Raw genomic sequence first — 43,276 nt, forward strand, 5'->3', positions numbered from 1 at the left:
TTATCAGTTAGCGCGGAAAACCTCGTACTTTTAGTGCGAGGATGGATAGCGCGGCGTCCGCCAGGACGCCTTGTGTTTTGCATCCTTACAATATTTCGTCTAAAGTGTAAAGAATGAAAGCCGAACGCGCCTACCAATACCGCTTCTATCCCACGCCTGAGCAAGCAGCCTTGCTGGCGCGGACGTTTGGGTGCGTGCGGTTTGTCTGGAACGCGGTGCTGCGCTATCGCACCGACGCGTTTTATCAGCGTCAGGAAAAGATCGGCTATAACGATGCCAGCGCGTTCCTAACACAGTTAAAGAAGCAGCCGGACACCGCCTTTCTAGCCGAGGTTAGTTCGGTGCCACTGCAACAATGCTTGCGCCATCAACAAAGTGCGTTCAAGCATTTCTTTGCCAAGCGGGCGCGGTACCCCAGCTTTAAATCGAAGAAGCACCGGCAGTCAGCTACCTTTACCAGTTCGGCATTTTCGTACCGTGACGGGCAGATCACGCTCGCCAAGTGCCGTGAACCGCTAAACATCCGCTGGAGCCGCGACCTGCCTGCGGCACCGAGCACAGTGACGGTATCCAAGGATGCAGCAGGCCGTTACTTCATTAGCTGTTTGTGCAAGGTAGACACTGAGGCGCTGCCAATTACGTTCAAGATGGTCGGTATCGACCTGGGGATTAAAGACCTGTTCGTGACCAGTGACGGCCATCGGGTGAATAATCCCCGCCACACTGCCCGCTATGCCCGAAAGCTAGCGAAGGCGCAGCGGCGCCTCAGCCGTAAGCAAAAAGGCTCGAACAACCGAGCCAAGGCACGGTTAAAGGTCGCTCGCTGTCACGCCAAGATCGCTGACACGCGCCGTGACCACCTGCATAAACTCACCCGCCAGATCGTTAACGAGAACCAAGTGATTGCAGCGGAGAGTTTGCAGGTGAAGAATATGGTCAAAAACCGCCATCTCTCTAACGCCATCAGTGATGTTGGCTGGGGGGAGTTGGTCCGCCAGCTTGACTACAAGGCGGCCTGGGCGGGAAGGCAGTTTGTCCAGATTGATCGCTGGTACCCAAGCTCAAAACGCTGCCATAGCTGCGGCTTTGTGCTGGAATCACTACCGCTGAATGTTCGCACCTGGGACTGCCCAGATTGCGGTACTCAGGGCATCGACCGCGACGTGAATGCGGCCCGCAACATTCTGCAAGCAGGCACCGCGCTATTAGCCGGTGCAGATGGTTGAAAGATCATACCGAGGGGCACTCGGGAATGTACGCCTGTGGAGTTTGTGTAAGACCAGCAGTGCCAAGGCATTGAAGGCAACGAACATCGAAGCAGGAACCAGGAAGGTAACGACCTGGGAATCCCCTTCCTTTCCGCCGCAAGGCGGCAGCGCAAGCTGAGGGAGGGGAGGATGTCAAATCGAGCGTTTGCAGCGCCACGGTATCGAAGTAGTGGTGCCTACCGAACCACAGCGCGAGCGCGTGCACACGTGATCTACCAGGAGCTGTGCCTGGGCGTGGTGAAAGCAGAGGCCAAAGCCGACTACCTGGCGATCATCGAGGCGCTTGCCGAGCGCGGCGCGCAGGCGCGGCGCGCAGGGAGTGATTCTAGGCTGCACCGAAATTGGCCTGCTGGTTCAACAGGCCAACACTCCCATGCCGCTCTTCGATACGACCGAGATTCATGCTGAGCAGGCGGTGCAGTGGGCGCTGGGGCATGGTTTTGTATAAAGCCTGCTGCAGTAACGGCATTGCTTTCGGCTTTAGAATCTTGTTGAGTGAGTAAAAAAGGAATAATTTATACTCATGAACGAGTTCGAGTTTGACGTCAACAAAAGTCAGGCCAACCTGACAAAGCACGGTATTGATTTTGAAGCGGCACAAGCGCTGTGGAAGGATCCATATCTGCTAGAAATTCGCGCAAAATCCGAGGGCGAACCAAGGTTTTTACTAATCGGTATGATCAGTGAAAAACATTGGTCGGCAGTCGTCACCTACCGAGAAGAGCGTATTCGGCTGATTTCTGTTAGACGCTCCCGCAAGAAGGAGGTAGACATCTATGAAAGCTAAAGATTTCGATAAAAAATTCGATGAAAATCAAGATGATGTTCTCGATGATCTAGACTTTTCCACTGCTCGACGGGTGAATCAGGAGCAAAAGCGGATTAACGTAGATTTTCCTGCATGGGTAGTGGAGTCACTAGACCGTGAGGCTGCGAGAATGGGTGTTACCCGTCAGTCGATTATCAAGGTTTGGTTAGTGGAGCGTCTGCAAGCTGAAGCGGCTCATAAACCTCATGGCCATAACTCAGTAGGGGGACCTCACTAGCGCTGGCCTCTTGGAGGCCAGCGCTCCACCGCTTACTCCAAAAACGCCCGCAGCGTATCGCTGGCTTGCTCGATGGCCACCACGCCATCCAGGTGGCCTCGGTTGCCTTCCAGCGTTTCTAGCGTCACCTCAGTGCCGTCGGCTTCGATCAGCTCGGCGGTGCGGCGTACGCCCTCGGGGGCGAAGACCAAGTCGTTCTCGCTATACAGCATCAATGTGGGGGCTTCGATGGCGGCCAGCCCCGCTTCCAGCGAGTCGCCGTAGCCAGCCATGAAGGTCTGGTTGGCGCGCACCAGGTAGAGCAGGTGGTTGGCATCGGAAAGCGCTGCACGGGCGGCGGCGATGTCATCCAGGGTTTGTTCGATGGCATAGCGGGCGGTGATGTCCTGGGAAGGGTCGCGCGCGTCGTCGGCCCAGTCGCGGTTGAACGCTTCGTTGGCCCACTGCCAGTGGTTGGCATTGAGCGTCACCAGCTTCAGCGCCTCTTTGAGCCCGTCGGTGGGCGGTTCGCCATCAGCCCCATAGCGGCCTGCCGCATGGCTAGTGCCGGAGAAAAAGTGGGTAATCAGAATCGCGTTGTCGCGGGCTTCGTTAAGCTCGCCGTAGGCTTCCCAGCCTACCGTCACGTTGGGAATTGTCTAGCCGCCCTGAGTGGTAAAGCTCTCGTCTGCTTCTCGACCACGCCATCCCAGGCCCATAGAGGCGTGGCCAACAGCAGGCCAAGGCTGGTGAACGAGGCGACCGTCACTAGCGCGAATGGTTGCTTGCGTCGCATACGCTTTCCTTTTTTGAGGGGTTATTGTGATTGTTTTTAGGGCTGCTTATCGCAGCCACTCCCTCAGCATAGATAGCGTTAGAGGATTTTGAACGGATTGAGCCCATTGGCCTGCTGCATTAGTAGGAAGCAACGGTTAGTATTTCAATTCTTAAGAAGAACTAGGGGTTAATAATGCTTACCGCCGGAGACACTGTCATATGCAGCTTTGCGCCGCCCTAATGAAGCAGCTATTTGCTCGAGCCAAGCGTCAAAACAAGAGTGCTTCCCTAAACACTAAACACGGCGGTGAGCGTTCTGGCTGGTGGTCATTAGATCTTTCTGGGCAACTTGGGTATCCGCTAACGCTTGAGATTCAAGGCTGGTATGGCAGCCAGCCCTTTTCTTGGAAAAGCGTTAGCGACGGCGCTGTTGTTGCGGAAAGCCGCTTTCTCCAGTCGCCTGGTCTTCCTTTGGATATTTTATGCACTCAGAATAATACCCTTGAGCAGGGGATCCCTTCCGAGCTTGTAGCGTTGGGCGATCACGCCCCTTTTATGCGTTATGCTGTCTATCAAGCCTGTGCTTGCTTACCTCCTGCCAAACAATTAGCCGAAGACTCCCCGTTGCTGCTGGTTCTCACGCTTGATTGGGCACAGAGGTTAAATATTGAACAAGCTGAATTGGCAGTTTGGCTGTCCGACAAGCGTGCTAGGCTGTTGAAAATAATTGGCTTACCGGGTTCTGCTTCTCTTGCTAGGCTGTTACGCCGTATTCCATTAACGCCAATCGCAAGCTGGCAGTTGGACGCTTTGCGGAAATGCTTGCAACAACCTGACGCCCTGGGGCTATTGCGGCATCTCACCCATCCTAACCTTAACCATGTGTGGTTCCTGAACCGTTTCCCCGCTTCTTGGCCAAAGCTGCTGGAGATGATTGAGCAGAATGCATCGTTGCATACAATCGTCTGGCTACAGCGCATGGTGGAAGACATCCAGCGCCTCGCGCCTAACGGCACCCAGCTCTACCGTGTAAGCGATACCCAGGCGTTGCAGCAACTGCATGATGCTTTAGTGGAGCGTTTTAATGCCTTAAGCCGAGAGAAGCGTGCTGCTGCGCTGACTCTGAAGTATGGGGATTACCCTGAAGCGCCCATACCCAGCCATACCGATATCGTTGCGCTGGAGAGTTGGGATGCCCTGCTGGCTGAAGGCACCCAAATGCATCACTGTATAGGCAGTTATGCGGCACAAATCGCTGCCCGCCAAGTATTCGTTTACCACATGCAAGCGCCCGAGGTACTAACCGTTGCGCTTACCCCACAAGGCGGTAAATGGGGGCTGCAAGAAGCACGCGGTTATTGCAATGCGTTGCCTGGTGAAGCGGCATTAGCGGCAATACAGCGATGGTTATCGGTTGCCTATTAGGCTTGCTCTGTGGGAAGCATTGCTGCCTGAAAGGCGTGCTCATCCACCCATGCCGCCAAATCACCCAGCGCCTTCATGGCACCTGCCTTGGTGTATTCAGCGGGCCAGGCACTTAACGCTAACCAGCGGCCCCTATTTTCATACCAAGTATCGTTGTCACTGCCATCCCTGTACCACGTGCTGTCCGGCTGTTTGGAGGTAGGTACTGCCTTTAAAAATGCTCGTTCGAGATCTTTCAGACACGGGTCATGATTCTCCTGGCTCTCCACGTATGCGCGGAGCTCGAAACCGATGCTTTCATTACCTTCTGATTCCGATGAAGGGTAAAAAATCAGACATACTTGGGTGGCTCCACCATGTTGTTCGCTCCACGAGCGGGGGAAGAAGCGCCATACCCTTGTTTGGTGCCAGTTCTCCGGCTTTTTATTGGTGCTAATATTGCCGATATCTATCTGTAACGCAGCGGCAATATGGCTTTTCCCTTCCGCCCTCAGTTCCTGTTCGAACTGTTCCAGACGCGCCGATGCTTCGTATAAGTCATGAAAATGCTTTAACGAAAACTCTAGTTCCTCTTTCGTCATGATCTTCTCTTCCGTGGGGTGGGCGATAGAGGCGAGGTGCTGCAGCAACTCCTGATAAAAGACTTGCCATTTCGTCTGCTCAGCGGGCGCTACATCTTGCCCATACAGCGCATAAGCCGAGACTAATAGTTCCGAGTAGGATAGCGTCGGCCAGCCTGCCTTTTTAGCGGGAGCCCAAACGCTTTCTTTAGTGTCATCCGGGCATAAAACGCATCGATAAGCTTTAACCGCATAGCTGTTCAGCAAGCTGTCGTAGGCATCAAACGGATTATGCTCCGCCGAAGCCCATACTTTATGCTCGATACCCACGACGAAGTCGTTTCCCGACACCACTAAATCTAAACGCTTCGTCGATGCGCTTTCGGCGCTCCAACTCCCTGCTTCTCGTTCGGTGGTAACGGCTTCCCAGTCGACTTGCTGTAGATGTTCACCATCGAAGTGGCCTTTACGCACGAGTGCATGCAGCAGCGCTTTGGCTAACCAGCGGGGCGCACCGGGGTAGCCGCCCATGAAGAAGGCCATTAAGTCCGATAAGCGGTTTTCATGCTGGCCAGGGCCTGCAACGGAGAACAAGTTGGGGGTAGGGGGCTCCGGCTTGGGCAGGAGTGCCAACTTCTCGAAAAACCGTTCTAACGCTGCCAAATTAGCTGATTCTGAAGACATCAAGTACCCCTAAAACATTCTGAACGGATTCAACCCATTGGCCTGCTGCATCATCATGCGTTTGGCAAACGGCACTCGCTCGGCGAGGTGCAGGCTGAGATCACCCAGTTGGCGGAGCGGCTTGGCCCCGGTGAAGAGGTGGTGGAAGCTGTCGGTGGCGGCAATCATCGCTTGGTTGGCGAGGCGGCGCTGGCACTCGAAGCGGTGCAGGCTGATGTGGTCGCCGGGGTCGCGGCCTTTGATGATCAGCTCGGCCAGGGTGTCGGCGTCGTGCAGGCCGATGTTCAACCCTTGCCCGGCCAGCGGGTGCACCACGTGGGCGGCGTCGCCGATCAGCGCGAGGCGTTTGCCGATGTAGCGCTTGGCGTGCTGGCGCTTGATGGGGAAGCTGGCCCGCGCCACAATACGGGTGAGCTTGCCCAGGCGTTGGGGGAAGGTGGTTTCAATGGCGTGCTGGAGCGCGTTGTCGGAGAGCTGTTCGCGGGCTTTGGTGGCTTCGTTGCTGTCGTACCACACCAGCGAGGCGCGCTGGCCGGGCAGCGGCAGCATGGCAATCGGCCCTTTGGGGGTAAAACACTGCCAGCTAACATCCTGCTGGGGCAGCTCGGTCTCGACGTTAATGATCATCGCCCGCTGGTGGTAGTCGTGGCTGGTCACGCCAATGCCCGCTAGCTCGCGTAGCGTAGAGCGCGCGCCGTCGGCCCCCACAATCAGCCGGGCACTTAGGGTTTTGCCGTTATCCAGCTCTAGCATGCGGGCGGTGGTGGCTGCCATGGTGCTGAGCGGGGCGCACTGGGTATAGCAGGTCACGCTGGGCAGTTCTTCCAAGCGTTGCCACAGGGCGTACTGCAAAGCGCGGTTTTCGATAAAAATACCGAAGTCGTTCATGCCGCTCTCTTCGGCGGAGAACACGGAGTGGCCGGTGCCATCCTGATTCGCCACGTCGATATGCCGGAACGGGCAGCAGCGCTCGCCGGGCAGTATCGCGCCGCTGGCTTTCACAAACGCCAGCGACCGGGCGTTGAGCGATGAAATACGCAGGTCGTAGTCGCCGCTGGCGGGTTTGGGGGCGCTGCCGCGCTCGACGAGCCCCACGGAAATGCCCGCTTGGCCGAGCCTTGCCGCCAGGGCCGCGCCCACCATGCCGCCACCGACAATAATAATCTCGTGATCCCACTGCATGAGAGGCTCCTTACTCCGCTATCGAGGGCACATTGCATGTGCTTATATTGTCATACAGTATCGTTGACTTGTCGCAGTATTGCCTAGGGTGATCCATTGACGCAGGCCGTGGAAAGTACAGAAAAACGCGAGAGCAGCCAGGTGGCCGGGGAAGCGCTGGCCGCGTTCATCAAACGCCACCCCAAACTCTGGGTGATTACCGGGGCGGGGGTGAGTACCGACAGCGGGATTCCCGATTACCGCGATGCCGATGGCCAGTGGAAGCGCCCGCCGCCGGTGCAGCATGGTGATTTTATGAGCTCCTTCGCCGTACGCCAGCGCTACTGGGCGCGAGCGCTGGTGGGCTTCAAAGCCATGCGCGAAGCCCAGGTGAGCGGGGCGCATCGGGCGTTGGCGAAGCTCGAGGCCATGGGCCATGTGGAGCTTCTCGTCACGCAAAACGTTGACCGTTTGCACCAGCGGGCAGGCTCAAAAAAGGTGATTGATCTGCACGGCAGGGCCGATGTGGTGGCCTGTATGGCCTGTGGCTATCAAATGATGCGCCACGCCATGCACAGTGAAATGGCGCGTATGAACCCAGCCTTTGCCGCGCTGGATGCCCGCCACGCGCCGGATGGCGATGCGGATCTGGAAACCGACTTTTCCACCTTTAACGTATTGGATTGCCCGCGCTGCAAGGGCATTCTCAAACCGCAGGTGGTCTATTACGGCGATGTGGTGCCCCCTGCGCGGCGGTTGGCGGCCCAGGCGGCGCTGCAGCAAGCCGACGCGGTGCTGGCAGTGGGCACGTCGTTGATGGTCTATTCCGGCTACCGCTTCTGCCGGGATGCCCACGCCATGGGCCTGCCCGTGGCATCGCTCTCGCTGGGCGTGACCCGTGCCGATGGGTTCTTGACCCACCAGTGGCGCGCGCCGCTAACGCCGGTGCTGGAATATGCGGTTGGGCGTCTGAAAAAGGGCTAACGTGTTTTGGATACCGGCGGGTTACTATCGAAGCGAGCAATTTCATATTGGTTAAGAGGCTCTCTGCGACAGGCTATCGCCAATTACTTGAGTAAACTGCTAGGGTATTCCTAGACGATAAACTGAAAAACGGAGTTGCCCGTGCTGACCTTTGAACACCAGTTTGCCACGCTGCCAGAGCCTTTATGGGTGGCTTGCCAGCCTACGCCCGTGGCGCAGCCCAGCCTGATCGCGTTTAACGATGACCTGGCCGCGCAGCTAGGCATGCAAACCCGGCCCGACGACGCCACGCTGGCCCAATGGTTCAGCGGTAACCGGCTACCGCCAGGGGCCGAGCCTAGAGCGCTGGGCTATGCCGGGCATCAGTTCGGTAATTTCGTGCCTCAGTTGGGCGATGGCCGAGCGCTGCTGCTGGGGGAGGTGGTGGATCAGCAGGGCCAGCGGCAGGACGTGCAGCTCAAGGGCAGTGGCCGCACGCCGTTTTCACGGGGCGGGGATGGGCGCTCGCCGCTTGGCCCAGTGCTGCGGGAATATCTGGTGAGCGAGTTCATGGCCGCCGTGGGCGTGCCCACCACTCGGGCGCTGGCGGCCGTGACCACGGGGGAGCGCGTGGTACGCCAGATGGCCGAGCCGGGGGCCATCCTGACCCGTGTGGCTCGCAGCCATATCCGCGTGGGCACCTTCCAGTTTGCTGCCGTGCGTCGCGATGAAGCGGTGCTGAAAGCGCTGGCCGACCATGTGATTGCTCGCCACTACCCAGAAACGGCCAATGCTGACGATCCGTACCTTGCCCTGCTGGAAGCCGTTACCGCCCGCCAGGCGGCACTGGTGGCACGCTGGATGAGCCTGGGCTTTATTCATGGTGTGATGAACACCGACAACTGTAGCATTGCTGGCGACACCATCGATTACGGCCCCTGCGCCTTCATGGAGCAGTTCGACCCGCAGAAGGTGTATAGCTCCATTGACCAGGGCGGGCGCTACGCCTTTGACAACCAGCCGGGCATTGCCCAGTGGAATCTGGCCCGTTTTGCCGAAACCCTACTGCCGCTGATGCGCGCAGAGGGCGATGCCGTGGTAGAGCAAGCCACCGAGGTGCTGCGCGGCTTTACCTCCCGCTTTAGCGCCGAGCAGCGCCGCCTGCACGCTAATAAGCTAGGCCTCGCTCCAGAAAGCGATCGCGCCGCGCCGCTCATGGAAGCGCTGGAAATCCAGATGCATCAGGGCCGCATGGATATGACCGCCACCTTTGATGCGCTGACGCGCTATGCGCAAGCGCTGAGAAAGAACTCGTCAGCCCATTCCCAAAAAGAGGCGCTGCTAGCGCTGACCACTCAGCCCGATGGCCTTGCTGCTTGGCTGGCCGAGTGGGAAAACGCCCGGCAAGCCAGCCAGCAGAGTGAACGCCAGGAGGCCATGCGCCGCGCCAACCCTGTGGTGACTCCCCGCAACCACCGCATTCAAGAGGTCATCGATGCGGCGGTAGAAGGCGATTTCGCGCCTTTCCACACGCTGCTCGCGGCGGTCACGCAGCCCTTTGATGAATCCGCAGAAGCGCGCCGCTTGGCTGCTCCGGCCACGGAAAGCGAACAGGTGTTGCGCACCTTTTGTGGTACGTGAATGCTGCACACCCTGTGATAAACTGTGCTTTTTTACAGTTAATGGCGGAGGCAAGGTCGGCCTGTGCGCAAAATTATCCACTGCGACTGTGACTGCTTCTATGCGGCGGTCGAGATGCGCGACAACCCTGCGTTAACCGATATCCCTATTGCCATTGGCGGCAGTGTGGAGCAGCGCGGGGTGGTGGCCACCTGTAACTATCCTGCCCGCGCGTTTGGCATCCACTCCGCCATGCCCATGGCTCAGGCGCTCAAACGCTGTCCTCACCTCACGGTGATTCGTGGCGACATGGCGAAGTACAAGGCCGTGGCACGCCAGGTGTTTGCCATCTATCGCGATGTCACCGAACTGATCGAGCCGCTCTCGCTGGACGAAGCCTTTCTGGACGTCTCGGAGGTCACGCTTCACCACGGCAGCGCCACCCGTATGGCCGAAGCCATTCGCCATCGGGTGAAGCAGGAAGTGGGCATTACCGTCTCGGCGGGGGTGGCACCCAACAAGTTTCTCGCCAAGATCGCCAGCGACTGGCGCAAGCCCGATGGGCTGTTTGTCATCACGCCAGACGATATCGACGCCTTCGTGCAGCAGCTGCCGGTGAAAAAGATTCATGGGGTGGGGCCGCGCACCGCTGAAAAGCTGGCCGAACTGGGGATTCAAACGGGGGCGGATCTGCGCGCCCGGCCGCTGACCGAGCTGGTGGAGCGCTTTGGTCGCTTTGGGCATCGCCTGCATGAACTCAGCCACGGGCGCGATGAGCGCCCGGTTAAAACTCACCGCGAACGCAAGTCGATCAGCACCGAGCAAACCTACTCTCAAGATTTACCCACCTTGGAAGCCTGCCGTCGTCAGCTCCCCGAGCTGATTGGCGATTTAGAGCGCCGCTACGCCCGCCTAGACCCGGCACCCGCCGTGCGCGGAGTAATGGTGAAGATCAAATTCAACGACTTCACCCAAACCACCGTCGAACACGCCGACCCCGCACCCAACTTGGAACAGTTCGAAACCTTGCTGAACGTGGGATGGGCAAGGGGCGAGCGCCCCGTGCGCCTGCTGGGGGTGGGCTACCGCTTGGCGGAAGAGACCGCTGCCCAGCAGCTCTCGCTGTTTTAATTAGCCTGTTAACACTTGGGTGGATTGACGGGTTTCAGTGCTCGCGTTAAAACAGACGTATGATAGATAGCGCTTCTTCCCGTTAGCCTAACTGCGAGCCTGCCATGCCTGCCGATGCCACCCAACGCCCCCGCTTAGTGTTTGCCCATGCCAACGGCTTTCCCGGCTTGAGTTACCGCAGCCTGTTAGACCCGCTGGCGGAATCGTTCGATGTTCACCCGCTGGACCGCTTGGGCCACCACCCGGATTACCCGGTGAATCACAACTGGGGCAACTTGGTGGAGGAGCTGCTTAGCTACCTCCCCGATACTGACGAGCCGTTGCTGGGCGTGGGGCATTCGCTGGGCGGCACGCTGATGGCCATGGCTGCGGATAAGCAGCCGGAGCGTTTTCGCGGTGTGATCATGCTCGACCCGCCGCTGATGCTGGGGCCAGACGCCTGGGCCATGAAAGCGGCCAAGCGTTTTGGGTTCATGGACCGTATCACCCCCGCGGGTAAAACCAAGGGGCGGCGCACGGTGTGGCCCAGCCGTGAGGCCATGGCGACCTCGCTGCGGCGGCGGGGGCTGTTTCGTCGCTTTACCCCCGAGGCACTCAACGACTACATTGAAGCAGGCACGCGGCTTTTAGATGACGGCAGCGCCGAGCTGACCTTCGACCCGCGCATCGAGCTGGAGATTTTCCGCCACCTGCCAGATCACCTCTCTAACCTGCCGCAGCGCGTAGGCGTACCCATTCAACTGGTGGCGGGGCAGCAGTCGCACTTGATGACGCCTACACGGCTCAAGCGCATCGCTCGTCGCGGGCTGCCGGTGAGTATGGTGCCTGGCACACACATGTTCCCGATGGAGCATCCGGAAGAGACACGCACGGCGATATTGGCCGCGTGGCAGCAGTTTCAAACAGCGTAGCCTTAGAGGTGATGCAGCCATAGAAGCGATTAAGGAGACGATATGTACCTTTCCGTACAGCTGAGCTACTACCCGCTGGCCGATGATTTCAAGCCAGTCGTCAAAGAGGTGGTCAAACGTTTAGAGGCCACCGGGCTGGAAGTTCACCCCAACCGAATGAGCACCCAGGTATTTGGCGAGTTCGATGAGGTGATGGCGGCACTCGGCGAGGTGATGAAGTGGTCGTTCGAGACCCACGGAAAAGCCGTGTTTACCGCCAATTTCCTGGAAGGCGACCGGCGGCCTCGGTAAATAACGCCATCGCGTGCGTGATGTTCTTCATAGCGCTAAAAAAGGCTCAATAACGTGCCCAGCGTTTCCATCCCCCGTTCGCTGCGCTGGGTCCAGGGGTGGCCATAGCTTAAGCGAATGCAGTGGCGAAACTGTTGGGTCGCGGAGAAAATGGGGCCTGGCGCGAGGCTAACGCCATGGTCGAGCGCTGTGCGAAATAGCTGCAGCGAATCCACGTGTTCGGGAAACTCCACCCAAAGGAAATAACCGCCCACAGGTCGGGTGATGCGCGTATGCGCTGGGAAGTAGCGATCTGCCGCCGCCAGCATACTGGTTTGTTGGGCTTCTAAGGCATGGCGAAGCTTGCGCAAATGGCGGTCGTAGCCACCGTGTTGTAAATAGTCAGCAATGGCGGCCTGGGCGGGGATAGAGGGGGAAATGGTGGTCATTAGTTTTAGCCGCGAGATCTCTTGGGCATAACGGCCGCCCGCTACCCAGCCCACCCGATAGCCGGGTGCCAAGCACTTCGAGAAAGAGCTGCAGTGAATCACTAAGCCCTCATCATCAAAGGCCTTAACGGGGGCGGGCGGCGTGCTGCCAAAATAGAGCTCGGCATACACGTCATCCTCTAGCATGGGCACTTGGTGCTGCTTTAATAACTGGTAAAGCACCTGTTTGCGCTCGTTGCTTAGGCTGGCGCCGATGGGGTTCTGGGCGGCCCTGAGCAAGATTTACCCGGAGACCGACCATCAGCGCTGCTGGGTTCACAAGACGGCTAACGTGCTGAACAAGCTGCCAAAGTCAGTACAGCCCAAGGTCAAGGCCGACCTCCATGAGATCTGGATGGCCGAGACCCGCTTTGATGCGCACAAGGCCTTCGATCGCACGCTGAAACGCTTCGAGGCCAAGTACCCCAAGGCGATGGCGTGCCTGGCCAAGGATCGGGAGGAACTGCTGGCGTTCTACGACTACCCGGCAGAGCACTGGGTGCATATCCGCACCACCAACCCGATTGAGTCGACCTTCGCCACGGTCCGCCTGCGGAGCAAGCGCAGCCGGAACTGCGGCTCCAGAGCGACGACCCTGGCGATGGTCTTCAAGCTGCTCCAGAGCGCCGAGAAGCGCTGGAAGCGCATCAAGGGGTTCAGCAAGCTGGAACTGGTCGTGAACAACGTCCGGTTCCAGGATGGAGAGCAAGTAACCGATCAGTCAGACAGGACTGCCGCCTGACCGCCATCCACCAGATTTGAGTGCGCCAGGCAAAGCCTGGACATCCGGGAAACCGAGAAGGTGGAAAGGATGTCGTGAAACCCAGTGGGTGAAAGTCCCACCCGGCCAAGGCTAGCCACCAGCCGGCAGCGAGTGTTGCGTGGTGTCGGGTAACCGCCGCTGCGAAGCGTACACAGCGAGTAGGTAGGCCGTGTGATAGAGCCCCGAAATTGTGGTAGTGGCAGTCGCCGACAGTTTTCAAATGCTGGAAGGCAACACGACCCTGCCGTATGGCTTGGCAGGGAAGGGCCGCCGGGGTCGAAGAGCAGGGCATGTCCATACAGGGGTTTCCCAGGAACCTGGGAGGCCCGTCCTTCTCCTCTGAACGACAAAGGTACAGGCATGGGGCTGCCTGCGGCGAAAGCTCCCGGTCCGGTGCTGTCGTGCCTGACGGTACCGGAAGCAAACAACAGGCACTCAGGGGGTACGGCCAGGCGACCATAAGGAGCCAGCCGGATGGAAGGGCGGGAGTCGGAGTCGCTCATAGTACCGAAGAAGGCGGGGAACCTACTCGACGGGACCCGCTGGAGGGAAGGGGCGGCCAATCATCAGAACTGCACGAGGGCAACATGACAGGTGCACAGGAACCTGAGGTCATGTCCACGAAACAAGTGCGGATAGCAGCGCTGGCAGAGCGCTTCCCGCAGCGTGCCTTCACGTCACTGGCGCATCATATCGACGCCCAGTGGCTGAGGACGGCCTACCTGATGACGCGCCGTGACGGCGCCGTCGGGATCGACGGCCAGACGGCGGACGACTTCGCGCGCGACTTCGAGGCTAACGTCCAGCGTCTGCTGGAAGCGGCCAAGAGCGGTCGCTACCGGGCGCCGCCGGTGCGGCGCGTCAATATTCCCAAGGGAGACGGGCGCTCCACACGGCCGATTGGCATTCCTACCTTCGAAGACAAGGTCCTGCAACGTGCCGTGGTGGCCCTGCTGGAGCCGCTCTATGAGCATGATTTTCACGAGTGCTCGTATGGTTTCCGGCCGGGGCGCTCGGCGCATCAGGCCATCGGAACGGTGAGGAATGGCCTGATGTCGATGGGCGGAGGCTGGGTCATTGATCTGGACATCAAAGCCTTCTTCGACACGATCGACCACCAGCACCTGCGTGCGTTTCTGCAGCAACGAGTGAAGGACGGCGTGATCCTCCGCCTGATCGGCAAGTGGCTCAAGGCCGGGGTATTGGACGCCGGGCAATGGCAGAAGGGCGAGATAGGCAGCCCACAAGGGGGTGTGATTTCCCCCTTGCTGGCGAATGTCTACCTCCACTACGTGCTGGATGAGTGGTTTGAGCAAGACGTCAAACCACGCCTGCGCGGACGAGCATTCTCGGTGCGCTTCGCCGATGATGCCGTGCTCGCCTTCAGCAACGAAGCTGATGCCCGCAAGGTGCTGGAGGTACTGGCCAAGCGCTTTGCGCGCTTCGGCCTTACCCTGCACCCGACCAAGACTCGGCTGGTACGGTTTCGGCCACATCGCGAGCTACGGGCCGAGACCTTCGACTTCCTGGGCTTTACCTATTACTGGGGGAAGTCCCTGCGTGGACGCTGGATCATCAAGCAGAAAACGGCCAAGGACCGGTTCAAGCGAGGCCTGAAGCGAATTTCGCTGTGGTGCCGAGCCAACCGCCACCTGCCCCTGCGTGATCAGCACCGCCAACTCTGTCGAAAGGTTATGGGGCACTATGCGTACTACGGGATAACCCACAACATCGAGTCTCTGCAACGCTTCCAATACAGGGTTCAGACAACCTGGATCAAGTGGCTCAGGAGGCGATCACAGAGAGGATGGTTCCCGTGGGAGAAGGCAAGGCAACTGTTGCTGACACTCCCGTTACCGCGAGCGAGAATCGTGCACCGAGCGTCCTTCGTGTGAACCTGACGGTTGAGGAGCCGAGTGCGTCAATCGCGCACGCTCGGATCTGTGGGGGGCCGGAACGAGCAATCGTCCGGTCTACCCGACCTATAACTCCATCCACGTCTGGGCATATCTATGTGCGAGAGATACAGGGCTTTTTTCAGCGCATAAGGCGTTATTCCAACTGGCTGCTGATAGCGCTCTATGTGGGCTTGCCATGGCTTCAGTGGGGCGACCGCCCCATGGTGTGGTTTGATCTCTCTGCACAAGAGTTTCACCTTTTTGCAGCGACGTTTTACCCTCAAGACTTTATCTTGCTGACTTGGATACTGGTGCTGTGTGCGTTTGGATTATTCTTGATCACGGTCGTGGCGGGGCGAGTGTGGTGCGGCTATAGCTGCCCGCAGAGCGTCTGGACGTTTCTGTTTATTTGGTTTGAGCACCGCCTGGAAGGACCAAGGCACCGTCGGATACGCCGCGATAATGCACCTGGCACGCTGGGGTCGTTATGGCGAAAGGGCGCCAAACATACCGCTTGGCTACTGATTGCGTTGGTAACGGGTGTCACCTTCGTGGGATATTTTACGCCGGTGGGTGGGCTCGTAAGGGATCTATTCAGCCTAGAGGCGCACCCTTGGGCGCTTTTTTGGATCGGTTTTTTTACTCTGTTTACCTACCTGAACGCTGGCTGGTTGCGCCATCAGGTGTGTCTGCACATGTGCCCCTATGCACGCTTTCAGTCGGCCATGTTTGATAGCCATACGCTGATTGTTTCTTACGATTCCGCCCGTGGTGAGCCCCGCCGTGGTCATCGCAAAGAGGTCGCGGAAGCGGCTGCTGGGGACTGTATTGATTGCGAACTGTGCGTTCAGGTGTGCCCCACGGGGATCGATATTCGTGATGGCCTGCAGTATGAGTGTATTGGCTGCGCGGCGTGTATCGATGCCTGCGATAGCGTGATGGCGCGTATCGATAAGCCACTGGGCCTGATTCGCTACACCACCGAGCGCGCGCTAGAGGGCAAACCTACGCGGTTTTGGCGACCTCAGCTGTTGGCTTATATGGCGGCACTGTTTTCTATGGTGGTTTTGTTGATCGGTTTCTTGAACGCCCGGGTGCCTATGGATGTAGAGGTCGCCCGAGATCGTCAGGCGCTGTTTGAAAGCACGGCCGAGGGGCGCATTATCAACTACTACACCGTGACGCTGCGCAATCAAGATTCGAAGGAGCACCAGTACGCGTTGTCCGCCACCGGCTTGCCCGGCCTGCGTTTACAAGGGGCTGACACATTCGTCTTGGCCGCTAATGAAACGAGGCAGTTACGCGTGGCGCTTAATGCTGACGCGTCAGCGTTGACCCAGCCGAGCCACCCGGTGGTGCTGCACATCGCTGCGTTAGATGAGCCTTCGATCTCCTCTAACATCGAAACGCGGCTTTTGGGATCGACCCGTCAGTAAGAGGGAGGCTAAGTAGGTGTGAGAATAAGTGGGTGTGAGAATAAGTAGGTGTGAGGATAAGTAAGAATGAGGATAGATAAATGATAACCGTGCTGATTTTCTTGATGATATTCGTGGGCGTAACAGCCGCTTGGTACCAGATTTACCAAATGCACTTTAATATCAATACGCCTAACGGTGCGAAGCTTTCGGGTAATAAAAGTAGGCAACTGGATACGCTCACAGCTGCTCAGGAAACGTCGTTGGATGAGGCCGGTGCGTCACGCTTTGAAGAGGCAGCAACGCGCATCTTTGGGCGTGGATTTAACATAGACGCCCTTCGCATTGCGTTCTCTCAGGAGGGGCGAGAGGCCTATGGGCTGCCGCTTCTGCGCTGTCAGAGAAAACTCACTCGTCCTTCGTCGCATCAGGCAGGAGAGGGCGGTGTTCGCGTGCGTCATCTGCGGTTGTTCAAGACGCGCTTGCCGTCTATCAACGTCAGGAATGCGTTCATCCTGGCGGTGATCGCAAACTGTGGGTTGGTTCAGCTACTGGCGGCGATGAGTGTGTATACCATTCACTACTCAGTAGACGTGTCGGTTTTAGCGTGGGTTAACCAGCCGGTGATGATTCTAGCGGCCATTTGGGGCGTGGTGCTCCTGAATGCTCTGATATTTAGATGGGATGCTTACACGCATGATCTTTATCAGATCAGGCAGTTGAACCAGCAGGCGCCCCTGTTCAACTGACAAAATATGATGTGTAAAAACGACAACGCCGCCCCATGGGGCGGCGTTGTGGGTGGTGCAGAGCGTTTAGATCAGCGATTCCAGGCAGGACTCGATGATGTCCAGGCCTTCGTTCAGCACGTCGTCTTCGATGGTGACGGGCATCAGGAAGCGGATGGTGTTGCCGTACATGCCGCAGGAGAGCAGGATCAGACCCTCTTCACGGGCTTTTTTGCACAGCGCCGCCGCCAGCTCCGGGTTCGGGGTGCGGTCGGTTTTGTTGTTGACCAGCTCAAATGCTGCCATGGCGCCCATGTTCCGCACGTGGTCGATGCAATCGAACTTGCCTTGCCACTCGTTGAAGCGCGCCGCCAGTTTGTCGCCCAGCGCCTGGCTCTTCTCAAGGATATTTTCCTCTTCGAAGACTTCCATCACCGCCAGCGCGGCTGCGCAGGCGGTGGGGCTACCGGTGTAGGTGCCGCCCAGGGAGTTCGGGCCAGAGGCGTCCATCACTTTGTCGGTGCCCACGATGGCCGAGATCGGCATGCCGTCGGCCATACTCTTGGCCATGGTCATCATGTCCGGCTCGACGCCGCTGTGCTCGATGGCGAACATCTTGCCGGTGCGGCCAAAGCCTGACTGCACTTCGTCGATGATCATCAGCATGCCGTGCTCATCACAAATTTCGCGAATCTTCTTCAGGAAGCTGGTCGGGGCGGGGTAGAAGCCGCCTTCACCCAGCACCGGCTCAAGAATGATCGCGGCAGTGTCTTTAGGGTTGGCGTCGGTTTTCAGCGTCATCTTCAGGCCGCGAATCGCTTCGTCTTCGCTGACGCCGTGGTAGGGCACCGGGTAGGGCGCGCGGAATACGGTGCCGGGCATCGGGCCGAAATCGGTCTGGTAGGGCGCGACCTTGCCGTTCATGGCCATGGTGTAGAAGGTACGGCCATGGTAGCCGCCATCGAAACAGATCACGTTGGAGCGACCGGTAGCGGCGCGGGCGATCTTCACCGCGTTTTCCAGCGCTTCGGCACCAGAGTTGGCCAGCATCACCTTGGCGTGACCACGTACAGGGACGATGTGGCTCAACTTCTCGGCGACTTTAACGTAGCCCTCGTAGGGCATAACCGTTTGGCAGGTGTGCATCACCTTATCCAACTGGGCTTTCACAGCGGCCACGACTTTGGGGTGACGATGCCCCACGTTCAAGACGCCGATACCGCCCGCGAAGTCGATGAAGCGGTTGCCGTCGGCGTCCCAGATCTCAGCGTTTTCGGCGCGGTCCGCAAAGGCGGTGGCGGGGCTTGCAGCGCCCGCCGCGACGTATTTCTGCTTTAGTTCGTTAAGCTCGGCATTGCTCATGACTCAGCTCCTTAAAGGATAGGGTGTAGCTCTAGCATAGTGCGCAATAGCGTTGATCACACTGATGACGATGCGATGACAATCCGGTTGCGCCCGGCTTGTTTGGCCTGATACATCGCTTTATCGGCGCGATCAAGCATTCGAGTACTCGACGTTTCAATGTAACACGCGATGCTTGCTGAAAGCGTCACGGTTAGCTGATGCTGAGTGTAGGGCGTTTTGAGAAGCGGGGCGGTAGGCTCGTTTGCCGCCAATAGCGTCTGATTAAATAATGCCCGCTTGGCGAAGCACTAGGCGCTGTTCATCGGTGATGCCGATGGCATTCAGCACGCTGTCGGTGTGCTCGCCAAGCGTAGGGGGCGCGGTGGTGGCACTGATGGATTCGCCGTTGATGCGGATCGGGTTGGCTACAAGGTTGACCTCACCTGCTTGGGTATGGGGCAACGTTTGTTTCAATCCGCGTGCTTTGACATGGGGGTCGTCGAACACGCGATCCAGGGTATTGATCGGCCCGCAGGGCACGCCCACGGCCTCGAAGGCCGAAAGCCAAGTATCGGTAGGTTGTGCGCCAAGTGCCAATTCCAGAAGCGGTATCAAGGTGTCGCGATGCTGAACACGGCTGCCGTTGGTGGCAAAGCGCTCGTCTTGAGCGAGCTGCGGCTGGTCGATTACCTGGCAGAAGCGTCTGAACTGCTCGTCATTACCGACCGCCACGATCATATGTCCATCGGCCGTGGCAAAGGCTTGGTAGGGCACGATATTAGGATGGGCGTTGCCTAACCGCTGAGGCACCTGACCGGAGGTCAGATAGTTCAACGCCTGATTGGCCAACACGCCCACCTGCACATCCATGAGTGCCAGATCGATATGGCAGCCTTCGCCACTGTCGCGGCGTTGGTAGAGGGCCGCCAGCACCGCGTTGGCCGCATACAAGCCGGTAAAAATATCGGTAATGGCGACCCCCACCTTGACCGGGCCGCCCCCTGATTCACTGTCCGGTTTACCGGTCAGGCTCATGAGGCCGCCCATGGCTTGGATCATGAAGTCGTAGCCCGCCCGGCGGGCGTAAGGGCTTTCCTGGCCAAAGCCGGTGATGGAGCAGTAGACCAAGCCGGGATTGAGCGCTTTCAGGCTCGCGTAGTCCAGGCCATACTTTTTCAGCCCGCCGACCTTGAAGTTTTCCAGCACCACATCCGATTGGGCCGCCAACTGCTTGATCAGCGCTTGGCCTTCGGGCTTGGCCATATCTACCGTCACCGAACGCTTACCGCGATTGGCGCACAGGTAATAGGCCGATTCCGCGCTGCCGGAGAGCCAGGGCGGCCCCCAGTGGCGGGTATCATCGCCGCTTTGGGGGCGCTCGATTTTGATCACCTCGGCACCCATGTCGGCCAGCATCTGCCCGCACCAGGGGCCTGCCAGTACCCGAGAGATATCGAGGACTTTAATGCCTGCCAGGGGCTTTGCAGCTGTGCTCATTGGGTGCCTCGTTGTTAGTGATCGATTCGTTGGTATGCGTTAGTCGGTATGGGTTAGAAGAAGGACTGAATGCCGGTTTGCGCGCGGCCCAGGATCAGGGCGTGCACATCGTGGGTACCTTCGTAGGTATTCACGGACTCCAGGTTCACCATGTGACGAATGACGCCATACTCGTCAGACACGCCGTTACCGCCGTGCATGTCGCGGGAAACGCGGGCGATGTCCAGCGCTTTGCCACAGTTGTTGCGTTTGATTAGCGAGATCATTTCCGGCGCCCAGTTGCCGCTGTCCATCAGGCGGCCCACCTGCAGGGCGGCTTGCAGGCCCAGCGTGATTTCGGTCTGCATGTCGGCCAGCTTCTTCTGGATCAGCTGGTTGGCGGCCAGCGGGCGGCCAAACTGCTTGCGGTCCAGGGTGTACTGACGGGCAGCGTGCCAACAGAACTCAGCGGTGCCCATCACGCCCCAGGCGATGCCGTAGCGTGCCTTGTTCAAACAGCCGAAAGGACCTTTCAGACCGCTAACGTTGGGCAGCAGGTTCTCTTCAGGCACGAAGGCGTTGTCGAGGACGATTTCGCCGGTGATCGATGCACGCAGAGAGACCTTGCCTTCGATTTTCGGGGTGGAGAAGCCTTCGGTGCCGCGCTCGACGATGAAGCCTTTGATCTGGTTATCGTGGGCGGCGGACTTGGCCCAGACCACCGCGATATCGGCAATCGGACTGTTGGTGATCCACATCTTCGCCCCGGTCAGGCGGTAGCCACCATCGACTTTTTCCGCACGGGTGATCATGGAGCCCGGGTCGGAGCCATGGTCGGGTTCGGTCAGGCCGAAGCAGCCCACCATCTCGCCACTGGCCAGCTTGGGCAGGTATTTGTGTTTCTGCTCTTCGGAGCCATACGCTTCGATGGGGTGCATCACCAGCGATGACTGCACGCTCATGGCCGAGCGGTAGCCGGAATCGACACGCTCCACTTCACGGGCGATAAGGCCATAAGCCACGTGGTTGACGCCCGCGCCGCCGTATTCCGGGGAAACGGTGGCGCCCAACAGGCCCAGCTCGCCCATCTCGGACATGATGTCACGATCGAAATGCTCTTCGCGGAAAGCGCTCAGCACACGTGGCTGCAGGTTTTCCTGGCAGTAGTCGCGAGCGGCGTCACGAATCTGGCGCTCTTCATCGGTGAGCTGGTGTTCGAGAAGCAGCGGGTCGTCCCAGTTGAAGCGTGTCATGGCGTTGAACTCCGAAAGATGATCTTGTTGAGCTTAATGTATCGCCGTTATTTAAAAATATCTACATTTTTTTAAAACGCAGAATTTAATCGCCCGGCATTCAATCGATGCCGCGGGCTTGCAGTACCCGTGTAATGATAGGCACCGGGGTCATCAGGTGGTCGCGCATCAGATCGGCCGCCTGCTCGGTGTTGCGGGCGAGAATGACGTCGACCAGCGCCGCGTGTTCCTGGCGCTTGATGTCCAGCGCCTGGGGCGACATGACGGTCTCTTGCAGCCACAGGTGGCGATAGCGCTCTACCTGATCGAACAGGGTGTTGCGCATCTGCAGCAGGTGGGGGGAGTTGCAGCCGCTGGCAATGGCGGTATGGAACGCCTTGTGGCGTAAATCCCAGCCGTCCAGCAGTTCGTCGGGGGAGCTGACGTCGGTGACTTTGGCCAGGCGGTGTGCCGTGGCCAGCACGTTGGCTTCCCAGTCGTCGTCGCCACGTTCGATGGCGAGGCGCAAAATCAGCCCTTCCAACTGAGCGCGAGCGTCGTAGATATCGTTCAGTTCGGCCAGCGACATGGCCGCCACCCGGTAGCCCCGTTGGCTGATGGCCACGACGAGTCGGTCGGCGACCAGCTGTGACAGCGCTTCACGCAGGGGGCCGGTGCTCACGCCGTAATACTCTTTCAAACGGCTCATCAAGAGCTTCTCTTCGGGGGCATAGCGGCCACGAATGATGTCTTGCTTGAGCGCGTGGTAAGCGCTAATCGCCAGGTTCTGGCGCGGTGCATCGTGTTCCATGGGGACTCCTTGGATCAGTGTGGCTTAGACCAATGTAGGGGGTGTAGCGGTCGACGTAGAATAACGGCTATTATCAATAAATTTTGAAAATTTGGCACAGGTAACGATATTCATGTGGGATTTCATCATTGTCGGCGGCGGCATACTGGGTTTTTCCACCGCCATGCAGCTGCAACAGGCCTACCCGGACAAACGCTTGCTGGTGTTGGAAAAGGAAGCAGGCCCCGCTCAGCATCAAACCGGCCATAACAGCGGCGTGATTCATGCCGGGGTGTATTACACGCCGGGAAGCCTGAAAGCGAAGTTTTGCCTGGAGGGTAACCGTGCGACCCGCGAGTTCTGTGACCAGCATGGCGTGCGTTACGACATCTGCGGCAAGCTGCTGGTGGCCACCAACCCGCTGGAAAAGCAGCGTATGCAAGCGCTCTGGGAGCGCACGGCGGCCAACGGTCTGGAGCGGGAGTGGCTGGAGGCTGCGGCGCTCAAGGAGCGAGAGCCCAACATTACCGGTGTGGCGGGCATTTTCGTGCCTTCCAGCGGCATCGTGAACTATGCCGAAGTCACCCAGGCGATGGCCGCCGAGTTCACCCGGCTGGGCGGCGAGATTCGCTTCGAGCACTGCGTGACGGGCCTTGACGAGCGGGCCGATGAGGTCGTGGTGACCACCGAGCATGAGACCTTCACCAGCCGCTACCTGGTCTCCTGCTCGGGGTTGATGGCCGACAGGGTGATCCGCATGCTGGGCAAGGACCCCGGCTTCACGATTTGCCCCTTCCGTGGCGAATACTACCTGCTTCCCGAGCGCCACAACCGCATCGTCAACCACCTGATCTACCCGATTCCCGACCCTGCCATGCCTTTTTTGGGTGTTCACCTGACCCGCATGATCGACGGGACGGTCACCGTTGGGCCCAATGCGGTGCTGGCGCTCAAGCGCGAAGGGTATCGCAAGCAGGACATGTCGCTACGCGATATGGGGCAGATGTTCAGCCACCCAGGCATCCTGAAAGTGCTGGGCAAGCATCTCAAGCCTGGGCTGGTGGAGATGAAAAACTCGCTCTACAAGCGCGGCTATCTGGAGCTGGTACGCAAGTACTGCCCGAGCCTGACCCTGGAGGATTTGACCCCTTACCCGGCGGGCGTACGCGCTCAGGCGGTCTCCAACGATGGTCGGCTGGTGGATGACTTCCTGTTCGTAAATACTCCGCGCACGGTCAACGTGGGCAATGCGCCATCGCCTGCGGCGACCTCGGCGCTACCCATTGGTGCGCATATCGTGGAGCAGGTGAAAACGTTGTTGGATTAGTATCTAACGCAACTGCCGTGCTAACGTTTAAATACCGTTCTCGGCGCCGCTGACGGCGGCGAGAAACTGGCTCCTTACCTCCTTTACGTCAACCATAATCAATAAGTCCAAGCAGGACGGAGGCAATTCCAATGAAAAAACTAAAATATGCCGTTGCAGCGACCATGATGGCGGCTGCTCTGCCCGCCAGCGCTCAGCAGCTCTCCATCGCGACCGGCGGTACCGGCGGCGTTTACTACCCGATCGGTGGTGGCTTTGCCGAAATGATCAACAACCATATCGATGGTGCTCAGGCGACCGCCGAAGTGACCGGCGCTTCCGTCGAGAACATGGGGCTGATCATGCGCGGTGATGCCGATCTGGCCTTGGTGCTGGCCGATACCGCTTATCAGGCCTATACCGGTACGGGTGATTTTGAAGGTCGTCAGATCGAGAATACCCGCGCACTGGCCTCGGTCTACCCGAACGCGGTGCAGCTCGTGACGCTGACCGAGTCGGACATTCACAGCATTGCGGATCTGGCTGGCAAACGCGTTTCCGTGGGTGCGCCAGGTAGCGGCACCGAGCTGAACGCGCGTGCTCTGCTGGAAGCCAACGGCGTCAGCTACAGCGACTTCACTCCCCAGCGGCTGAACTTCAACGAAACCGCCGATGCCATCCGTGATGGCGATATCGACGCCGGTTTCTGGAGCGTTGGTCCGCCCACCAGCTCGATTCTCAACCTTGCTGCCACGCGCGATATTCGCCTGATCGGCCTGTCCGATGAAGAGATTGCCAACGCTCAGGAAGTGGAGGCGGTGCTTGCGCCTTATGAACTGGCCGCGGGTATGTACGACGGCATGGACGAGGCGGTACAGACCATCGGTATCCCTAACGTGCTGGTCGTCAACGCCGATATGGATGAAGAGCTGGCCTACCAACTGACCCAACTGCTGTTTGAAAACACCGATGAGCTGATCGCGGTTCACCCGGCCGCCAATGACACCACTGTTGAGTTCACCATGAACTCTACGCCGGTGCCGCTGCATCCGGGCGCGCTTCGCTACTTTGAAGAAGTTGGTGCTGAGATTCCGGACCGTCTGCGTCCGTAATTGATCAAGGAGCACAGCCATGCAGTGGCAACGACGACTGATGGCGCTCTTGTTGATGAGTGGTTTGTACGCCGAAGCGGGGGTTACCCCCGCTTCGGCGGCTGCGTCTATGCGCTTAACGGTCGTGACCGATCAGGGCGAAACGCTAGTGGATGCAGCCGCGCCTGAAGGCAGCCGCTGGTGCATCCAGTGGCAGCACTCTGTTGAGCATTTCACGGTGTTGGATTGTTACCGCAACCTAGACGGCACGATGCAGTTAGAGCGTAGTCATCAACCGGATTTTGCCGCAGGGCTTGGGCATATCTATGGACGCGGCGAGCAGGTGTCCGACGGTGAGGGCGGGTACTGGATCAATACGATTAACGAGCCGGTGGCGAATAATCGCTACGTGCTACGGGTCGGCTCGACGGCCGTCAATCACCGTGTCATGTGGCCGGATGGCGAGCATCCCACCGTGAGCCTGAGTGAGCGAGCGGCTGGCCAACGCGTCACGATAGCCTTGTCATCGCGTTGAGTGTCGTTAGTCAAACACCTCATAAGTGCGCCGATCGATGTCGCTTTTCATAAAAATTAAGTGGGTGTTAGCCCCCTAAGTTAGCTTATGCTTCCGAGGACTTTATGAACGAATCCACGCCACCGCCGACTGTGATGCCGGGCGGTAATGCGATTCAACCCCGCTTCGTTTTATGGTGTATCACCATCGTGGCGGTGGGACTGTCGTTATTCCAACTCTATTCGGCGGGTATCCAGCCGTTGGGCTTGTTTTACCAGCGCAGTATTCACTTGGCGCTGATTATGCTGCTGGCGTTTTTAATGTTCCCCGCCTTTGGGCCCAACCGTAAACGCGGTGTGTTGGGGTGGGGGATTGATCTGATCTTTTTTGCCGGGGCGCTGATCACTGGCGGCTATTTAGTCTTAAACCTGGATGCGATATTCAGCCGCGCCGGGTTCTGGAACGAGACCGATATTTTGGTTGCCTGTATTGCCACGGTCACTGTACTCGAGGCCAGCCGCCGCGCGGTGGGTTTTGGTATGACGGTGATTGGCTTGCTCGCTATCGTTTATGCGTTTGCCGGCCCCCGTGGGGAGCTTCCCTGGCTGGGCGAGTGGATGCCCGGCATCATGGAGCACCGTGGCTATAGCCTTGACCGCGTAGCGGGCCAGCTTTACCTGGGCCAAGAAGGCATCTTCGGCCTGCCGCTGGGAGTTGCCGCTACCTATATCTTCATTTTTGTGCTCTTCGGTGCTTTTTTGGAAAGCACGGGTGCCGGTAAGTTTTTCATCGATATGGCTTACGCTGCCACTGGACGCCAGCGCGGCGGTCCGGCCAAAGCGGCCGTTCTGGCCTCGGCGGGTATGGGGTCGATTTCGGGCAGCGCCATTGCCAACGTGGTCACCACCGGCGCGTTTACCATTCCGCTGATGAAGAAACTGGGCTACCAGCCGAAGCAGGCGGGGGGCATCGAAGCCGCCGCTTCCACCGGCGGGCAAATCATGCCGCCGCTGATGGGCGCAGGCGCCTTCTTGATTGCCGAATATACCAATACGCCTTACTTAGAGATCGTCAAAATCAGCATTCTGCCGGCGATCATGTACTTTGCCACGGTCTATCTGTTCGTCCACATCATTGCCTTGAAACAAGGCATGCAGGGCATGGCCAAGAGCGAGCTGCCCCAAATGCGCCAAGTCATGAAAGATGGCTGGCACTTCCTGCTGCCGCTGGCGGTGTTGGTATGGCTGCTGGCCATGAGCATGTCGCCCATGCGCGTGGGGTATTACGCAGTCATCACCATGGTGGCGGTGGCCGTCTTGCGCTATGCGTTATGGTACTTCTTCGTGGCACCCAAACAGGGGCAGCCGGTCACGGTCGAGCGCACGAAAGCAGTCGTGTGGGCAGGGCTCGTGAAGCTGGTCCAGGGATTAGAGTTGGGCGCGCGCAATGCCGTGGCGGTCTCCATGGCTTGCGCTGTCGCCGGTATCATCGTTGGTGTGGTCGGTTTGACTGGTCTGGGTCTGAAGTTCTCCTCCATGATGCTGGCGTTCTCCGGTGGCAACCTGGTGCTGGCACTGCTGTTGGTGCTGTTGGCGAGCCTAATTTTGGGGATGGGGTTACCGGTCACTGCCAGCTACATCGTTCTGATCGTGCTGGTGGGCCCGGCGCTGACCGCTGAGTTCGGTGTGCCGCTGTTGATCGCTCACTTGGTGGTTTTTTGGTACTCCCAGGACTCTAACGTGACGCCGCCCATCGCCTTGGCAGGCTTTGCTGGGGCGGCGATTGCGGGCAGTAAACCTATGGAGACGGGCTTCCAAGCGTGGAAGTTTGCCAAAGGCCTCTATTTGATTCCGCTGTTTATGGTGTTCAATCCGGAGATCATCATTGGCGGGCCGGTACTCGTGGTGGTATGGAATGCAGTCATCGCGCTACTGGCGCTATGTGCATTCGCGGCCTCGCTAGAAGGCTACCTGTTCACGCGTATGTCTTGGCTGCCTCGTTTGGCCATTGGTGGTGCCATCGTCGGTGTGTTCTATCCAAGCTTGTGGACGGAGGTGGCCGGAGTCACGGTCATGGTCGTAGCCATCGCCGCTAACTGGCAGGCGAGCAAACGGGAGACAACGCCGGTGGCTGGTTGATTTTGCCCAGAAGAAAAGCAGCACCAAAAAAGCCCGGGAACATTCGTTCCCGGGCTTTACGTTTTAGCGTCGGTTCGTATTTAGAAAATTGACTCTGCCGTGCCAGACCCTTGCGAGCCGCTGGCTTCCTCGAGCTCTTGGCTAATGCGCCGAGGCTGGAAATCCGGTAGATGGTCTCTGTGGAACAGCTCGGTCATGCCGCCCGGTTGGTCATCGTGTAAACGACGGCCTGTCTCCTGGTCCACCCGTGCGGTGACGATGGTGTCGGGACGCTGTGGCAGCGCAGAGGGCGTACCTTCCAGCGCATCACCCATGAAGTCGATCCAGATCGGCAGTGCTGCATTCGCGCCGTACTCGGCAATGGTGTCGTTGCTGTCTTTACCGACCCACACCGTTGTCACGAGATTGCTGTTGAAACCGGCAAACCAAGCGTCCCGCTGGCTGTTGGTCGTCCCGGTTTTACCGACGATATCCTCACGATTAAGACTCAGCGCTGCCCGGCCCGTGCCCGATGTGATGACGTCGCGCAGCATGTCACGCAGGATGTACACCGCGGCGGCGTCGGCAACGCGGGGCGCCACTGGGTAGCTTTTGCCATCAATCTCGACGGTCTCCTGGCCTTCGGCACAGTTAACGCAGGCGACTTGGGGAGTGGCTTCATCGATGATCTCGTTGTCATCGTCACGGGTAACGCGCTCAATAAACCAAGGGGCGACTTGGAAGCCACCATTGGCGATCACCGCGTAGGCGTTGGTCATCTCCATCGGCGTAAGGCTGGCGCTGCCTAGTGCCAGTGACAGGCCACGGGGCAGGCGCTCAGGTGCAAAACCGAAGCCTTCTAGGTACTGAATAGTGTGGTCCAACCCCATGGTTTGCAGCACGCGGATAGTGACCAAGTTACGCGAACGCGCGAGCGCCGGGCGCAGGCGCATCGGCCCTTGGAAGTCGCGGCTGGAGTTCACCGGACGCCACAGCGAATCGCTGCCGTCGTCTAGCACCACTGGGGCGTCATTGACCACGCTGGCCGCATTCATCTCGCCATCTTGCAGCGCGGCGAGGTAGATAAACGGCTTGAAGATCGAGCCTGACTGGCGCTGTGCCTGTACAGCGCGGTTGAACTTACTGGCGTTAAAATCAAACCCGCCCTGTAACGCTAGGATGGCGCCAGTGCGTGGGTCCTGGGCTACCAGCGAGCCTTCTGCATCGGGGCGCTGGGAGAGGCGCAGTGTGCCTTCGTCGGTTTCCATTACGCGAATCAGGTCGCCACGCTCAGCAATCTGGCTGGCGCTGCTGGGTTCGGCCCCTCGGCTGCGCGGGCTGAGGTAGGGGCGCGCCCAGCTCAAGCCGCTCCAGGCGATGGTGTGCAGCTCACCGCCGCGGGTGAGTACCTGCATTTCGCGGCCACTGCTTTCGACCACGATGGCTGGACGCAGCAGACCGTAGTTGGGCGTGCGCTCCAGTACTTGAAGCCAGTTGCTCACATCGCCATCTACGCCTTCGACTTCTGTTTGGCTACGTTGCGCTGCCTGACGAGCGGTTTGGCGGATCTCAGGCGACTCAGATAGCTCCTCTTCCAAACCCTGGGTAGTGGTCTGCTCTTGGGCTTCGACCAAGCTGGGGGCAATGTCCTCTTGCTCGGCACCCCGCCAGCCATGGCGTAGGTCGTACTCGATCAGGCCGTTGGCCAGTGCTTGGCGGGCAAACGGCTGCAGCTCGCTATCAATCGTAGTGTAAATACGGTAGCCGCCGGTGTAGGCGTCATCGCCAAAGCGCTCAATGGCATACTGGCGAGCCATCTCTGCCACATAGGCCGCGTCCACTTCGGCTTGGGTGTAATGGCGGCGAGCGGTGACCGGCTCTTGTACGGCATTTTGGTAGATATCGTTATCGATATAACCAAGCTCGCGCATACGGAACAGAATCCAATTACGACGGATCAGCGAGCGCTCAGAGTTCGCCAGTGGGTTAAAGGCAGAAGGCGCTTTGGGTAGCCCAGCAATCATGGCGGTTTCGGCCAGGCTCAGCTCGGCAAGCGGCTTGTCATAGTAAGTCTCGGCGGCGGCAGCAATGCCGTAGGCGCGGTTACCCAGGAAGATTTTGTTGACGTAAAGCTCGAAAATCTCCTCTTTATCGAGGATCTGCTCCATCTGCAGGGCTAGCAGAATCTCGCGGATTTTGCGTGTGAAGGTCTGGTCCAGGGTCAGCATGTAGTTACGCGCGACCTGCATGGTAATGGTCGAGCCGCCCGACTGAATGGTGCCACCGCTCTGTACTAGCTCCACCGCCGCCCGTGCTAGACCGCGAGGGTCGACGCCGGCATGGTCAAAATAGCTGGCATCTTCTGCCGCAATCAGCGCATTAATCATATCCTGGGGGATCTCGTCGAAGTCGATCGCCATGCGGCGCTCTTCGCCGAATTCGCCAATCAGTTTGCCGTCGTTGGTGAAAATACGCAGCGGTGTGTGCAGTTCAAAATCCTGCAGTTGGCGAACGTCGGGCAGTCCCGGCGAGAAGTAGATAGCGGCACCAATCACCGCCAGTATGACCGCGCCTGAGAGCGCAACAACCAGCGAAAATAGTGACAACACAAGAGTTCGTAAAAACGTCATGAACAGTGGGTACCCGTGAAAAGAGGAGTAGCCAGGGCAGTATTAACGCCATGGCGCGCAAGTGGCTGCCATTATAGGAAGGGGAGGCAGCGGCCACCAGTGTTGATATGGCGTGGCGTGTGCCTTAACTAAAAATCATGTAACCTCGAAACTCGCACGATAGGCAGGCGGAGCCGGAGTCAGCATGCGCTTACTAAAACCCAGTAAAGGGTTGATTGGTGTCGATATTACCTCGGCCACCGTCAAGCTACTTGAACTTAAACAGTGCAACGACAACTATCAAGTTGAGAGCTACGCCGTGCGCCCGCTTCGCGAAGGCGCGGTAGTCGAGCGCCGTATTCGTGACATGAACGATGTCGCCAATGTGCTTAGTCGCGCCGTTGAGCATGCCAAACCCTCGACGCGCAAAGCCGCCGTGGCCGTTCCGGCCAGCGCCGCGATTACCAAAACGCTCCAGTTTCCCATTTCGCTTAGCGAAGATGAAATAGAGGAGCGCATCATTGCTGAGTCTGACCGGCATATTCCGTTTCCGTTCAGCGAGGTAGCGTTCGATTTCCATTGCCTAGGCCCCGCGCCCTTTGATGAAGAGCAGCAGCAGGTGATTTTGGTGGTGTGCCGCCAGCAGGGTGTCTCACAACTCACAGAAACCTTAGAGCGCGCAGGTCTTGAGCCTGCGGCGGTGGATGTGGAAACCTTCGCCATGGAGCGCTCGCTGGCCGAGCTGCGTCGTCAGCTCAACGTCGACAGCGATCCCAACGCCTGCGTAGGGCTAGTGGATATTGGTGCGAACATGAACGCCTTCCACGTGGTGCGTGGAGGTCACATCGTCTACAGCCGGGACACGGTGTTTGGCGGTCGCCAGCTCACCGACGCGATTCGCGACCATTACTCTTTGAGTAACGAAGAGGCCGGCTTTGCCAAAAAGTACGGCGGCCTACCGGATGACTATCACGAGAAAGTGCTGAATCCGTTTTTGGAAACCGTGGTACAGCAAGTAGGTCGCTCGCTGCAGCTTTATTACACCGCTGCTCGCCAGCATGAGGTGCAACACATTGTATTAGCGGGAGGTTCAAGCGTTATTCCCGGCCTTGCCGAACGTATTTCAGAAGATAGCGGTATGTCGGTGACGATTGCCAACCCGTTCCAGCGTATGCGTGTGAATAAACGCCTTAATATTGAAGGCCTAACCAATGATGCACCGGCCATGCTCACCGCTGGTGGTTTGGCGATGAGGGTTGGGTTATGAGCATCAAGATCAATTTGCTGCCCTGGCGGGAAGCACGCCGTGAAAAGCGTACACGCCGATTTTATGGGGTAGTCGTGATGATGTTCTTAGCGGGTATTGGTTTAGGGCTGGGTGTCTTGCAAATTTATCAGCAGCAGTTATCAGCTCAGCAGCAGCGCAATGCGTATATCACGAACCACATTGAGCGCTTGAATAACGAAATCGCCGATGTGCAGCGCTATCAAGCAACCGCAGCCCGGTTGGGTGAGCAATTAACGCTGTTTCAAACCCTGCAAGCCGAGCGGATAGGCACTGTACAGTTGTTCAATAATATTGCTGCCAGCGTGGTGGATGGCGTGGTGTATCAGCGCCTTTCCCGCAGTGGTGAACAGGTTAGCTTTTCTGCCATGGCGGGCAGCGAGCGGCAGGTATCGGATCAACTGCGCCAAATCGCCAGCATGCCAGGGTTAGGGGTGCCACAATTCTCTGAGGTAGCCAGTGGCGATGATGGTACCAGCCGAGTGTTCCAGTTTGACGTGGTACAGTCTGTCGTAGAAGAAGCCGCCGCTGAGGAGGAAGCGCCATGATCTGGGGGCGTGAACGCTGGCGGAGTGAGTGGCGGCAGCTGCAAGATGTAGATTGGCAGGGGCTGGATGTAAAAGAGGCGGGAGAGTGGCCTGCGCTATTAAAAGCGCTATGTGGGGTGCTGGCCTTTGTCATTGCCGTTGGCGCATTAAGTTGGTGGCTGGTGGGCGAAAAGCGCGCCGAGCTAGAAGCGGCGCAGCGTCAAGAGATGCGCCTGCTGAGTGAGTACCGCAGTAAAGTCTCTGAGGCGGCATTTTTGCCCGAGGTACGCGACCAACTAATGGTCTTAGAGGAGCAAATGGCCACTATGCGTGCCATGCTGCCCACCAGTGCCGAGATTCCTTCACTGCTGGATAGTATTAGCGATGCGGCGGTGAACAATAACCTAAGTATCGAAACGATTCGTCTTCGGCCCATCGTGCGTAACGCCCATTATGTGGAGCACCCTTTGGATATTCAGGTGCGTGGCGGCTATCACGAGCTGGCGCAATTCGTGGCCGATATTAGCCAGCTTGCGCGTATTGTGACCCAGCACGATTTAACCCTAGCCCCTGCCGGGCAGAGTGGTGACTCGCTGCGCATGTCGCTGCTGGCACGCACCTATAGCTATATAGAAGCAGTGGAAGGGAAGGAGCCCGCCCCATGAAGCGTCTACTTAGCATTGGAGCGGTGGTTCTGTTAGCGGGCTGTGGCGATGCCAACCTGAGCCAGTTAGATACCGTGATGGAAGAGATTCGTCGTACACCGGCAGGGCAGCCACCGGTGATTATACCGACGATTCCTGAGTATCAGCCGGTAGATTACCGTTACCGCGAGGTGCGAAGCCCCTTCTTAGCACCAGAAAGCATTCGTGCCAACGGCACGGTAGCAGTGATGGAGAGTGCACTCGCCCCGGATCAGCAGCGCACCCCCGAGCCGCTAGAGGAGTTTCAGCTGGAGGCGCTGCGTTTAGTTGGCACATTGCGCATGGGCGGGAAGCAGGTGGCGTTGATTAGCGCCCCTGATGGCAGCGTTTATAGTGTGCGTGAAGGCAACTATTTAGGCACTAACTACGGGCATATCACCGCGATTGGCCCGCAAGAAGTACGCATAACCGAACGTATTTTTAATCAGTTGCAGGGTTGGCAGGAGCGTCAGGCATCGCTCACCCTGAATGAGTAGGCTAAGCACATATCGCACGGTGCGCCCTATGTATTTTTACTTGTTATCGGATAACACGCTATGGTCGTCATGCTTCGTCTAATTACGCTGCCATTGTTAGCCCTGATGCCCACCTTTGCCCTGGGTTCAGTGCTAACGGACCTTGATGTGCGTTCAATCAGTGGCGGTGAGGTGGAGCTGGTATTGCAATTTAGCGGCGGCGTTGCCGAGCTTCGCGGCTATCGGCTGAATACTCCGCCGCGTCTAGCGCTAGATCTAGCCGATACCCAAAGCAGCTTGCCTCAGCGGCGTATTAACGTAGACAGCGCAGGTGTGGAGCGTATTACCGCGTTGGAGGGCAATGGCCGTACACGGCTAGTGGTCGACCTGAGCGAGCCGCTGGACTACACCTCTCGCATAGAAGGGGATCAGCTGCGCATCACCCTAAGCCCTGAAAGTATTAGCGCTGCGAATGACAACTCGCCCGCAGGTATGAGTAGCGAGCTGGAAACTGCCCTAGGGCCGCAAGTAACGGATATCGACTTCCAGCGGGGGGCTGATGGGGCAGGGCGTTTGCTGGTCTCTTTTGATCGTGAAGGGGTAGTGACGCAAGTGCGGGAAGGGAGTGAGGGCCGCGTTATTGCTGAGCTTCGCGACGTAGATATTCCTGATTCCTTGAATCAAATTTACGATGTGACCGACTTTGCTACCCCCATTACTCGCATAACCCCCCGCACTGGCCAGCGGGAAACCCTGCTTGAGCTGCAAACGAACGGCCCCTACGCGATGATTTCATCGCAAAGCGGGCGAACACTCACCGTGGAAGTACAGCCGGTGAGCCAAGCCTCTCAGCAGGACCGCGCGCAGCAGGGAGAAAGCTTCACCGGCGACCGTCTGAGCCTCAATTTCCAAGATATTGAGGTGCGAGCCGTGCTGGCGACGCTGGCTGAGTTTACCGGCTTGAACCTAGTCGCCAGTGATAGTGTTACTGGGCGAGTAACGCTCAACCTCAACGATGTGCCCTGGGACCAGGCGCTGGCGCTGATTTTGCAAAGCCAAGGGCTCTCTAGCCGTGAACAGGGCAATGTGATTGTAGTAGCGCCGGCCAGTGAGCTGGCCGAGATTGAGCGTCAAGAGATTGAGGCCCGTAGCCAGCAGCAAATCTTGGCGCCGTTGGTGACTGAGTTCATCGAGATAAAGTACGCACGGGCCGAAGATTTAGCACAGCTGTTGCGTGGTGGTGACGGTTTTGGGCTGCTCACTGAGCGTGGCCGCGTTAGCGTTGACCAGCGTACCAACACACTGCTCATTCAAGACACGGCCGAACAGGTGCGCGATATTATGCGGACGCTGGTCCGGCTGGATGTGGCGGTGCGTCAGGTACAGATCGAAGCGCGCATCGTGATTGCCCGTGATAGCGCTTCCCGAGAGTTGGGGGTGAACTGGGGCGTCTCCAGCACCCGAGGCTTCCTGGAAAACGAAGCCGGGCAGTTCGTGCCGCGCAACATCAATCCTGGCGGCCTCAACCGTGCCCAAGGTGGCCTGGCGGTGGACTTAGGCTCAACGGCAGCGGCTGATACGGGCTTCAGCTTTGGCTATCTCTCAGGGGATATTCTGCTCGACCTTGAGTTGCGCGCCCTTGAAAGCGAAGGCAAAAGCCAGACCATTTCGCAGCCTCGGGTGATTACCGCCAACCAGCGCACCGCAACGATCCGCCAAGGGGAGGAGCGGGCATTCCAGAGTGTCGATGCCCAGGGCAACCCCGATACCGAGTTCAAGGAGGCGGAGCTGTCGCTGGAGGTCACGCCGCAAATTACCCCAGATAACCGCATCATTATGGATTTGGTAATCAAGAACGACAGCTTCCGTGAGAGCGAGTTCGGCGGCGAGCCGCCCATTGATACCAACCAAATCGAGACCCAGGTGCTGGTCGATAATGGCCAGACGGTGGTGTTAGGCGGTATTTTGACCACTGAACAGCTGAGCCAAATAGCGAAAACACCGCTGCTGGGCGATCTTCCTATACTGGGCAGGCTGTTTCGCTATACCGAAGAGAGCAATGAAAAGGTAGAGTTATTAGTCTTTATCACTCCACGATTACTTGATGATGGTTTGGCGGTTCGCTGATGCAGGATTTACCCAATCTTTTCTTAATAGGCCCCATGGGGGCTGGTAAAAGCACGATAGGCCGCTTATTGGCGGGAGAACTATCGCGCCCGTTTTACGATAGCGATCACGCCATACAAGACCGCTGCGGTGCCGATATACCCTGGATTTTTGACGTGGAGGGTGAGCAAGGCTTTCGTCAGCGTGAAATTCAGATGATTGACGAGCTCACCCAGCTCACGGATGTCGTGGTCGCCACCGGCGGTGGCGCGGTGCTGCGAGAAGAGAACCGCCGAGCGCTGCGCGATCGCGGTACAGTGGTGTACTTGATGACCACTGTCGAGCAGCAGCTAAAACGCACCGCCAAAGATCGCAACCGTCCGTTGCTGCAGTGCGCGAATCGCGAACAGGTGCTCAACGATATGTTCGCCGCCCGTGATCCGCTCTATCGTGCTACTTCCGACATTACGGTACGTACGGATCGCCGTAGCCCCCGTGCCGTGGTGAATGAAATTTTACGCCGCGTGCATCGCCTGATTGATCCGTTAGAAACCGCCAGCGCCCCGCATAAAAAGGTATCTCAATGACAGAGCTAGCCCATGACCGTACGTTAACCGTTGAACTGGGTGAGCGCAGCTACCCCATCCATATTGGCGTTGGGCTATTAAATCGCTCCGACAGTTTTGTGCCCTATCTGGCCGGTAGCCAAGTCATGATCGTCACCAATGAAACCGTGGCGCCGCACTACTTAGACACGCTGCGTTCTAGCTTACCCGAGCATTTAGACGTGCGTGCCGTGGTGCTGCCAGATGGCGAGCAGTACAAAACCATCGAACAGGTAGGACGCATTTGGGATGCGCTGCTGGAAGCCGGCTTTAACCGCCGCTGCACACTCATTGCCCTTGGCGGCGGTGTGATTGGCGATATGGTGGGCTATGCCGCTGCTTCCTATCAGCGCGGGGTGGCCTTTATTCAAGTGCCCACCACGCTGCTTTCCCAGGTGGACTCCTCGGTGGGCGGCAAAACCGGTGTTAATCATCCGCTGGGTAAGAACATGATTGGCGCGTTTTGGCAGCCAAAAGCGGTAGTGGTGGATATTGCCACGCTGACCACGCTGCCTGCCCGAGAGCTTTCTGCAGGGCTTGCGGAAGTGGTGAAGTACGGTTTTATTCGCGATGCCGCCTTCCTCGCTTGGCTTGAGCAGAACATGACGGCGCTACGCCACGTTGAGCCAGCTGTGGTGGCAGAGGCCATTGCCAAGAGCTGCCAGATCAAAGCCGATATCGTGGCGGAAGACGAAACCGAGCAGGGCGTTCGTGCGCTGTTGAACCTTGGCCACACGTTTGGCCACGCCATCGAGGCGCATCAAGGTTACGGCAACTGGCTGCACGGCGAAGCCGTAGGAGCCGGCATGGCGATGGCCGCCACGCTCTCCCACCAGTTGGGGTGGATCAGCGCTGATGCCTTAAAGCGCACGAAAGCGGTGATCGAAAGCGCGGGCCTTCCGCTGGTTGCGCCAACGGGCATGTCGTCGGATGACTTCTTGACACGAATGCGGCTGGATAAAAAGAACGTGGACGCGCGTCTGCGTCTGGTGCTACTGAACGACTTGGGCGATGCCTGCGTTAGCGATGCCACGCCTATCGAGACACTGAGACAGCTACTCGATGATTATCCGCGCGGCTAGGGGAATCACCCGTAAGCGCACCCGCTCAAAACCCGCCTCGAAACAGGCGGGTTTTGTTTGTCTAGAAAGCGTCGAAGTGGCTGCTGACTAGTGATATCCGTATGCCTTATGCGCTATCGGCATGGGGTTTTTAGTAAAAATTAGACTAAAGTCTAGTGCTCTGTATTGATCGTTGAAATACCGTTTCTTTGGCCTGCAAGCCGTTGAAGTATAACTATTTTTTTATTGAGCGGTAGTGCAACTACGGGATTTGGCGAGGGTTTTTGACGATTGGCGAGTGTCGAGCGATTGCGCTACGCGGTGGCAAATCGCTATGCTGAGCGACCTTTTTCTCGCAGCAGCGAATGCGGACAACACCCTATTTTGGGCGGGTAACAAGAGCCATAAAAAAAGAAAAGCCCGTGATTATACCATAAAAACGCTGCTTACAAAATACGCTGACTAGAGGCACGCCCATGAATAGAGGTCTTCACCAGCCAGGCGAGTTTCGCGATAACTGCGGCTTTGGCCTTATTGCCCACATGGAAGGGCAGGCCAGCCACGACTTGCTGAAAACGGCTATCGAATCACTGACTTGCATGACCCACCGTGGCGGCATCGCGGCAGATGGTAAAACCGGCGACGGTTGTGGCCTGCTGCTAAAGATGCCCGCACAGTTCATGCGTGCTGCTGCTAAAGAGTCGCTCGATGTAGAGCTGGGCGAGCGCTTCGCAGTGGGGTCGGTGTTTTTACCCAACGACGATGCGCGTGCCGCCAAAGCCAAAGAGACGCTGGTGGCTGAGTTAAGCGCACGCGGTTTGGACGTGCTGGGCTGGCGCGTAGTGCCCACGGACTCGAGTGTCTGCGGCCCCATGGCGCTGGACTGCCTGCCGCGTATCGAGCAGCTGTTCGTTGCCCCCGGCAGCAGCGACAATTTCGATGTCGATCTTTTCATGGGTCGCCGCTACGCCGAGCAGGCGCTGCGCAGCGACGAAGACTTTTACGTGGCATCGCTCTCCAGCGAAGTGGTCTCCTATAAAGGCCTGGTCATGCCGGAAGATTTGCCGGCCTTCTATAAAGACCTGAACGACCCACGCTTGGAAACCGCCATCTGCGTCTTCCATCAGCGCTTCTCGACCAACACCGCACCGCGCTGGCCGTTGGCACAGCCGTTCCGCCTGCTGGCGCACAACGGCGAGATCAACACCATCGAAGCCAACCGCGGCTGGGCGAACTCGCGTAAGGCGAACTTCGTCAACGAGCGTCTGCCTGATATCGCTAAACTAGACGAAATCGTCAACACCACCGGCTCCGACTCCTCCAGTATGGATAACATGCTGGAAGTGCTGCTGACCGGCGGTATGGAACTACACCGCGCCGTGCGCATGATGGTGCCGCCCGCCTGGCAAAACGTCGAGACCATGGGCGCCGAGCTACGCGCGTTCTACGAGTACAACTCCATGCACATGGAGCCGTGGGACGGCCCTGCAGGCGTGGTCATGACCGACGGTCGCCAAGCGGTCTGTATGCTGGACCGTAACGGCCTGCGTCCGGCGCGCTGGGTGATTACCAAGAACGGCTACATCACCCTGGCCTCCGAAATCGGCACCTACGGCTACAAGCCGGAAGACGTGGTGGCAAAAGGCCGCGTCGGCCCCGGCCAGATGCTGGCCGTCGATACCCAAACGGGCGAAGTGCTGCACACTCAGGACATCGACGATCGCCTGAAGTCCGCATACCCCTACAAGCGCTGGCTGAAACAGGAAGCGAACTACCTGGAGTCGGCGCTGACCGAACTGGCGCGCTTCCAAACGATGGACACGGATACGCTGAACGTGCAGCAGAAGATGTTCCAGGTGACCTTTGAAGAGCGTGACCAGGTGCTGCGCCCGCTGGCGGAAAGCGGCCAGGAGGCGGTGGGCTCCATGGGCGACGATACGCCGATGGCGGTACTGTCGAGCCGCCCGCGCCTGCTCACCGACTACTTCCGGCAGAAGTTTGCCCAGGTCACCAACCCGCCGATCGACCCGCTGCGCGAAGCGATCGTGATGTCGTTGGAAACCTGCTGTGGCGCGGAGCTGAACGTCTTCAAGGCCACACCGGAACACGCCCATCGCTTGATTTTGACCACGCCGGTGCTCTCGCCGCGTAAATTCACCGCCCTGGTGAGCCAGGACGATCCGGCCTTTGCTAGCTATATGCTGCCGCTCGGGTACGATCCAGAGCAGACCAGCCTGCAGCAGGCGATTACCGCGCTGTGTCAAGAAGCCGAAGCGCAGGTAAAAGCGGGTAAAGTGATTCTGGTGCTAAGCGATGCGGAGCTGCCCAAAGGCCAACTGCCTATTCAGGCAGCGCTGGCCGTGGGTGCGGTGCACTCCCACCTGGGCCGCCTGGCGCTGCGCCCCAATGCCAACATCGTGGTCGAGACTGGCTACGCCCGCGATGCCCATCAGATGGCGGTACTGTTCGGGGTGGGCGCCACGGCGGTCTACCCGTGGCTGGCGTATCAGGTCATGGCGGATATGCACCGCACCGGAGAATTGACTGGCAACCCGGCAGACGCCCGCGAGAATTATCGTAAAGGCCTGCAGAAGGGACTCTTCAAGATCCTTTCTAAGATGGGCATTTCGACGCTGGCCTCCTACCGTGGCTCCATGCTGTTCGAGGCCGTCGGCCTGGCCGATGAAGTGATGGATACCTGTTTCGTGGGCATGGCGTCGCGTATTCAGGGCACCGGCTTTGCTGAGCTTCAGCTTCAGCAAGAACTGCTGGCCAAGGATGCGTGGATTCCCCGCAAAGGGATCTCTCAAGGCGGCATGCTCAAGTACGTGCACGGCCACGAGTACCACGCCTACAATCCGGATGTGGTCAAGGCGCTGCAGGCGGCGGTGCAAGAGGGCAGCTACACCAAGTGGAAGAAATTTGCGCAGCTGGTGAACGAGCGCCCCGTGGCCACCATTCGTGACCTGCTGAAACTCAAGCCTGCGGCCACGCCGATTCCGCTGGAAGAGGTCGAGCCCATCGAAGCGTTGATTCCACGCTTCGACAGCGCCGGTATGTCGCTGGGTGCGCTGTCGCCCGAAGCGCACGAAGCGCTGGCACAGGCCATGAATGAGGCGGGTGGTCGCTCCAACTCCGGTGAGGGCGGCGAAGACCCGGCGCGTTATGGCACCATTCGCAGCTCGAAGATCAAACAGATCGCCTCAGGTCGTTTCGGTGTTACGCCAGCTTACCTAGTCAATGCCGACGTGCTGCAGATCAAAGTGGCCCAGGGTGCGAAGCCCGGTGAAGGCGGCCAGCTGCCGGGCGGCAAGGTCAATCAGCTGATTGCCCGCTTGCGCTACTCGGTGCCCGGCGTTACGTTGATTTCGCCGCCGCCGCACCACGATATTTACTCCATCGAAGACTTGGCGCAGCTGATCTTTGACCTCAAGCAGGTCAACCCAGGCGCGCAGGTCTCGGTGAAACTCGTCTCCGAGCCAGGGATCGGCACCATTGCCACTGGCGTCGCCAAAGCCTATGCGGACTTGATCACCGTGTCTGGCTACGATGGCGGCACGGCGGCAAGCCCGCTCACCTCCATCAAGCACGCCGGTTCCCCTTGGGAGCTGGGCCTGCCGGAGGTGCATCAAGCGCTGCGCATTAACGGCCTGCGGGACAAAATTCGTCTGCAAACCGATGGTGGTCTGAAGACCGGTCTTGACGTCGTCAAAGCGGCGATTCTGGGTGCTGAAAGCTTCGGTTTCGGCACCGCGCCGATGGTCGCGCTGGGCTGTAAATACCTGCGTATTTGCCACCTGAACAACTGCGCCACCGGTGTAGCGACCCAGGATGACTTCCTGCGCGGCGAGCACTTCCGCGGCACCGTGGATATGGTGAAGAACTACTTCCGCTTTATTGCCGAAGAAGTACGCGAGCTGATGGCCATGCTGGGCGTGCGCAAGCTCACCGACCTGATTGGCCGCACGGACCTGCTGGAAGTGTTGGAAGGCAATACGGCGTCGCAGCGTAAGCTGGACTTAATGCCGCTGCTGGCCAACGACTTCGTGCCTGCAGATGCGCCGCAGTTCTGTGAAGTGAGCCGTAACGTGCCCCACGACCCGGGTGCCAAAAACCAGGAAGTGCTGGCGGCGCTGAAAGAGGCCATTGAGTCTCAGTCTGGCGGCACGTTCGATTTTACCATCACCAACTGCGACCGCAGTGTCGGTGCGCTCACCTCCGGTGCCATTGCCAAGCGTTACGGTGAAGATGGCCTTGAGGCCGCACCGGTCACCGCGCGCTTTACCGGCGTGGCGGGCCAAAGCTTTGGCGTATGGAACGCTCGTGGCCTGAACCTCTACCTGGAAGGCGATGCCAACGACTACGTCGGTAAAGGCATGAACGGTGGCAGCATCGTCATCGTGCCGCCCAAGGTCAGCCAGTTCGAGAGCCATAAAACGGCCATTATCGGCAACACCTGCCTCTATGGGGCGACAGGCGGCACGCTGTTTGCCGCTGGTACCGCAGGCGAGCGTTTTGCGGTGCGTAACTCCGGCGCGACGGCCGTGATCGAAGGCGCGGGCGACCACTGCTGTGAGTACATGACCGGTGGTTTGGTCTGCGTACTGGGTGAGACCGGCGTTAACTTCGGTGCGGGCATGACCGGTGGTTTTGCCTACGTGCTCGATGAAGACCGGACTTTCGTGGACAAGTACAACCACGAGCTGGTTGAGATTCACCGGGTCAACACCGAAGCGATGGAAGCCTACCGTCGCCACCTGCGGGAGATGATCGAGGCCTACGTGGCCGCGACGGGTTCCGCACGCGGTGCGGCGATTCTGGAAGACTTCAGCGACTACGCGCGCCACTTCTGGCTGGTGAAGCCAAAAGCGGCCAGCCTGGGTAGTCTGCTGGATCAGTCTCGGCGTCAGCCGCAATAACCGTCAGCGCCTACGCTTCGAGGAGAGAGATCATGGCCAACCGTTTAAATAACGATTTTCAGTTTGTCGACGTGGGTCGTAAAGACCCACAGAAAAAACCGGCGCACACCCGAGCCAAAGAGTTCGCGGAAATTTACGAGCCGTTCAAGCCCACCGATGCGGTGAGCCAGGCGCACCGCTGCTTGCACTGCGGCAACCCCTACTGTGAGTGGAAGTGCCCGGTACACAACTACATTCCTAACTGGCTGCAGCTGGTGGTGGAAGGCAACATTATTGAAGCCGCCGAGCTGTCCCACAAAACCAACTCGCTGCCGGAAGTGTGTGGCCGCGTGTGCCCGCAAGACCGCCTGTGTGAAGGCGATTGCACCCTGAACGATGGCTTTGGCGCGGTGACGATCGGCTCGGTGGAGAAATACATCACCGATACCGCCTTTGCCATGGGCTGGCGCCCTGATATGTCCAAAGTGGTGTGGACCGATAAGAAAGTCGCGATTGTTGGTGCAGGTCCTGCGGGCTTGGGCTGTGCCGATATTCTGGCGCGCAACGGCGTCAAGCCGGTGGTGTTCGATAAGTACCCCGAAATTGGCGGCCTGCTGACCTTCGGTATCCCTGAATTCAAGCTGGAAAAGAACGTCATGGAACGCCGCCGTGCGGTATTCGAGGAGATGGGCGTCGAGTTCCGTCTGAATACCGAAATCGGCACTGATGTCGAGTTCGAGACGCTGCTGCAGGAGTACGACGCGGTGTTCCTGGGCATGGGTACTTACAAGTACATGCAGGGTGGCTTCCCCGGTGAAGACCTGCCCGGTGTCTACAAAGCGCTGGATTTCCTAATTGCCAACGTCAACCGCCGCTTGGGCTTCGAGAAAGACCCGAACGACTTTATCTCCATGGAAGGCAAGCGCGTGGTGGTGCTGGGCGGTGGTGATACCGCGATGGACTGTAACCGCACCTCGATTCGTCAGCGCGCCGCCAGCGTGACCTGTGCCTACCGCCGCGATGAAGAGAACATGCCGGGCTCGCGCCGTGAAGTGGCTAACGCACGGGAAGAGGGCGTCGAGTTCTTGTTCAACCGCCAGCCGGTAGCGGTAGTGGGCGAAGATAAGGTCGAGGGTGTGAAGGTAGTCCGCACGCGCCTGGGCGAGCCGGATGAGAACGGCCGTCGTCGTCCTGAAGTGGTGCCGGGGTCTGAAGAGATCATTGCGGCCGATGCGGTCGTGGTGGCCTTTGGTTTCCAGGCAAGCCCGGCACCGTGGTTCGATAGCGCCAATATCGATGTCAACGAATGGGACCTAGTCAAAGCGCCTGAGCATGGTCAGTACGCCTTCCAAACTAGCAATGAGAAAATTTTTGCCGGTGGCGATATGGTGCGTGGCTCCGATCTCGTGGTCACCGCTATATATGAAGGGCGTCAGGCGGCCGAGGGCATTCTGGATTACCTAGGCGTGTAAAGTGTGTATGCCATGCCGAACAGCACCAGGGGTAGGTCGTAGCGAGGGTCTTTTGTCATGGATGACAAAAGTAGCGCCCAGGGATGGGTTCACAGCGCCCTCGCGCAGACCTACCTCTGGGGCAACTGTGCATCGGCATCCTTTAGCCCGATCAATTGGCCTCCCACTGTTTATGTACAGCCAGTAGCTAGTTATGTGTAGCCAATAGCTAGAGTGGGAGGCAGCTTTAGCTCGCGACCGAGGCTGGCGCTGTTTCAGCAAAAACCCGCGTGAACCCTCGCCCACTCGGGCGGGGAGGTAAGCGGGGGCCGCACAAGCGGCCCTATTCTGGTGTCTTCTGTCCCTGCACATAAGCCTTGAGCGTCTCGATAGTGGCTCCGCCTGCGCTACAAGCGAAATACGATCTCGACCACAGCACGGCGCTCTTGCTGAGGCGCGGAATATGGGCATTCAAGAACCGCACCCGTCGGGACGACGTGGATTTCAAATTGTTGACCAGCACACTGATCGACAGCCTCGGCGGATATTCCACGAGCAGGTGAACATGGTCTTCTTCACCATCGAACTCAAGGATGCGGCAGTCGAGTTTTTCGCAAG

At 58.5% G+C, this 43,276-nt stretch carries 36 protein-coding genes and 3 pseudogenes; 27 read left to right on the plus strand and 12 right to left on the minus strand.

Annotated elements, in window-relative coordinates; translation table 11 throughout:
- The first annotated feature begins 113 nt into the window (after nt 1–113).
- From BMY49_RS09675 to brnA, 4 genes and pseudogenes are all read left to right on the plus strand, one after another.
- On the plus strand, nt 114–1,226 hold the full coding sequence (locus BMY49_RS09675) for an RNA-guided endonuclease InsQ/TnpB family protein (RefSeq protein WP_074211430.1): 1,113 nt from the start codon (nt 114–116) through the stop codon (nt 1,224–1,226).
- A 310-nt stretch (nt 1,227–1,536) separates the two neighbouring features.
- Nucleotides 1,537–1,716 (plus strand): annotated as a pseudogene (locus BMY49_RS18010) (aspartate/glutamate racemase family protein); the annotation flags it as partial.
- Nucleotides 1,717–1,791: 75 nt separating this feature from the next.
- Entirely contained in the window at nt 1,792–2,055 is a 264-nt protein-coding gene (locus BMY49_RS09685) for a BrnT family toxin (RefSeq protein WP_058578261.1), read from the plus strand.
- Entirely contained in the window at nt 2,045–2,314 is a 270-nt protein-coding gene (gene brnA / locus BMY49_RS09690) for a type II toxin-antitoxin system BrnA family antitoxin (RefSeq protein ID WP_044628897.1), read from the plus strand. The genes BMY49_RS09685 and brnA overlap by 11 nt, the downstream gene beginning before the upstream one ends.
- Nucleotides 2,315–2,346: 32 nt before the next feature.
- Here the strand turns inward: brnA and BMY49_RS09695 are convergent, their stop codons facing one another.
- Nucleotides 2,347–2,940 carry an alpha/beta hydrolase family protein gene (locus tag BMY49_RS09695; RefSeq protein ID WP_228219729.1) on the minus strand — a complete coding sequence of 198 codons (594 nt, stop codon included), beginning with the start codon at nt 2,938–2,940 and terminating at the stop codon, nt 2,347–2,349.
- On the minus strand, nt 2,937–3,089 hold the full coding sequence (locus BMY49_RS17820; RefSeq protein ID WP_240312626.1) for a hypothetical protein: 153 nt from the start codon (nt 3,087–3,089) through the stop codon (nt 2,937–2,939). The genes BMY49_RS09695 and BMY49_RS17820 overlap by 4 nt, the downstream gene beginning before the upstream one ends.
- 803 nt (nt 3,090–3,892) lie before the next feature.
- Between BMY49_RS17820 and BMY49_RS17420 the strand changes: the two genes are divergently transcribed.
- Complete coding sequence (locus BMY49_RS17420) at nt 3,893–4,495, plus strand: PcfJ domain-containing protein (RefSeq protein WP_167359361.1); 603 nt, start codon at nt 3,893–3,895, stop codon at nt 4,493–4,495.
- Here BMY49_RS17420 and BMY49_RS09705 read toward each other — a convergent pair.
- Together BMY49_RS09705 and BMY49_RS09710 are read right to left on the minus strand one after the other, a co-directional pair.
- Entirely contained in the window at nt 4,492–5,739 is a 1,248-nt protein-coding gene (locus BMY49_RS09705; protein ID WP_089675470.1) for a PDDEXK-like family protein, read from the minus strand. The two genes, BMY49_RS17420 and BMY49_RS09705, sit on opposite strands and share 4 nt — an antisense overlap.
- Before the next feature lie 9 nt (nt 5,740–5,748).
- The gene (locus tag BMY49_RS09710) at nt 5,749–6,921 is read right to left on the minus strand and encodes a UbiH/UbiF/VisC/COQ6 family ubiquinone biosynthesis hydroxylase (protein WP_062372280.1); all 1,173 of its coding nucleotides are present in this window, start codon (nt 6,919–6,921) and stop codon (nt 5,749–5,751) included.
- A gap of 96 nt (nt 6,922–7,017) precedes the next feature.
- Between BMY49_RS09710 and BMY49_RS09715 the strand changes: the two genes are divergently transcribed.
- The 5 genes from BMY49_RS09715 to BMY49_RS09735 all read left to right on the plus strand — a co-directional run bounded on the left by BMY49_RS09715 (nt 7,018) and on the right by BMY49_RS09735 (nt 11,816).
- Nucleotides 7,018–7,884 (plus strand): NAD-dependent protein deacetylase, encoded by an 867-nt coding sequence (locus tag BMY49_RS09715; RefSeq protein ID WP_062363443.1) that lies wholly within the window; start codon nt 7,018–7,020, stop codon nt 7,882–7,884.
- A gap of 141 nt (nt 7,885–8,025) precedes the next feature.
- Nucleotides 8,026–9,504, plus strand: a complete 1,479-nt coding sequence (locus tag BMY49_RS09720) for a protein adenylyltransferase SelO (protein ID WP_089675471.1) — start codon at nt 8,026–8,028, stop codon at nt 9,502–9,504.
- Between the two features lie 63 nt (nt 9,505–9,567).
- Entirely contained in the window at nt 9,568–10,614 is a 1,047-nt protein-coding gene (gene dinB, locus BMY49_RS09725) for a DNA polymerase IV (protein ID WP_054641417.1), read from the plus strand.
- 104 nt (nt 10,615–10,718) lie between these two features.
- Nucleotides 10,719–11,525: an alpha/beta fold hydrolase gene (locus tag BMY49_RS09730; protein ID WP_054645194.1), complete on the plus strand. Its 807-nt coding sequence runs from the start codon at nt 10,719–10,721 to the stop codon at nt 11,523–11,525.
- Between the two features lie 42 nt (nt 11,526–11,567).
- Nucleotides 11,568–11,816, plus strand: a complete 249-nt coding sequence (locus BMY49_RS09735; protein WP_016914871.1) for a YkoF family thiamine/hydroxymethylpyrimidine-binding protein — start codon at nt 11,568–11,570, stop codon at nt 11,814–11,816.
- Nucleotides 11,817–11,851: 35 nt separating this feature from the next.
- Here BMY49_RS09735 and BMY49_RS09740 read toward each other — a convergent pair.
- Nucleotides 11,852–12,508: pseudogene (locus BMY49_RS09740) on the minus strand (aminotransferase-like domain-containing protein); the annotation flags it as partial.
- Between BMY49_RS09740 and BMY49_RS09745 the strand changes: the two are divergent.
- The 4 genes and pseudogenes from BMY49_RS09745 to BMY49_RS09760 all read left to right on the plus strand — a co-directional run.
- Nucleotides 12,498–13,025, plus strand: a pseudogene (locus BMY49_RS09745) (transposase); the annotation flags it as partial. The pseudogenes BMY49_RS09740 and BMY49_RS09745 overlap by 11 nt on opposite strands.
- A gap of 635 nt (nt 13,026–13,660) precedes the next feature.
- The gene (gene ltrA / locus BMY49_RS09750) at nt 13,661–14,941 is read left to right on the plus strand and encodes a group II intron reverse transcriptase/maturase (RefSeq protein WP_023006382.1); all 1,281 of its coding nucleotides are present in this window, start codon (nt 13,661–13,663) and stop codon (nt 14,939–14,941) included.
- 68 nt (nt 14,942–15,009) lie between these two features.
- Nucleotides 15,010–16,380 (plus strand): cytochrome c oxidase accessory protein CcoG, encoded by a 1,371-nt coding sequence (ccoG, locus tag BMY49_RS09755; RefSeq protein ID WP_244154944.1) that lies wholly within the window; start codon nt 15,010–15,012, stop codon nt 16,378–16,380.
- A gap of 80 nt (nt 16,381–16,460) precedes the next feature.
- Nucleotides 16,461–17,108 carry a hypothetical protein gene (locus tag BMY49_RS09760; protein ID WP_054641416.1) on the plus strand — a complete coding sequence of 216 codons (648 nt, stop codon included), beginning with the start codon at nt 16,461–16,463 and terminating at the stop codon, nt 17,106–17,108.
- A 66-nt stretch (nt 17,109–17,174) separates the two neighbouring features.
- On the opposite strand, the gene gabT is transcribed toward BMY49_RS09760, so the two are convergent.
- From gabT to csiR, 5 genes are all read right to left on the minus strand, one after another.
- On the minus strand, nt 17,175–18,449 hold the full coding sequence (gabT, locus tag BMY49_RS09765) for a 4-aminobutyrate--2-oxoglutarate transaminase (RefSeq protein WP_044628888.1): 1,275 nt from the start codon (nt 18,447–18,449) through the stop codon (nt 17,175–17,177).
- Between the two features lie 56 nt (nt 18,450–18,505).
- Nucleotides 18,506–18,703 carry a GGDEF domain-containing protein gene (locus BMY49_RS09770; protein WP_276325980.1) on the minus strand — a complete coding sequence of 66 codons (198 nt, stop codon included), beginning with the start codon at nt 18,701–18,703 and terminating at the stop codon, nt 18,506–18,508.
- A gap of 10 nt (nt 18,704–18,713) precedes the next feature.
- Nucleotides 18,714–19,928: a CaiB/BaiF CoA transferase family protein gene (locus BMY49_RS09775; protein WP_089675473.1), complete on the minus strand. Its 1,215-nt coding sequence runs from the start codon at nt 19,926–19,928 to the stop codon at nt 18,714–18,716.
- Nucleotides 19,929–19,981: 53 nt separating this feature from the next.
- Nucleotides 19,982–21,160: an acyl-CoA dehydrogenase gene (locus BMY49_RS09780; protein ID WP_089675474.1), complete on the minus strand. Its 1,179-nt coding sequence runs from the start codon at nt 21,158–21,160 to the stop codon at nt 19,982–19,984.
- 100 nt (nt 21,161–21,260) lie between these two features.
- Nucleotides 21,261–21,950: a DNA-binding transcriptional regulator CsiR gene (gene csiR / locus BMY49_RS09785; protein ID WP_016914862.1), complete on the minus strand. Its 690-nt coding sequence runs from the start codon at nt 21,948–21,950 to the stop codon at nt 21,261–21,263.
- A 112-nt stretch (nt 21,951–22,062) separates the two neighbouring features.
- On the opposite strand from csiR, the gene lhgO reads away from it, so the two are divergent.
- The 4 genes from lhgO to BMY49_RS09805 all read left to right on the plus strand — a co-directional run bounded on the left by lhgO (nt 22,063) and on the right by BMY49_RS09805 (nt 26,978).
- Nucleotides 22,063–23,256: an L-2-hydroxyglutarate oxidase gene (gene lhgO / locus BMY49_RS09790; protein WP_062362461.1), complete on the plus strand. Its 1,194-nt coding sequence runs from the start codon at nt 22,063–22,065 to the stop codon at nt 23,254–23,256.
- A gap of 131 nt (nt 23,257–23,387) precedes the next feature.
- A complete protein-coding gene (locus BMY49_RS09795; protein WP_089675475.1) occupies nt 23,388–24,347 on the plus strand; it encodes a TAXI family TRAP transporter solute-binding subunit in 960 nt (319 codons plus the stop codon).
- A gap of 19 nt (nt 24,348–24,366) precedes the next feature.
- The gene (locus BMY49_RS09800) at nt 24,367–24,861 is read left to right on the plus strand and encodes a DUF1850 domain-containing protein (protein WP_089675476.1); all 495 of its coding nucleotides are present in this window, start codon (nt 24,367–24,369) and stop codon (nt 24,859–24,861) included.
- A gap of 104 nt (nt 24,862–24,965) precedes the next feature.
- On the plus strand, nt 24,966–26,978 hold the full coding sequence (locus tag BMY49_RS09805; RefSeq protein ID WP_089675477.1) for a TRAP transporter permease: 2,013 nt from the start codon (nt 24,966–24,968) through the stop codon (nt 26,976–26,978).
- An 80-nt stretch (nt 26,979–27,058) separates the two neighbouring features.
- Here BMY49_RS09805 and BMY49_RS09810 read toward each other — a convergent pair whose 3' ends face one another.
- Nucleotides 27,059–29,587 (minus strand): penicillin-binding protein 1A, encoded by a 2,529-nt coding sequence (locus BMY49_RS09810; RefSeq protein WP_089675478.1) that lies wholly within the window; start codon nt 29,585–29,587, stop codon nt 27,059–27,061.
- Nucleotides 29,588–29,771: 184 nt separating this feature from the next.
- On the opposite strand from BMY49_RS09810, the gene pilM reads away from it, so the two are divergent.
- From pilM to BMY49_RS09860, 9 genes are all read left to right on the plus strand, one after another.
- On the plus strand, nt 29,772–30,833 hold the full coding sequence (pilM, locus tag BMY49_RS09815) for a type IV pilus assembly protein PilM (RefSeq protein WP_089675479.1): 1,062 nt from the start codon (nt 29,772–29,774) through the stop codon (nt 30,831–30,833).
- Nucleotides 30,830–31,399: a PilN domain-containing protein gene (locus BMY49_RS09820; protein ID WP_089675480.1), complete on the plus strand. Its 570-nt coding sequence runs from the start codon at nt 30,830–30,832 to the stop codon at nt 31,397–31,399. The genes pilM and BMY49_RS09820 overlap by 4 nt, the downstream gene beginning before the upstream one ends.
- The gene (locus BMY49_RS09825; protein WP_089675481.1) at nt 31,396–32,043 is read left to right on the plus strand and encodes a type IV pilus inner membrane component PilO; all 648 of its coding nucleotides are present in this window, start codon (nt 31,396–31,398) and stop codon (nt 32,041–32,043) included. The genes BMY49_RS09820 and BMY49_RS09825 overlap by 4 nt, the downstream gene beginning before the upstream one ends.
- Entirely contained in the window at nt 32,040–32,558 is a 519-nt protein-coding gene (locus BMY49_RS09830) for a pilus assembly protein PilP (RefSeq protein WP_089675482.1), read from the plus strand. The genes BMY49_RS09825 and BMY49_RS09830 overlap by 4 nt, the downstream gene beginning before the upstream one ends.
- 60 nt (nt 32,559–32,618) lie before the next feature.
- Entirely contained in the window at nt 32,619–34,664 is a 2,046-nt protein-coding gene (pilQ, locus tag BMY49_RS09835; protein ID WP_089675483.1) for a type IV pilus secretin family protein, read from the plus strand.
- Complete coding sequence (gene aroK, locus BMY49_RS09840; protein ID WP_062372331.1) at nt 34,664–35,230, plus strand: shikimate kinase AroK; 567 nt, start codon at nt 34,664–34,666, stop codon at nt 35,228–35,230. The genes pilQ and aroK overlap by 1 nt, the downstream gene beginning before the upstream one ends.
- Nucleotides 35,227–36,330, plus strand: coding sequence for a 3-dehydroquinate synthase (gene aroB, locus BMY49_RS09845; RefSeq protein WP_089675484.1), 1,104 nt, complete (start codon nt 35,227–35,229; stop codon nt 36,328–36,330). The genes aroK and aroB overlap by 4 nt, the downstream gene beginning before the upstream one ends.
- Nucleotides 36,331–36,785: 455 nt before the next feature.
- A complete protein-coding gene (gene gltB, locus BMY49_RS09855; RefSeq protein WP_089675486.1) occupies nt 36,786–41,228 on the plus strand; it encodes a glutamate synthase large subunit in 4,443 nt (1,480 codons plus the stop codon).
- Between the two features lie 32 nt (nt 41,229–41,260).
- A complete protein-coding gene (locus BMY49_RS09860; RefSeq protein ID WP_074210992.1) occupies nt 41,261–42,679 on the plus strand; it encodes an FAD-dependent oxidoreductase in 1,419 nt (472 codons plus the stop codon).
- 322 nt (nt 42,680–43,001) lie between these two features.
- Here the strand turns inward: BMY49_RS09860 and tnpA are convergent.
- On the minus strand, nt 43,002–43,276 hold a 275-nt coding region (gene tnpA / locus BMY49_RS09865), incomplete at its 5' end, for an IS200/IS605 family transposase (protein WP_089675487.1).

The sequence above is a fragment of the Vreelandella aquamarina genome (assembly GCF_900110265.1).
In the GTDB taxonomy this organism is placed as follows: Bacteria; Pseudomonadota; Gammaproteobacteria; order Pseudomonadales; family Halomonadaceae; genus Vreelandella; species Vreelandella aquamarina.

What these genes read in the sequence shown, in the direction of transcription:
- BMY49_RS09820 (WP_089675480.1), top strand. Translation starts at nt 30,830, where the DNA reads ATGAGCATCAAGATCAATTTGCTGCCCTGGCGGGAAGCACGCCGTGAA.
- BMY49_RS09810 (WP_089675478.1), bottom strand. Translation starts at nt 29,587, where the DNA reads ATGACGTTTTTACGAACTCTTGTGTTGTCACTATTTTCGCTGGTTGTT.
- BMY49_RS09800 (WP_089675476.1), top strand. Translation starts at nt 24,367, where the DNA reads ATGCAGTGGCAACGACGACTGATGGCGCTCTTGTTGATGAGTGGTTTG.
- BMY49_RS09860 (WP_074210992.1), top strand. Translation starts at nt 41,261, where the DNA reads ATGGCCAACCGTTTAAATAACGATTTTCAGTTTGTCGACGTGGGTCGT.
- gabT (WP_044628888.1), bottom strand. Translation starts at nt 18,449, where the DNA reads ATGAGCAATGCCGAGCTTAACGAACTAAAGCAGAAATACGTCGCGGCG.
- BMY49_RS09825 (WP_089675481.1), top strand. Translation starts at nt 31,396, where the DNA reads ATGATCTGGGGGCGTGAACGCTGGCGGAGTGAGTGGCGGCAGCTGCAA.
- BMY49_RS09805 (WP_089675477.1), top strand. Translation starts at nt 24,966, where the DNA reads ATGAACGAATCCACGCCACCGCCGACTGTGATGCCGGGCGGTAATGCG.
- BMY49_RS09775 (WP_089675473.1), bottom strand. Translation starts at nt 19,928, where the DNA reads ATGAGCACAGCTGCAAAGCCCCTGGCAGGCATTAAAGTCCTCGATATC.
- lhgO (WP_062362461.1), top strand. Translation starts at nt 22,063, where the DNA reads ATGTGGGATTTCATCATTGTCGGCGGCGGCATACTGGGTTTTTCCACC.
- BMY49_RS09830 (WP_089675482.1), top strand. Translation starts at nt 32,040, where the DNA reads ATGAAGCGTCTACTTAGCATTGGAGCGGTGGTTCTGTTAGCGGGCTGT.
- BMY49_RS09760 (WP_054641416.1), top strand. Translation starts at nt 16,461, where the DNA reads ATGATAACCGTGCTGATTTTCTTGATGATATTCGTGGGCGTAACAGCC.
- BMY49_RS09685 (WP_058578261.1), top strand. Translation starts at nt 1,792, where the DNA reads ATGAACGAGTTCGAGTTTGACGTCAACAAAAGTCAGGCCAACCTGACA.
- aroB (WP_089675484.1), top strand. Translation starts at nt 35,227, where the DNA reads ATGACAGAGCTAGCCCATGACCGTACGTTAACCGTTGAACTGGGTGAG.
- BMY49_RS09735 (WP_016914871.1), top strand. Translation starts at nt 11,568, where the DNA reads ATGTACCTTTCCGTACAGCTGAGCTACTACCCGCTGGCCGATGATTTC.
- aroK (WP_062372331.1), top strand. Translation starts at nt 34,664, where the DNA reads ATGCAGGATTTACCCAATCTTTTCTTAATAGGCCCCATGGGGGCTGGT.
- BMY49_RS09730 (WP_054645194.1), top strand. Translation starts at nt 10,719, where the DNA reads ATGCCTGCCGATGCCACCCAACGCCCCCGCTTAGTGTTTGCCCATGCC.
- BMY49_RS09705 (WP_089675470.1), bottom strand. Translation starts at nt 5,739, where the DNA reads ATGTCTTCAGAATCAGCTAATTTGGCAGCGTTAGAACGGTTTTTCGAG.
- BMY49_RS17820 (WP_240312626.1), bottom strand. Translation starts at nt 3,089, where the DNA reads ATGCGACGCAAGCAACCATTCGCGCTAGTGACGGTCGCCTCGTTCACC.
- pilM (WP_089675479.1), top strand. Translation starts at nt 29,772, where the DNA reads ATGCGCTTACTAAAACCCAGTAAAGGGTTGATTGGTGTCGATATTACC.
- csiR (WP_016914862.1), bottom strand. Translation starts at nt 21,950, where the DNA reads ATGGAACACGATGCACCGCGCCAGAACCTGGCGATTAGCGCTTACCAC.
- BMY49_RS09795 (WP_089675475.1), top strand. Translation starts at nt 23,388, where the DNA reads ATGAAAAAACTAAAATATGCCGTTGCAGCGACCATGATGGCGGCTGCT.
- BMY49_RS09675 (WP_074211430.1), top strand. Translation starts at nt 114, where the DNA reads ATGAAAGCCGAACGCGCCTACCAATACCGCTTCTATCCCACGCCTGAG.
- pilQ (WP_089675483.1), top strand. Translation starts at nt 32,619, where the DNA reads ATGGTCGTCATGCTTCGTCTAATTACGCTGCCATTGTTAGCCCTGATG.
- brnA (WP_044628897.1), top strand. Translation starts at nt 2,045, where the DNA reads ATGAAAGCTAAAGATTTCGATAAAAAATTCGATGAAAATCAAGATGAT.
- BMY49_RS09780 (WP_089675474.1), bottom strand. Translation starts at nt 21,160, where the DNA reads ATGACACGCTTCAACTGGGACGACCCGCTGCTTCTCGAACACCAGCTC.
- BMY49_RS09710 (WP_062372280.1), bottom strand. Translation starts at nt 6,921, where the DNA reads ATGCAGTGGGATCACGAGATTATTATTGTCGGTGGCGGCATGGTGGGC.
- ltrA (WP_023006382.1), top strand. Translation starts at nt 13,661, where the DNA reads ATGTCCACGAAACAAGTGCGGATAGCAGCGCTGGCAGAGCGCTTCCCG.
- gltB (WP_089675486.1), top strand. Translation starts at nt 36,786, where the DNA reads ATGAATAGAGGTCTTCACCAGCCAGGCGAGTTTCGCGATAACTGCGGC.